The following is a 57671-nucleotide window of genomic DNA, read 5'->3' as shown; positions in this document are numbered from 1 at the left end:
ACGAACTCGCGGATGCTGCGGCCCTTGCTGATCTTCGCCAGGAACATGCCCACGAACGGCGTCCACGACACCCACCACGCCCAGTAGAAGATGGTCCAGCCGGCCAACCAGCTCTCCCCGGCGGCGTCGACGGTCGCCGATGACCGCGCCGAGAACGCGGTGATGTCGTTGGCGTAGGCACCCAGGGTGGTGGGCATCAGGTTCAGGATGAACACCGTCGGACCCACCGCGAACACGAACACGGCCAGGACGATGGCCAACACCATGTTGATGTTGGACAGCCACTGGATGCCCTTGGCGACGCCCGACACGGCCGACGCCACGAATGCGGCGGTCAACACGGCGATGATCGCGACCAACAACATGGTGCCCGGGTTGTCGGCCCAACCGACCTTGGCCAGACCCGAACCGATCTGCAGCGCACCGAGACCCAGAGATGCGACCGTCCCGAACAGGGTGGCGAAGATCGCGAGGATGTCGATGATCTTGCCGCCGGCCCCATTGGTCTGCTCGCCCAGCAGGGGAGCGAAGACGGCGCTCATCAGCTGCTTGCGGCCCAGCCGGTGGGTGCTGTACGCCAGTGCCAGACCGACGACGGCATACATGGCCCAGGGGTGAAATCCCCAGTGGGACATCGTCGTGGCCATCGCGGTGCGCACATCGCCTGCCGACATCCCCGGCGGCGCCTCGACGAAGTGATACAGCGGTTCGTAGGAGCCGAAGAACATCAGTCCGATGCCCATCCCGGCGCTGAACATCATCGCGATCCAGCTGATGGTGCGGTACTCCGGCTTCTCACCGTCCTTGCCGAGCGGGATCTTGCCGTACTTGCTCAGCGCGAGACACACCGCGAACACCACGAATCCGTTGGCGGACAGGATGAACAGCCAGCCGAGGCTGCCGGTGATCCACCCGAGAATGCCGGCGCTGACCGCGGACAGGTTGTCGGGGGCAGCCAGACCCCAGATCAGGAAGCCGACCACCAGTGCGGCGGTCACACCGAACACGGTGGGGTCGATGCGGGCTCGGGCAGGGGCGGTGAGGTGGTTGTTCATGCTGCCTCTCGGGTCACTTCCGGATTCGGGTCATCTCGGGGTCGACCACCGGTTCGGAGGTGACGACAGCCGTGTACTGCGTTGTCTGGTAGTAGATCTCGACCTGGCTACCGTCGGCCAGGTCCGCGGGCAGCCACGCGTACGCCAGGCACGCCCCGACGGTCGCCGACCAGCCGGCGCTGGTGATGTAGCCGACGACCGCGCCGTTCACCGCCACCGGTTCCTTGCCGAGCACGACGGCGGCGAGGTCGGTGAACCGCAGGGTGCGCAGTCTGCTCGGCGCGCCGCGTTCGGCCAGTGCCGACTTCCCGAGGAAATCGTCCTTGGACATGCGGACGGCGAAGTCGAGGCCCGCGGCGGCCGGGGTGTGCTCGATGGTCATGTCGGTTCCGGCCGAGCGATACCCTTTCTCGATGCGCAGGCTGTTGAAGGCGATCCGGCCGGCCGCGATGATGCCGTGCGGTTCGCCCGCCGCCATCACGGCGTCCCACAGCGCCCGGCCGTTGGCCGCCGAGGTGTAGATCTCCCAGCCGAGTTCCCCCACATACGACACCCGCATCAGGGTCACCGGCACCGCGCCGACGGTGGTCGTCATCGCGCGGAAGTACCGCAGCCCGTCATTGGTCAGGTCGGCCGGGGTCAGTGGTGCCAGCACGTCGCGCGCCAGCGGTCCCCACAGTCCGAGGCAGCAGGTGGCCGCGGTGATGTCGCGCAAGGTCACCGAACCGTCCGCCGGGAGGTGGCGGGTGATCCAGTCGAAGTCCAGCGGGCCGTTGGCGCCCACCTGGAACAGGTTGTCGGTGAGGCGGGCGACGGTCAGATCCGAACGGACACCGCCCTTGTCGTCGAGCATCAGCGTGTAGGTCACGGAGCCCACGGATTTGTCCATGTTGTTGGTGGTGAGCTGCTGCAGCAGGGCCAGCGCGCCGGGCCCGGAGAGTTCGAATCGGGTCAGCGGAGTCATGTCGTACACGGCGACATGACTGCGGGTGTGCGCCGCCTCCGCGACCGCGATCGGCGACCAGTGCCGGGCGGCCCAGGGATCGCGCTGCGGGATCTGCAGACCGTCGGCGACCTTCTGCTCGAGCAGCGGCCGGTTGGCCTCGAACCAGGCGGGGTGTTCCCAGAGGCCGCTCTCCCAGAATTCGGCGCCGAGATTCACCTCGCGGTCGTGGAAGGGGCTGGTGCGGACGTTGCGCGGCGCCTTCCGCTGATCGTGCGGGTGGACGATGTCGTAGACCTCCACGAAGGACTGCGAACTGGTGGCCAGGATGACGTCGTCGCGCAGCGCCTCGTCCTCGAAGCGGTACAGGTCGGTCTCGTGCACGTCGATCCCGGGGGTTCCGTCGATCATCCACTCGGCCATGGTCTTCGCCACGCCGGCCGAATGGGTGACCCAGACCGCCTCGGCCACCCAGAATCCGGCAAGGTCGCGGTGTTCGCCCATGATCGAATGGCCGTCCGGGGTGAAGGAGAAGATGCCGTTGAAGCCCTCCTCCACCTTCCCGTTGCCGAGTTCGGGCAGCAGCGCGACGGTGTGCTGCCAGGCGTCGTCGAAGTCGTCAGGGGTGAACATGAGTTTCGAGGGCATCTCGTCGAGCGAGATCTTCGTCTCGTAGTCGAGGTTGCCCACATCCGACGGCATCGGGCGATGGCCGTAGTAGCCGATACCGATGCGGTCGCCGTGCTCGCGGTAGTACAGGTCGTGATCCTGATGTCGCAGGATCGGCAGCGACGCCTCGGCCAGAGCGGAGTTGACCCCGCGGCGGGAGTCGATGGCGGTGGTGATCGCGTACTGGTGGGCCATCGGCACCAGCGGGATGGTGAGCCCCACCCGGCGGCCGAACTCGCGACCCCAGAAACCGGTGCAGCACACCACGATGTCAGCGTCGACAACTCCGGTCGTGGTCCGCACGCCGCGGACCTCACCGTTGGCCTCGACGACGTCGATCACCTCCTGCTCGCCGCGGAACACCGCACCCCGCGACATGGCACGAGCTGCCTGGGCCTCTACTGCGCGCATCGCCTTGGCGAGACCGTCGTTGGGGGTGTGCAGTCCGCCGAGGACGAGATCGCGGTCGATCAGCGGGTACATGGCGGCGCACTCCGCGGCGTCGACGAGCCGATGCTCGACACCGCGCGCGGCCGCCCAGCCGGCCTTGCGGTGCAAGTCTTCCCAGCGCTCCGGGGTGGTGGCGAGTTCGAGCCCGCCCAGCGGGTTGAAGCACCAGCCGTCGGGGTGTTCGAGCGAGGAGAACTTCTCGATGGTGTACGAGGCGAGTTCGGTCATCGTCTTGGACGGGTTCGTCGCGAAGACGAGACCGGGTGCGTGCGAGGTGGAGCCGCCGGTGGCGAACAGCGGGCCGCGGTCGAGGACCGTGACGTCGGTCCAGCCGCGCGCGGTGAGCTCGTCGGCGAGGGAGGTGCCGACGATGCCGGCGCCGACGATCACGACTTTCGGTGCAGCCATGGGAATCTGTCTTTCTCGGGTGGGGTTCTGGGTCGGTAGCACGGGTGCGGGTCAGGTGAAGACGACGGTGCTGGTGCCGTTCATCAGCACCCGGTTCTCGCTGTGCCAGCGCACGGCACGCGACAGCGCCAACGCCTCGGCGTCGCTACCGGCAAAGGCCAGTCGCCGGGGGTCGTGGGTGTGGTCGATACGGATGACCTCCTGCTCGATGATGGGTCCCTCATCGAGGTCGGGGGTCACGTAGTGGGCGGTGGCGCCGACGTACTTCACCCCCCGCTGGTGCGCCTGGTGATACGGCTTGGCGCCCTTGAAACCCGGCAGGAAGGAGTGGTGGATGTTGATGGCGCGGCCACGCAGGGCCGAACAGGTCTCGTCGGAGAGGATCTGCATGTAGCGCGCCAGCACCACCAGGTCCACGTCGTAGGTCGACACCAGATCGAGCATCGCGGTCTCGGCCTGCGCCTTGGTGTCCGGTGTCACCGGGATGTGATGGAACGGCAGCCCCGCGGATTCGGCCATCGGCGCGAGCTCGGTGTGGTTGGAGGCGACCGCGACGAGGTCGCCGCCGAGGGTGCCCGATCGCCACCGGAAGATCAGGTCGTTGAGGCAGTGCCCCAGACGCGACACCATCACCAGGATCCGCTGCGGCGTCTGGTCGTCGATCGAGTACTCCGCGTCCAACCCACTGGCGAGATGGTCGAAGGCGGCTGACAGTTGCTCCGAGCCGGACTGGCGGGCCGACGCGAACTCGGTCCGCACGAACAGGGTGTGGGTGATCGGGTCGTCGAACTGCTGGTGGTCGAGCACCTCGCAGCCGTGGCTGTAGAGGAACGAGCTGATCGCGTGCATGACACCGCCGCGGGACGGGCACCGCAGGGTGAGGGTGAATCGGTCGGACATGGGTTCCTCTACGGGGTGGGGATGGAAGGTGGATCAGGGGGTTGTGGCGACGTACTCGGTGGCGGCGTCGACGAGCCACCCCGCGAGATAGTCGGCGAAGGAGCTGCGGACGAAGATCGCGAACCCGCCCGGGACGCGGTGCATGATCACGCCGGCCTGCGCGAGTTGTGTCTGCACGACGTCGTCGTCGCCGAACCCGTTCGGGGAGAGGTCGAGGGCACATCCGTGGGCGAGGATGGTTTCGGCGTGGGGCCCGCCGAGTACCAGTCGGGTGCGCTGACCCGACATGTCGGCCACGTACGCGCTGTCGCCGGCGCGATCGCCCAACGTTGCGGTCAACGCGTGGGGTGCGACGCCGGCCGTGTAGACCAAGAACTCGTCGGGCCCCAGCCAGAGTGTCGTCTCCGGGCCGCTGGACCGCATCCGGCAGACCCCGGGCAGCTCGAGTCGCGCACTCGCCGCGGGCCCGGTGGGACGCACCACGGCCTGAGCAACCGGGGTCTCGGCCAGCAGGATCGCCGGGGCGAGGGCGGCGAACCGTTGCGACCAGTCGCGTAGCGGCGGGGTCGGCTCCAGATCGGGAATGGTGGTGTCAGCCATCGCGTCGCGCTCCTTCTGCATCGACGAAAACAGTTGAGGTGATCTCCACTTCGCACAGTGTGTCGCCGACCGGGACGTCGAGTCGGGTGCCGATCAGGTCGCGTCCACCCTTCACCAGCGCCAGCGCGAACGTCCGGCCCAGTTCCGCGCTGCGGTAGCTCGACGTCACATGACCGAGCATCGGCACCGGCGGAGGCGGCAGCGTGCGGTCGGTCCGGTGGGAGATGATCTGTGATCCCTCCGGCAGCCAGGTGGTGCCGTCGGTCGGCAACAGGCCCACCAGATGTTTGCGGTCGGGCGCCGTCGCCGAGGCACGTGCGAAGGACCGCTTGCCGACGAAGTCGGGCTTCTTCTTCGACACCGCCCAACTCATCCCCAGGTCGTGCGGGGTGACGGTGCCGTCGGTGTCCTGACCGATGATGGGGTAGCCCTTCTCGGCACGCAGTACATGCATCGTCTCGGTGCCATAGGGGGTGATGCCGTACGGTTCACCTGCCGCGATCAGCTGCCGCCACAGGGCATCGGCATAGTTCGCGCCGACGTTGACCTCGTAGGCGAGTTCACCTGAGAAACTGATGCGGCCGACGCGGACGGGCACCCCGCGGTAGGTGGTGTCGCGCCAGCCCATGAATTCGAAGGCCTCGGTCGAGACGGCGAGGTCGGCGAACACCGCCCCGACGACGTCGCGGGAACGGGGTCCCACCACTGGGAAGGTGGCCACCTGGTCGGTCAGCGATGTCATCCACACGCGCAGATCCGGCCACTCGGTCTGGTGCCACTCCTCCATCCAGTCGAGGATCGCGGCGGCGTTTCCGGTGGTGGTGTAGACGGTGTAGCGGTCGGCGGCGGTCCGCATCACCGTACCGTCGTCCTTGACCATCCCGTCCGCGCCGCACATGACGCCGTAGCGCACCTTGCCGACCGGCAGCGTGCTCATCATGTTGGTGTAGAGCAGATCGAGGAAGGCCGGGGCGTCGGGCCCGGCGACGTCGATGACGCCGAGGGTGGAGCCATCGAGGATGCCGACACCCGTTCGGACCGCGGCACACTCGCGCAGCACGGCATCGTGCATGTCCTCGCCGCCGCGTGGATAGTACCGCGGTCGCTTCCACTGTCCGACATCTTCGAAGACGGCGCCGCGCTCGACATGCCAGTCGTGGATCGGCGTTCGTCGCACCGGGTCGTAGCCGTCTCCGCGGTCGCGGCCGGCGAGGGCGGCGAAGGTGACCGGGGTGTAGGGCGGACGGAACGTGGTGGTGCCGGCGTCGTTCACGGGGATGCCGAGCATCTGCGCGACGATCCCCGATGTCACGATGCCCGATGTCTTGCCCTGGTCGTGACCGGTGCCGATGGTGGTGTAGCGCTTGACATGTTCCACCGACCGCATGCCCGCGCCCAACGCCCGGGCGATGTCGGCGACGGTCGCATCGCGCTGCAGGTCGACGAACGAGGTCGAGTCCGCCGTGTCGGGATCGGGCACATACCAGCAGACGGCGGGCGCCGCCGGTGTTCGTTCGGTGACCCGCGGGACTGCGCGGAACTCCGGCAGTGGCCGGCCGAGCCCGTTCAGGCTCGCGACCGCACCGCGTCGACCGCTCGCCAGACATGCCGTCAAGGTCGTGAGACCGGCTGCAGCGCCCACGATCTCGGTGTTCGCCACGGTGCCGGTGGGCAGGAAGGCCGCGGCGTGGTCGTCGAAAGCGATCGTTCCCCGCAGCTGGCTCCACAGGTGCACCGCCGGGTTCCAGCCGCCGCTGACCAGGACGGTGTCACAGGCGATAGAAGTGCCGTCGCTCAGGTCGACCGCGGTGACCGCATCGGTGCCGTGCGCGCGGGTCACGGTGGTGTCGGCCAGGATCGGGACGCCGCGGCGCTGCGCCTTCTCGCGTAGGTCTGTGCTCACCGTCTCCCGGACGTCGACGATGGCGGGCACCGACATGCCGGCGTCGATCAGAGCGAAGGCGGCCGCATAGGCTGCGTCGCAGGCGGTGAACACCACCGCCGAACGCCCCACCCGCACCCCGTACCGCTTCAGGTACTCGGCGCCGGCACCGGCGAGCAAGACGCCGGGCAGATCGTTGCCGCCGAACACGATCGGGCGTTCGTGGGCGCCGGTGGCGATGACGATTCGACGGGCCCGGATGCGGTGCACACGTTGCCGCGAGATGTGTGTCGGCGCGGCAGTACCGAGGTGGTCGGTGCGGTGCTCGACGGCGAGCAGGAAACCGTCGTCGTAAGCGCCGAACGCGGTGGTGCGGGTCAGGCGCGTGACGTGATCATAGGAATCCAGTTCGGCGACGGCGTCGCTCACCCATCCGGCGCCGGGTGTCGCGCCGCCCGCCTCGCCTCGCTCATCGACGAGCAACACCCGCGCACCTGACCGCGCGGAGATCAGGGCCGACATGAGACCGGCGGCACCCGCCCCCACCACGAGGACATCGGGATGGTGGTGCAGGGCGTCGTAGCGTGCGTCGTCGACGGTGGTGCTCAGCTTGCCCCAGCCGGGGACGCCGTGCGCGACGAGTCCGGGACACAGGGCGACGGTGGTGGCGGGGATCATCGGCTCCACGAAGGGTGCGTCGACACCGACCTGTGCGGTCGCGTCCTCGGCCCATGCGCCGGTGATGCCGCGCGGTCGGCCGAGGTTGACACTGCTGGTGACGACCCGTACGCCGTTGGCGAGCAGCGCCGAGGCGAGGGTGTCGCCCGCGTAGCCGTGGTAGGTCACCCCGTCGAAGACGAAGTCGATGGGACGGGATCGGTCGATGCGTCCGCCGGTCCCGGTGCGGAAGGGTTGGGATTCGGCGTGGGTGGGGGTCGACGTGAGGTCGGTACCTTCTTCGCTGGTCGTGGTCCCGTTCTGCTGATTGAGTAACCCCGAGCCGCTAGGCGAGGGGTGTATCGAAATCAGCCCACCGTCGGGCGTATCGAGAGTGCTTGCGGTGGGACTGGTCTCGATACGTTCCTCGCCTAGCGGCTCGGAACTACTCCTTGGATCGAGTAGCGGCGAACGGAGTGAGTCGTGTATCGAGATCGACCAGCGGTTGGGCCGGCGGGTCTCGCCATCCACGAACTCGTACGTCACCGTGTCGCGCTCGAGGGTGAACCACTGGCGGCAACCGGCGGTGTGACACCAGCGTTCGACCATCGCACCCTTGGGATTCGGGCGGAAGAACAGGTAGTGCGCCCAGTGGGTGTCGTCGAGCTCGGCGGGCTGCTCGGGGTAGGAGATGCCGGCGGCGGCGCCATAGTGGAACTCGGTCTCTTCGCGGGGCCCGCAGTGCGGGCACGGGATCATCTGCATGGTGGTGTCTCTGTACTCGAGGCGGTGGCGGGGATCAGTGGGCGACGGCGGCGGCGCCGTGCTCGTCGATGAGTCGACCGGTGACGAACCGGTCGAGGGCGAACGGTGCGTTGATGGCGTGTGGGCTGCCGGTGGCCACCGTGTGGGCCAGACACCAGCCGACCCCGGGTGTCGCTTTGAAACCTCCTGTGCCCCAGCCGCAGTTGAGGTACAGGTTCTCGTACGGGGTGGCGCCGACGATGGGTGAGGCGTCCGGGGTGACGTCGACGATGCCGCCCCAGGTGCGCAGCAGCCGGGCCCGACCGAACACGGGGAACAGTTCCACGGCTGCGGCCATCTGACGTTCGATGATGTGGAAGGCGCCGCGCTGACCGTAGCCGTTGTAGGAGTCGACGCCTGCGCCCATCACGAGTTCGCCCTTGTGTGCCTGGGAGACGTACACGTGCACCGCATTCGACATCACCACCGTCGGATGGATGGGTTCGAGCAGCTCGGAGACCAGCGCCTGCAGGGGGTGGCTCTGTACCGGTACCCGGAAGCCGAGCTGGTCGGTGAGGGTGGAGGTGTGGCCGGCCGCGCACAGGGCGACGGTCCCGGCACCGATCCGGCCGAGGTTGGTGTCGACCCCGACCACGCGGTCACCGTCGGTGACGAAACCGGTGACCTCACAGTTCTGGATGATGTCGACCCCGGCGTCACTGGCGCTGCGGGCGAAGCCCCACGCCACGTAGTCGTGTTTGGCGATCCCGCCGCGCGGCTGGAAGGTGGCGCCGAGCACCGGGTAGCGGATGTCGGCCGAGGTGTTGACGATCGGGCACACCTGTGCGACCTGCTTCGGGTCGAGCCATTCTGCATCGATCCCGTTGAGTCGGTTGGCCTCCACGCGCCGGATGCTGTCGCGTACGTCCTGCTCGGTGTGGGCGAGGTTGAGCACCCCTCGCTGGCTGAACAGGATCGGGTACCCGAGTTCGTCTTCGAGGCCCTCCCACAGTTTCAGGGAGTGCTCATAGATGCCGGCGCTCTCGTCCCACAGGTAGTTGGAGCGGATGAGGGTGGTGTTGCGGGCCATGTTGCCGCCGGCCAGCCAGCCGCGCTCCAGCACGGCGACATTCGTGATGCCATGGTTTCGGGCGAGGTAGTGGGCGGTGGCCAGTCCGTGACCGCCCCCGCCCACGATCACCACATCGTAGGTCGACTTGGGTTCGGCTGCCCGCCAGAGGAAGTCGGGGTGGTGGGGGAGGTGCGCGCCGGGTGGGAGCGCGGCGTCGGGTGCGGCGATCCGGGGGTCTGTGGGCATCGTCGGGTGTTCCTCAGTAGTCGATCACAACGGGGGACAGGGGTTCGGAGCAGCAGAGCAGGATCTTGCCCTGGTCGATCTCGCGGGGGCGGATTCCGCCCTGGTGGTTCATCACGACGTCGCCGGAGAGTTTGCGGACCTTGCAGGACCCACACAGGCCCACCCCGCATGACGATGGCAGGGTGACCCCGGCTGCCGCGGCGGCGGCCAGGATTGTGGTCCCCGGCGCGACCCTCACCCGTCGTGCGCGACGGGAGAAGTCCACGACCACGCCGTTGTCGGTGGCGTCCTCGGCGGCAGGCAGGCTGAAGCCGAAGCTCTCTTCGTGGATGCGGGCCAGACTTGCCCCCGCCGCCATCAACGAGGTGCGTACCTCACTGCGGAAGCGGCCTGGGCCGCAAAGGAAGACCTCGGGGTCGGCGAGGTCCGGGCAGACACGTTCGAGCATGGCGCGGTCGATACGGCCCCGATGGCCGGTCCAGTCGGGTAGCTCGTCGGCGACCATCCGGGTCGCGGCGAACGCCAGCGTCACGTTGGTGTGGGAGCGTGCGAGATTCTCCAGCTCCTCCTGGAACGGGATGTCGTCGACGCTGCGCGCGCTGTGCACGAATGTGATGTCGAGTGGCGACTCGCTGTCGGTCACCGAGCGCAACATCGACATCACCGGCGTGATCCCGCTACCGGCAGAGATGAACAGATATTTCTCGGCCGGGCGCGCGGTGTAGGTGAAGCGACCGAGGGGACCGGTGGCGGCGATCATCATGCCCTCCACCATGTTGTCGTGCAGCCAGTTGGAGACGTAGCCGCCGTTGACCCGCTTGACGGTGATGGACAGAGTGCCCGGGCGGGTCGGAGGCGAGGAAATGCTGTAGCACCGCTGGATGGGGCGTCCGTCGATCTCCACCGACAACGACAGGAACTGGCCGGGTGCGAATGCGAAGGTGTGTGAGTCGTCGGAGGCTTCGGATCCGGTGGAGAACTCCGGTGCACCGCCGGCGATGCGGAAACTGAATGTGGCCATGTCGCGGGTGGTCTCCGCCCGGGACACGCACTGCAGGAAGATGTCGTCGGCCATGATGATCGGTCACGCACTCGCGGCGTCGGTGACGTGGGGCGTTGTCACACCCAGCCGATCGCGCAGGGTGGTGACGTACCAGTTGATGAATGCCTCCACCTGGAACTCCGACGGGCCGTAGGGACCGGGCACGTAGGCGGGACTGCTGATGCCCTGATGTGCGAGTGCGACGAGGTCGGCGTCCTGCTGGTTGGTGGTCTCCCACATGCCGGTGAGATGGTCGAGGTCATAGTCGACGCCCTCCTCGGCATCGCGATGGACCAGCCAGGTGGTGCGGACCAGTGTCTTGTCCGCGGCGACGGGGATCACCGAGAACAGCAGTGCGTGATCGCTCGTCACGTGCAGCCACATGTTGGGTTGCAGGTGCATGGAGAGCCGGCCGAGCTGCGCCTCGGGAATGTCGGTCAACAGCCGGCCGCAGGCGGCGGTGCCGTCCAGGGTGAAGGACTCGCCGGCGAGATCGAGAGCTTCTCGCTCGATGTGGAAACCCGTTGGGCGGGTGTCGAGTTGCTCGATGCGGGGGTAGGGGAGACCCCGCCGATCCCAGATCTCGATCTGCGCTGCGGTGGCCCGCCGGTAGCGATCGAAGACCGGTGCGAGCCGGCTGGGGATGGCGTCGGTGCTGCTGTAGCCCCAGGTGGGGAAGAACACGTTGAGCAGTTCGGGATGCCCGCCGCAGTGGTAGCACTCGCGGTTGTTCTCCATGGCGAGTTTCCAGTTGCCGTTCTCGACGAGGTCGGTTTGTTTGGCCACCTTCGCCTCGGCGAGGCGGTGCGGTGCCAGGTACGGCTCGACGATGCCGGCCACCTCGTCGATGTCGTTGGGAGGTTCGTCGGCGAGGCAGATGAACACGAGTCCGGCGATCGTGCGGACGTGGACCGAACGCAGCGAGTAGCAGGACTTGTCGAAGCCGGGCGCCTGCGCGTCGGCGAACTCGAGGCGGCCGTCCATGCCATAGGTCCAGGAGTGATAGCTGCACACGATGGTGCCGGTGGAGCCGTTCGGTTCGGTGAGCAGACGCGCGCCGCGGTGACGGCACACATTGTGATGGGCTCGGACTCGGCCGAGGTCATCGCGCGCGACGATCACCGACCGTGAGCCGAAGGTGATGGTCACGTAGTCGCCGGGCTCGCTGATCTCGGCCTCTGTTGCGACGAAAAGCCAAGACTTGGAGTAGATCTCGTCGAGATCGAGATCGAAGAACTCGTCGCTCACATAGAACGAGGCGGGCAGGCTCTGGTCCGGTACGCGTTCGGAGATCAGCGTATCCGCGTCGGATGCGGGACCCGGCGCGGTCGTCGGTCCGACGAAGGGTGCGGTCATCGGCGTGGTGGCCTCTCTGCGCGGTCCTCCCGGCCGGGAGATCGGTGGGCGCACAGTCGGATCGGCGTGCAGGCAGACCTGCCGCCGAGGGGCTTGTCGTGGGGGAGTCTTCTGATGTTGCGTGACACGCAACGACGCGCATCGACTGCAACAAGTGTGCGACCAGCGGGTAGCCGTGTCAAGCGATAGGTCTCGCGACAACAACCACACGGGAACAACCACATGGGGAACTGACATTCACGGCGGTTGTAACTCCCGTGGATGTCAGTTCCCGGTGTGGTTGCGACAGGGTGGGTGCGAGGCGGGCCGGGCGGTGTGGTCAGCCCATTGCGCGTAAGAACTCCGCCGCCTCGCGCAACGCCACCCGGGATTCGGGAGCCAGGCGAGGGAACATCTGGAACACGTGCCCTTGCCCGGGCCATTCCTGCAGTCGCACATCGGCGCCCGCCGCTCGCATGACCCGTGCGATGGCGCGCGCATCGTCGCCCATCACCTCGAGCCCACCGACCTGGATCAGCGTGGGCGGCAACGTCATCGCCTCATCGAGACTGATGCGCATCCGTGGATGATCCGGCGTGGCCGAACCTGTGTACAGCTGCAGGATACGTTGGGCCGAAACGGCATCGATGACGGGATCGCGGGTGCCCCGCAATTGGTTGGCAACCGCCAGGTCGAAGGTGGGGTCGTAGAGAGGGGAGAACAACACCAGCCCGCGAGGTTGGCCGACACCCCGCCGATGGTTGTCGGCGAGCAGGTCGAGCGCCAAATGACCTCCCGCCGAGTCGCCGCCCACGACGATCTGCTCTGGCCGGTAGCCCTGGGCGAGCAGCCAGTGGTACCCGCGGATCGCGTCGTCGCCGGCACTCGGGAACCGATACTCGGGACCGAGGCGGTAGTCCAGGCTGAACGCCGACAACCCGGTCTGCCGCGAGAGTCGGGCGACCAACCCACGGTGAGTGCGCGCCGAACAGACGACGTACCCGCTGCCGTGCAGGTAGTAGAGAATCCGTGTCTCGGCGGGTCGGTCCGGTCGCGCCGGGCCGCCGTGGGCGCCGACCCACTCGCCGCGCACCTGGCCGCTGGAGACGAACTGGTGCACACGCTCGGCCCGGGTGCCGGCCGGGACCGGAGACATCGCCACCAGGGTCCGGTTGACACCGGGGCGCATCGCCGAGATCAGTCGCGGGGATGGGCCGGAGCGCCCCATCCCGGCCACCATCAGAGGGTGGGCCACGCGGGCCAGATAGCCGTTGACGGCCCGGGAGCGGAGCGAGCCCGCACCTTTCGGGCGCCATTGCTGATCGGTTGTCCGTACACTCACAACTCGACGCTAACCCTGTGAGCAGTTTCCGAGGACCATTTCAGGCTCATACGCTGCGCAATCATCACGATTGTGCTATCCGGATTTCGATACTGGGTACCCGCCGTGAGAAAATGGCTGACAATGCTTTCGCGTAAGCAGGGTGGTGCCGGGGAGAACGACTCGACCCGGGTGCGCCGTCAGCAATGGGGCTGACACGGACACCGCCACGTGGCCCACGGACCTCCCAGGTCAGCCCAACGATTCGGGAGGCATCGCCAGGCCGGTGGCGGCGTCGACATGGACAGACGTCACAGTGTCCGTCAATGGACACGAGGGTGAATGCGTGCGCAGCGTCGCGCACACAGTGAGGCGAACTTATGAAGCATGCTCCGGGCCCCATCGGGCTCTATGACCCGGTCAACGAGCACGACTCCTGCGGTGTCGCATTCGTCGTCGACATGCACGGCCGTCGCAGCCGCGACATCGTCGACAAGGCCATCACCGCATTGGTGAACCTGGAACATCGCGGTGCGGCGGGTGCCGAGCCGAACACCGGCGACGGCGCCGGCATCATGATCCAGGTTCCCGACCGCTTCCTGCGGGAAACCGTCGACTTCGAACTGCCCGCGGAGGGCTCGTATGCCACCGGCATCGCCTTCCTGCCGCAGGGCTCCGAGGACGCCCGCGTCGCCACCGAGGGCGTCGAGAAGATCGTCGAGGCCGAGGGGCTGACCCTGCTCGGCTGGCGCGAGGTGCCCACCAACGAGAACTCGCTGGGTGCGCTCGCGCGCGACGCGATGCCGACGTTCCGGCAGGTGTTCATCGCCGGCGCCGAGGGTATGGACCTGGAGCGCCGCGCGTTCGTCGTGCGCAAGCGGGTGCAAGCCGAGCTGGGCACCAAGGGTGCCGGCGCGGACGGCCCGGGCCGTGAGACCGTCTACTTCCCCAGCCTGTCGGGTCAGACCTTCGTCTACAAGGGCATGCTGACCACGCCGCAGCTGCGTGAGTTCTACCTGGACCTGCAGGACTCGCGTGTCGAGAGCGCGCTCGGACTCGTGCACTCGCGATTCTCCACCAACACCTTCCCGTCCTGGCCGCTGGCGCATCCGTTCCGGCGCGTCGCCCACAACGGCGAGATCAACACCGTCACCGGCAACGAGAACTGGATGCGGGCGCGCGAGGCGCTGATCGACGCGAGTGCATTCGGCGATTCGGATGTGGCCGACAAGATCTTCCCGACCTGCACCCCGGGTGCCTCGGATACCGCGCGGTTCGACGAGGTGCTCGAACTGCTGCACCTCGGTGGCCGCAGCCTGCCGCATGCCGTGCTGATGATGATCCCGGAGGCCTGGGAGCGGCACGAGTCGATGAAGCCGGCGCACCGTGCGTTCTACGAGTACCACTCGGCGCTCATGGAGCCCTGGGACGGACCGGCGTCGGTGTGCTTCACCGACGGCACTGTCGTCGGCGCCGTGCTCGACCGCAACGGTCTGCGGCCGAGCCGCATCTGGGTCACCAAGGACGGCCTCGTGGTGATGGCGTCGGAGGTCGGCGTCCTCGACATCGATCACGCCGACGTGGTGCAGAAGATGCGCCTGCAGCCGGGCCGCATGTTCCTGGTGGACACTGCCGCCGGCCGCATCGTCGACGACGAGGAGATCAAGGACGAACTCGCCGCCGAGCACCCCTACCAGGAGTGGCTCGACCAGGGCCTCGTGCACATCGACGACGTCGCGGCACTCCCGCACGTGCACATGGCGCACGAGCGCGTCGCCCTGCGCCAGCAGGTCTTCGGCTACACCACCGAGGAACTCAACCTGCTGGTGGCGCCGATGGCCAAGACCGGTGCCGAGGCGATCGGCTCGATGGGTACCGACACCCCGATCGCGGTGCTCTCGGCCCGTCCGCGCATGCTGTTCGACTACTTCCAGCAGATGTTCGCCCAGGTCACCAACCCGCCGCTGGACGCCATCCGCGAGGAGGTCGTCACCAGCGTCGGCGGCACCATCGGCCGTGAGGCCGACCTGTTGCACCCGGGACCGGAGTCCTGCCGGCAGATCGTGCTGCCCGAACCGGTGCTCGACAACGACACCCTGGCCAAACTGGTCAACGTCGGCGACAACGGCGACCTGCCGGACTTCCGCAGCGCACACATCCACGGCCTCTACGAGGTCTCCGAGGGTGGTGCAGGCCTGCGCCGTGCCCTCGACGAGATCCGCACCAAAGTCAGCGCCGCCATCGAAGACGGCGTGTCGATCATCGTGCTGTCGGATCGGGAGTCCGACGAGAAGCTCGCCCCGATCCCGTCGCTGCTGCTGACCTCGGCCGTGCACCATCACCTGGTGCGCGAGCGCAAGCGCACCCAGGTCGGGCTGGTGGTCGAGTCCGGTGACTGCCGCGAGGTCCACCACATCGCCGCGCTGGTCGGCTTCGGTGCCGCCGCGGTCAACCCGTACATGGCCTTCGAGTCCATCGAGGACATGGTCGAGCGGGGCGTACTCGGCGACATCGACTTCGCCACCGCCAAGAAGAACTACATCAAGGCCGGCGGCAAGGGTGTTCTCAAGGTGATGTCCAAGATGGGCATCTCCACCCTGGCCTCCTACACCGGTGCCCAGCTGTTCCAGGTCATCGGCCTCTCGCAGGAGACCGTCGACGAGTTCTTCACCGGACTCAACAGCCAGCTCGGCGGCATCGGCCTCGACGAGATCGCCGACGATGTGGCCACCCGCCACCGGCTGGCCTTCACCGACCGGCCCAGCGAGCGAGCTCACCGCGAACTCGAGGTCGGCGGCGAATACCAGTGGCGCCGCGAAGGCGAGTATCACCTGTTCAACCCGGACACGGTGTTCAAGTTGCAGCACTCCACCCGCACCGGTCAGTACAAGGTGTTCAAGGAGTACACCAAGCTCGTCGACGACCAGTCGTCGAAGATGGCCTCGCTGCGCGGCCTGTTCGACTTCAACTTCGGTGACCGCGACCCGATCCCGATCGACAAGGTCGAACCGGCCAGCGAGATAGTCAAGCGCTTCTCCACCGGCGCGATGAGCTTCGGCTCCATCTCGGCCGAGGCGCACGAGACCCTCGCCATCGCGATGAACCGCCTGCAGGGGCGGTCCAACTCGGGCGAGGGCGGCGAGGATCCGCGCCGCTTCCACCACGATGAGAACGGCGACTGGCGACGCAGCGCGATCAAGCAGGTCGCGTCGGGCCGATTCGGGGTCACCTCGCACTATCTGACCAACTGCACCGACATCCAGATCAAGATGGCCCAGGGCGCCAAGCCCGGCGAGGGCGGACAGCTCCCGCCGCACAAGGTGTACCCGTGGGTCGCCGAGGTGCGCGGCTCCACGCCGGGCGTCGGCCTCATCTCGCCGCCGCCGCATCACGACATCTACTCGATCGAGGATCTCGCACAGCTGATCCACGACTTGAAGAACGCCAACCCGCAGGCCCGGATTCACGTGAAACTGGTCTCCGAGGTGGGTGTGGGCACCGTCGCCGCGGGCGTGTCCAAGGCGCACGCCGACGTGGTGCTCATCTCGGGCCACGACGGCGGCACCGGCGCGACCCCGCTGACGTCGATGAAGCATGCCGGCGCCCCCTGGGAGATCGGTCTGGCCGAGACCCAGCAGACGTTGCTGCTCAACGGACTTCGTGACCGCATCGTCGTCCAGGTGGACGGTCAGCTCAAGACCGGCCGCGACGTGGTGGTGGCCGCACTGCTCGGTGCCGAGGAGTACGGCTTCGCCACCGCACCGCTGGTGGTGTCGGGCTGCATCATGATGCGCGTGTGCCACCTCGACACCTGCCCGGTGGGTGTGGCGACGCAGAATCCGTTGCTGCGTGAACGGTTCACCGGCAAACCGGAGTTCGTGGAGAACTTCTTCATGTTCATCGCCGAGGAGGTGCGGGAACTGCTGGCACGTCTGGGCTTCCGCACCCTGCAGGAAGCGGTCGGACACGTCGAGGCGCTCGACACCACCAAGGCGCTGTCGCACTGGGGCTCGGCGAAGGCCGGCAAGCTCGATCTGTCGTCGGTGCTCGCGATGCCCGAGTCCCCGTTCATGAACCAGGACCTCTACTGCTCGGGTGTGCAGGATCATTCGCTGGACAAGGCACTCGACCAGCAACTGATCGCACAGAGCCGGGAAGCCATCGACAGCGGCACCCGGGTCTCGTTCAGCTCCAAGATCACCAACGTCAACCGGACCGTCGGCACCATGCTCGGCCACGAGGTCACCAAGGCCTATGGCGCGCATGGTCTTCCGGACGGCACCATCATGATCGACTTCACCGGATCGGCCGGCAACAGCTTCGGTGCGTTCGTGCCCAAGGGCATCACGCTGCGACTCGAGGGTGACGCCAACGACTTCGTCGGCAAGGGCCTGTCCGGTGGGCGACTGGTGGTCCGTCCGGCCCGCAATGCACCGGAAGGATTTGTCGCCGAGAACAACATCATCGCCGGCAACGTCATCGGATTCGGCGCCACCGGCGGCAAGATCTTCTTGCGCGGTGTAGTCGGCGAACGCTTCTGCGTTCGTAACTCCGGTGCGACCGCGATCGTCGAGGGTGTCGGCGACCACGGCTGCGAGTACATGACCGGCGGGCGCGTGGTGGTCCTCGGTGACACCGGCCGCAACTTCGCCGCCGGCATGTCGGGCGGCATCGCCTACGTATACGACCCGTACGGCAAGCTCGGCGACAACCTGAACACCGAACTCGTCGACCTCGAGGAGCTCGACGACGAGGACATCGCGTTCCTGTACGGCATCGTCGAAGAGCACCGCGCCGAGACCGATTCACCCGTCGCAGCCGCGGTACTCGCCGATTGGGAGAACAACAAGGACAAGTTCTCCAAGGTGATGCCGCGCGATTACAAGAAGGTGTTGCTCGCGATCGAGAACGCCGAGCGATCCGGACGAGACGTGAACGAAGCGATCATGGAGGCCGCACGTGGCTGACCCCAGAGGATTTCTCAAGCACACCGAGCGGGAGTTGCCCGACCGGCGGCCGGTCGAGCTGCGACTGCTGGACTGGAAAGAGGTATACACCGACTTCGACAAGAAGGAACTGCAGACGCAGGCAAGCCGCTGCATGGACTGCGGTATACCCTTCTGCCACAACGGCTGCCCGCTGGGGAACCTGATTCCCGAGTGGAACGACCTGGTCTACAACGACCGGTGGCGCGACGGAATCGAGCGGCTGCACGCGACCAACAACTTCCCGGAGTTCACCGGGCGGCTGTGCCCGGCGCCGTGTGAGGCGTCGTGCGTGCTGGGTATCAACCAGCCCGCCGTGACCATCAAGCAGGTGGAGGTCGAGCTCATCGACAACGCCTTCGAGAACGGTTGGGTCGCCCCGGTGCTGCCGACGGAGAAGACCGGCAAGTCGGTTGCCGTCATCGGCTCCGGCCCGGCCGGACTCGCCGCCGCCCAGCAGATGACCCGCGCCGGACACGACGTGACACTGTTCGAGCGGGCCGATCGCATCGGCGGGCTGCTGCGCTACGGCATCCCCGAGTTCAAGATGGAAAAGCGCCACATCGATCGCCGGCTGGCGCAGATGGAGGCAGAGGGCACCGTCTTCAAAACCGGTGTGAACGTGGGCGTCGACGTCACCGTCGAGCAGTTGCGCGCCGACTTCGACGCGGTGATCCTGGCCAACGGCTCCACCATCGGCCGTGATCTGCCGATCCCGGGCCGCGAACTCGACGGCATCCATCAGGCGATGGAGTTCCTCCCGCAGGCCAACCGGGTGCAGCTCGGCGACACCGTCGAGGGCCAGATCTCCGCCAAGGGCAAGAAGGTCGTCATCATCGGCGGCGGCGACACCGGCGCCGACTGCCTGGGTACCTCGCTGCGCCAAGGCGCCGAGATCGTGCACCAGTTCGAGATCATGCCCAAGCCGCCGATCGAGCGTGCCGAGTCCACGCCGTGGCCGACCTACCCGCTGATGTACCGCGTGTCGTCGGCGCACGAGGAGGGCGGCGAGCGCGTCTACTCGGTCAACACCGAGGAGTTCATCGGCAGCGACGGCAAGGTCACCGCCCTCAAGGCCCACGAGGTCGTCATGCGCGACGGTCGCTTCGAGAAGGTCGAGGGCAGCGAGTTCGAGCTGGAATGCGACCTGGTGCTCTTCGCGATGGGCTTTGTCGGGCCCGAACGCGGCGACCTGCTCGACAAGATGGGCGTCGAATACGACCAGCGCGGCAACATCAAGCGCGACGACGATTTCGCGGCCATCGGGCAGGACGGAGTCTTCGTGGCCGGTGACGCCGGGCGTGGCCAGTCGCTGATCGTGTGGGCGATCGCCGAGGGGCGCTCGGCGGCCGCGGCAGCCGACGCCTACCTCGCCGGCCGCTCGGACCTGCCGGCGCCGATCGTGCCCACCCAGGTGGCGCAGCGCTGAGCTCAGACGCATGAGAAGTGGGGGGGGGGGGGGGGGGGGGGTGGGGGTGGGGGGGGGGGGGGGGGGGGGGGGGGTGGGGGGGGGGGGGGGCGCGCCGCCCCCCCCCCCCCCCCCCCCACCCCCCCCCCCCCCGCCCCCCCCCCCCCCCCCCCCCCCCCCCACTTCTCGATTGTGCGGCTTTACACTGAAGCGCCATCCGACGCCGCAGTCGACAATTTGACGACACCGCGCCCTGGGCCGCTCCTGATGTGGTGAACTGATGGCAAGGTGGTTAGATGTCCCCACCGCTGGGGGCACCTGCACGACCGACAGGATTGCCATGACCACTCTGCCCGCGGATGCGGTGGTGGATCGACGCACCAGGCCCAAGGACCGCAAGCAACGAATCCTCATCAAGGCGGCAGAACTCTTCCGCGCCTCGGGGTACGCCGCGGTCGCGATGAGCGACATCGCTGCGGGAGTCGGTATCGGGCCCAGCGCGCTGTACCGGCACTATCGCAACAAACAGGAACTCCTGCTCGCCGCGTTCGACCAGGCCTTGTGTCGTTACGAGGAGGCGGTACGTGGCGTCGATGACCCGTTCGAGGTCGCGCGCAACGTGGTCGGTATCGCGGCTCAATCCCAAACCCTCGACGCGCTCTGGAGCCGCGACAAGGGCCACGTCGGCCCCGTGGCACGAAGCGAGCTGCGGGTGCGCATCGTCGAGGTGTCCGAGACGATTGCCGCCGCCATCGCGAAGGACGCGCCGCCGGATGCGGTCCCTGCCGACGCCGCCGCATGGTCGATCCTGGCCATGGTGAATTGGCCGGGACATCGGCCGCTACCGGTGCCGCCCGGCGACCGGGACCGCGTGTTGTCTGCGGCAGTGCGCGCCGCGGTGGAATGCGCGCGTCGGCCTGACTCGTCACCCGACATGGCGCCTCGGGTCACCGACCTGCCGGTGCCGATGGATCCGGGCGCCGGACTGCTGCCCGTCGCACGCCGCGAGGCCGTGTTGAACGCGGCCATCACCATGTTCGCGGTGCACGGGTACAGCAACGTCAGCCTCGATGACATCGGCGACGTCGTCGGCATCGCCGGCCCGAGTGTCTACAATCACTTCAGCAGCAAGCGTGAACTCCTGGCATGCGGCCTCGACCGCGCCGTCGCGGCGATGTGGCTGGAGCTGGGACAGGTGTTGTCGCGCAGCGTGGACGCCGCCCAGGCGCTCGACGACCTGCTGGCCTGTTACGCGCGTTTCGCGCAGGCACACTGGGATCTCATCGCGGTCAGCCTGTCGCACTCCGTAGCCCTCGACGACGAGGCCCTGCTGGCATTGGCGCGGGCCTACCAGGACTACGTCGGCGAGTGGCGCCGGCTGGTGCAGGCGTGCCGGCCCGAACTGCGGTCCGACGAAGCCCACGCCCTGGTGGAATTGGCGTTGGCAGTGATCAACGGTGTGGTGCGCGTGGACAACCTACGTGGACCGGCCCTGCCTGGCCATGCACAACTACTGGCCAAGGCGGTGCTGAACGCACCGCTGCCCGTCTGAGAACTTCCGGTCGCGACGCGGGATCAGCGCGAGGCCAGCACTCTGGTCATCTGAGTCGGCACGGTGTCGGCGAGTCGCTGGAAGGCGAGTTGCGCGATCGGGTCGGCGAGGCGGGCCAGGCCGTTGAACTCCACATGCGCCCGATAGGTGATGACCGTCGAGGTGGCGTTTTCGGCGCGGAAGCTCAGGTCGTCGACCGATGTCGCGGTCTTGTTGCGGCCGGTGAACACGAGGTGATCGGGTGCATCCGCGGTCAATTCGTAGGTCAGCGTCGTCGACATACCGAACAACTTGCTCTCGTTGTGCCAGCGGGTGCCCTCGCTGACCGGGTCCGTGCCGATCTGCTCACACGTCTGGGTGCCCGGGTCCCATTCGACGGCGTTGGCGAAGTCGCGCAGGTAGGCGACGACCTCGTCGCGGGGACGCGGCACGGTGAAGGTGCGGGAGACATCGACCATGGTCACTCCTTGTTGCGCGATCGACGCGCGGCGTCGGTGGGGGTTGTCGTAGGAGTATTCGGCGCGACCCGAGACCGCGGATGGGTCAGTAGACTCGGGCCCGCGAGATTCGGGTTGCAGGGCCCCGGTTCCGGCGGCACCGGGCGGGTGAGGGAGGGACGACGATGCGGTTGCGCGCGTTGATGATCTGGTTGACCACAGTCGTGTCGGCGATCGGCGCCACGGTGGCCATCACGGCTCCGGCGGCCGGCGCACCGCAAGGCTGCCCGAAGCTCTACGTGCTGGCGATACCGGGTACCTGGGCCGACGGCACGAACCCCGGGATTCTGGGGGATGTCACCGCGGGCCTCGGTGCCGAGACCGCCGTGCAGTTCGTCGGCTACGACGCCACGGCATTCCCCTGGGAGAAGGCGGTGTACGGCAAGTCGAAGGCACAGGCCGTCGCCAACACCACCGGCTTGGCGCGGACCATGCTCAACCGCTGCCCGCGCACCCGCATTGCGGTTGTCGGCTACAGCCAGGGCGCCGACGCTGCCGGCGACTTCGCCTCCGAGGTCGGCACCGGGCGCGCGGCGATCCGCCCCAGCGCAGTCGCGGGTGTGGTGCTGATCTCCGATCCGCGCAGATCTGCACGCGACAACCTCGTCGGCCCGCCCCTGCGCGGGGAGGGCAGCGGGGGACCGCGACTGGACGGCATGGGGTGGGTGTCGCCGCGTGCATTCACCATCTGCGAGCCCGGCGACCTCTACTGCAACGTGCCGCAGGATTACTTCCTCACCCGCATCGTCGGCTACCTCGCGGAGACCAGCGACCCCACGCCGAGCCAGATCGGGCAGTACCAGGCAGAAGCCGGGGCGATCATCACCGAACTCCTCACCCTGGGCGGGCCCGGCAAGATCGTCGAGGAACTCAGCAATGCGCGGGCCCGCGAGCAGATCACCTCGTTCAATCGCTTCCTGCAGTCGGGTGCGCACAGCAACTACGCCACATTTCAGGTCCGGCCGGGTGTGACGGCAGTCCAGTGGGCACACAACCATCTCGCCCGACTGGCGTGATCCGGGTATGAGATGGTCTGGCTCGTCCGCCGGTCATACCCAGCTGTGTTTCTGCTCACAGATTTTCGCCTGTCGCTACCGAATTCGTAACGATTCCGATGCGATGATCGACGTACAGACAGCAACGGCTTTACTTTGACGGCCCGGCGGCAGGGTCTGAGTGTGGCGAAGACAACGTCTGTTGAACGCGCTATATCGCTTGGGCCGAGCCCGTCGACCGACTAGAGTAAGCCGAGTTCGACACCATGAAGAGCGAGTCCACGGTAGTAAAGCAGGGAAGTGATTGGTCATGAGGTTGTCCAATACATCCTCCGGTCCACGCCGCCAAGCCAGGCTGAGTTCGATCACCGGTCGATTCGGCCGTGCGCGATCCGCTCGTTCGTTTCCCGCCGAGGCGGAACGCCTGATCACCCCGGCCGAACTGCGCCGTCTGCAGACCTGACGGACACCTCTGTCAGCCGCGGGTCACCCGGCAGATCTGGCCACCGAGTTCCACCACGTCACCGCGCGTGAGCTGGCGCCCACGCCGCGTCTCCACCTCGCCGTTGACCGACACGTCGCCGTCGGCGATCACTTCTTTCGCCTCGGCGCCCGAGTCGATGAGGTTGGCCAACTTCAGAAACTGGCCCAACCGGATCGACTCGTCGCGGATGGGCACCTCGTCGATATCGGATCCGTCCACGGTCCACATATTGCCCAACCTCGGCCAGATGGGCGAGCCCGCCCCGTAACGTTTAGCCATGACGTTGGACATCCCGCGGACTCCGGCGCCGGACGAGGTCGTCGCCGAACCCGTACACGAGCCATCGGCCGCCGAGCGGCGGTCGCGAGATCTGCTCGAGCGCATCCGTTCACCGCGGGGCTTCGGCCAAGCTGCGCCACGCATCGCCGGGACGGTGCTGGGCATCATGGCCGCCGTCTCCTTGCTGTCGAGCCTGTTCCCGTGGTTCCGCCGGCTCATCCACGTGCCGCGCGACTATCTCGACACCTTCGTCATCACCCTGCCGGACACCAGTTTCGCGTGGGCATTCGTGCTGGGGCTGATGGCGTTCGCCCTGTCCATGCGCAAGCGGATCGCCTGGTGGATCTGCGTGGTGTATCTGACGCTGTACGCGGTGGGCAACGCGATCTATCTGGTGCCCGCTCTCGCCGACGATCTGTCGGTGACCGGTACCGACCGGATCAACCTCTGGATCGGCATCATCGTGGATCTGGCCGCACTGGCCTATCTGATCCTCACTTATCGGCAGTTCTACACCCGCGTGCGTCGGGGCGCGTTGCTGCGGGCGCTCGGTGTGCTGGTGGCCGGACTCGTCATCGGCAGTCTGCTCGGCTGGGCGCTGGTGTGGATCTTCCCGCACACCCTGACCCGCGCTGACCGGCTGCCGTACGCGATCAATCGGGTGGTCGCCTTCGGCTCGGTTGATCAGGAACCCGCATTCGAAGGCCGGCACGCGCTGGCGCCGGTGAACGGACTGCTGGGCCTGTTCGGTGCGCTCGCGCTGATCGCCGCGGCGATGGTTTTGTTCCGCTCGGTCAGGCTGAAATCATTGATCACCGCCGACGACGAGCGACTGATCCGCGCCCAGATCGCCGCCTTCAATGACGATGACTCGCTCGCCTACTTCTCCACCCGCCGCGACAAGGCGGTGGTGTTCGCGCCGAACGGCCGCGCGGCGGTCACCTACCGGGTGGAGGTGGGCGTGGGGTTGGCCGGTGGAGACCCCATCGGCGACCCCGATTCGTGGGGCGAGGCCATCGCCGAGTTCCTCGCGCTGTGTGAGCGCTACGGGTGGCATCCGGCCGCGATGGGAACCAGCAACCGCGGGGCTGCCGCCTACGACGCCGCCGGATTCGGGTCGCTGAACATCGGCGACGAGGCGATCATCCCGACCCGTGGCTTCAGCATCAACGGGCCGGCGATGAAAGCGGTCCGCCAAGCGGTCACACGTACCAAACGGGCCGGAATCACCATTCGCATCCGCCGGCACGCCGAGATCTCCACAGACTCGAACGACGGGAAGCCGTCGGAGATGGCGCAGATGATCGCGCGGGCCGACGCCTGGCGCGACACCGACGAGGAACGCGGATTCGCGATGGCGTTGGGCCGACTCGGCGATCCGCTCGACGGGGACTGTCTGCTCGTCGAAGCCGTGGAGAACGCCGGCACCGACCACGAGAAGGTGGTCGGCATGTTGTCCTTCGTGCCGTGGGGCCGCACCGGCGTCTCGCTGGATGTGATGCGCCGCGACCGTGGTGCGGTCAACGGTCTCGTCGAGACGATGGTGACCGAACTCGCCCGAGAGTCCGAGCAGTACGGCGTCACCGAGATCTCCCTCAACTTCGCGGCCTTCCGCGCGTTCTTCGAACACGGCGCCGACATCGGGGCCGGCCCGGTGATGCGCGCGACCTACTCGGTGCTGATGTTCGGCTCGAAGTTCTTCCAGATGGAGTCGCTGTACAAGTCCAATGCGAAGTACCGGCCGGAATGGCGGCCACGCTTTCTGTGCTACGAGGACAACCGAATGATGCCGCGGGTCGCGCTCGCCGCGATCGTCACCGAGGGTTTCGTCCGGCTGCCGCGATTCGGTCGTGCGCGGCACTACACCGAGGGCCGCTCGGCCATTCCCGCCGGTGTCGACCTCGACGAGCTGATCGCCGAACTGGCCGATGAGTCCGTCGTGGGTGCGATCGAGGTACATCGGCCCGAACAGGTGCGGGTGCGCCTGGCCAAGTTGGATCGGTTGACCGAGCAGGGGTTTGATCCGTACCCACCTGCCGATGCACCGACGCACACCATCGCGCAGGCCGTCGCGGCACCGGAAGGCACCACTGTCACCATCGCCGGACGTGTCACCCGACTGCGTGACTTCGGCAAGGTGGCCTTCGCCGACGTGCACGACTGGTCCGGGCAGGTGCAGGTGCTGGTCGAGGCGAACGCGGTGATTCCGGGCACGCCGGACTTCGGCTCCGACGTCGACCTCGGTGATCTGATCGAGGCCCGCGGTGTGGTGGGCCGGAGCCGGTCCGGTGAACTGTCGATCCTCATCGACGCGTGGCGGTTCAACGGCAAGTGCCTGCGGCCGTTGCCCGACAAGTGGAGTGGCCTCACCGATCCAGAGGCGCGCGTGCGGCAACGCTACGTGGATCTCGCCATCAATTCGCGCAGCCGCGAGTTGTTGAACACCCGCAGCGTGGTGGTGAAGTCGATGCGCGACTTCCTCGCGGCGCGTGGCTATCTCGAGGTGGAGACACCGATCCTGCAGCAGATCCACGGCGGGGCCAACGCGACACCGTTCCAGACGCACATCAATGCCTATGACCTCGACCTGTACCTGCGGATCGCACCGGAGCTGTACCTGAAGCGGCTCTGTGTGGGTGGGGTGGAGAAGGTGTTCGAGATCGGCCGCAACTTCCGCAACGAGGGTGTCGACTTCAGTCACAATCCGGAGTTCACCAGCCTGGAAGCCTATGAGGCACACAGCGATTACCGCAAGATGCTCGACCTCACCCGCGAGATGATCCAGCACGCCGCGACCACCGCCTACGGTGAACCGGTGATCGTGCGCCGCGACGACGACGGTAACGAAGAACGCGTCGACATCTCCGGGCAGTGGCCGGTGCGCACCGTGCACGAGGTGGTCTCCGACGGTGCGGGTGAGGAGGTGACACCCGAGACAACGGTGGAGACGCTGCGGGCGATCTGCGATCGCCTCGACATCGCCTATCGGCCCGACTGGGACGCCGGCCAGGTGGTGCTGGAGCTCTACGAGCATCTCGGCGAAGATCGGACCACCTTCCCGACCTTCTACACCGACTTCCCGACATCGACGTCGCCGCTGACGCGAGCCCACCGGACGATCCCGGGTGTCGCCGAACGCTGGGACCTGGTGGCGTGGGGTGTCGAATTGGGTACCGCCTACACCGAGCTCACCGATCCCGTCGAGCAACGCAGCCGGTTGACTGCGCAGTCGGTGCTCGCCGCGGGTGGCGATCCGGAGGCGATGGAACTCGACGAGGACTTTCTGCAGGCCCTCGAGTACGCGATGCCGCCGACCGGTGGCCTCGGTGTCGGCGTGGATCGTGTGGTCATGCTCATCACCGGCCAGTCGATTCGGGAATCGTTGGCGTTCCCGTTGGCCAAGCCGCAGGGCTACTGACCCCGATGCCCGACGGCCCGGATGGTGGCGACCGCGCGGGGATCGTCATCCCCGTCGGAGGCCATCGACTTCATGTGATCGACGAGGGCGAGGGCCTGTCGGTTCTGCTGATGGCCGCATTGGGCAGCAATTGGTTCGACCTCGATGCGTTGACGGTGCGGTTGCTCCGACAGGGCTTTCGAGTGATCCGATACGACCGCCCGGGCTACGGCCTGTCGAGTCCGCGGCCGCCGGACGAGATGCCGGGTCTGCTCGACGAGGTCGACCGGATGCGGATGGTGCTCGACGCGGTAGGCGTCGGCGGGCCGGTCCTGATCGTCGGTCACTCGCTGGCATCGCTGTACGTCGAAGCGTTCGGGCGGGTGTATCCGGAGCGTTCGGCCGGACTCGTGATGGTGGACGGGTCGTTCGTCCTGGCGCCGTGGCGGGTGGTGCCGGCGAGGTGGGGCGTGCGGGCTGCCCACCGAGCCGTACGGGTGGCGCAATCGGTGACCGCGGCGATGGGTGTCCATCGGTGGCCCAGCGCAGGTGTCTGGACCCTGGTCGTGCCACCTCCGCCGGAGGGATTCACCGACGACCAGCGGCGGTGGGCCGGCCGGGTTTTCGGGCAGCCGCGGTTCATGACGGCGTTGCTGGCGGAGAATGCCGTCTTCGCCACGATGGATCGTGATCTCCGCGACCTGCGCCGCACTCATCAGTTGCCGGACGTACCGATCGACGTGGTGGTCGCGTCGCCTCGGATGCCCGGGTGGCGGCACTTCTGGGAGTGGAAACAACGGCGCTATGCCCAGACGCTGATCACCGCCGCGGGCGTCGAGGCGCACGTCGACGTCATCAGCCCGGCCCGGCATTTCGTCGTCTCCCAACGTCCCGACGAGGTCGCCGCGATCATCGGTCGGATGGCGGGTGGGTAGCAGCGGAATCGCCGCCAGTGCACACGTGCGCCGACGCTACCGCGCGAGCGCGCGCACCGCGGCCGGGTTGCGGTAACTGTGGCTGTCCGTCACACCTAATTGCATGGCTGCCTAAACTGGTGGCCATGACCGAACTGACCTTCACGCCGACCGCCGACCTCGTGGACGAGATCGGCGACCTCGTGCGCAGCTGCGACACCCAGTTCACCCAGTACGGCGGCAACCGTGAGTTCGTCGGCCGGGTGACCACGGTCAAGTGCTTCCAGGACAACGCGCTGCTCAAGTCGATCCTGGGTGAGTCGAACCCGGGCGGCGTGCTCGTCATCGACGGCGCCGAATCCGTGCACACCGCGCTCGTCGGCGACATCATCGCCGAACTCGGCCGCTCCAACGGTTGGGTCGGGATCATCGTCAATGGAGCGATCCGCGACGCCAAGGCGATCGGCGAGATGGAGATCGGGGTCAAAGCGCTGGGCACCAACCCGCGCAAGTCCACCAAAACCGGAGTTGGTGAGCGCGACATCGCGCTGTCCATCGGTGGCGAGACCTTCCACCCCGGCGACATCGTCTACTCCGACGACGACGGGATCGTCATCGTCGAGAGCGCCGAGCCTGCCGAGACCGCCGAGTCCGACACCACCGAAAGCTGAGGGACCCGCCATGCCGAAGCCCACCCCCGACTACTTCCGGCGATTGGCCGAGCTCGTCGCGATCGACGACGCCGGCGCCCGCCCCACCCGACCGGTGCTGGAGGCGTTCAGCGGCGCCGAGATGGCGACCATCCCCGTCGGTACCGCCGACGACCTGGAGACCGCGGTCGCCCGTGCGCGCAGTGCGCAGCAGGGGTGGGCCACCCAGACGCCGCAGCAGCGTGCCGAGGTACTCAACCGCTTCTCCGATCTGGTGTACCGCAACGCCGCCGAGCTGATGGACATCGCGCAGGCCGAAACCGGCAAGGCGCGCATCTACGCGCAGGAAGAGGTGATGGACGTCGCGCTGACCGCGCGGCATTACGCCACCACCGGACCCAAGACGCTGGCCGAGCGCAAGGTCAAGGGGATGCTGCCAGGTGCAACCAGTGTGCGGGTGCGCTATCAGCCCAAGGGCATCGTCGGCGTCATCAGCCCGTGGAACTACCCGCTCACCCTGGCGGTCTCCGATGCGGTCGCCGCGTTGATCGCGGGCAACGGTGTGGTCATCAAACCGGACAGCCAGACGCCGTACTGTGCGTTGGCCGTCGCCGACCTGCTGTACCAGGCAGGTCTGCCGCGTGAGCTGTTTGCCGTGGTACCCGGGCCGGGCAGCGTGGTGGGGCAGGCGATCGTGGCCACCACCGACTACGTCATGTTCACCGGATCGTCGGCGACGGGCGCCTCGCTGGCCGAGCAGGCCGGGCGCCGACTGATCGGCTTCTCTGCCGAGCTCGGCGGCAAGAACCCGATGATCGTGACCGCCGACGCCGACATCGACAAGGCCGTCGAAGGGGCGGCGCGCGCCTGCTACTCGAACTCGGGTCAGCTGTGCATCTCCATCGAACGCCTGTACGTCGACAAAGAGATCGCCGACGAATTCACCACCAAGTTCGCGGCGTATGTGTCGGCGATGAAGCTCGACGCCACCTATGACTTCTCCGCCGACATGGGATCACTCGCGTCGGCGGCGCAGGTCGACACCGCCGAGGCCCACGTGCGCGATGCGGTTGAGAAGGGCGCCACGGTGGTCGCCGGCGGGCGACGTCGCGCCGACCTCGGCCCGTTCTTCTTCGAGCCCACGGTGCTCACCGGTGTCTCCGACGAGATGACCTGCTTCGCTGAGGAGACCTTCGGTCCGGTCGTCTCGATCTATCCGGTCGACTCCGCGGACGAAGCCGTCAAACTCGCCAATGCGACGCAGTACGGACTCAACGCGTGCGTCTTCGCCGGTAGCAGCGCCGAAGCCAACGCGATTGCCGACCAGTTGCGGGCCGGCACGGTCAACATCAACGAGGGCTACGCCGCGGCGTGGGGTTCCACCGCCGCACCAATGGGCGGCATGGGCATCTCGGGTGTCGGCCGACGCCACGGCGAGGAGGGCATCCTCAAGTACACCGAGCCGCAGACCGTCGCCGAGCAGCGCTTCGTCGGCATCGACCGCGCGCCCGGCATCCCGAAGGGCATCTACCGCGCCGTCACGCCGTACGCCGTGCGCGCGCTGAAATACCTGCCGGGCCGGTAGGTTAGCCCGCGCGTCGCAGTCCTTCCCCCGGGTATCGCTACTTCCGCCGGTGGCAGCTGGGGGAAGAAGCGATACCCGGGGGAGGAACCTCGGATCGGGCGTGCGTTATGCGGCGCGGCGGCGAGCTCCCGGGTTACGGTGATCCGGTGACCGGCCGACGAGCACGCCCCCTCCTGACCCGCGTTGCGATCATCGCCGGGACCGTCGGAACTCTCGTCGCCGGGATGTGCACGGCCGGGCAGGCCGACGCCGCTCCGCCGTTGACGGTGTCGCAGGTCGCATCTGGCCTCGACCATCCGTGGGATCTTGCGGTCGCACCCGACGGTGTCATCCTCACTGGCGAGCGCACGGGACAGTTCGTGGCGGTGATGACCGACGGTCGGCGACAAGATGTTCGCGCGGACCTTTCCCAGCTGTTCGCGGTCAAAGAAGCCGGGCTGATGGGGTTGGCACTCGACCCGCAATTCTCCGACACCCGGCGCGTCTACTCCTGTCAGGCCGAAACCACCGCCGGTGCCGCCGTCAGCATCCCCGGATCGGCGGCCAATCTGCCTCTCCCCTGGCCGAACACCGGACAGGTCGTCAACATCGTCTCGTGGCGGGTCAGCGCCGACTGGACGACGATGGTGCGCGAACGAACCGTGCTCACGGGCATTCCGGTCAACGCCTCCGGTCGCCACGCAGGTTGCGGTCTCACCGCAGCGGCCGACGGGTCGCTGTGGATCGGCACCGGTGACAATGCGATCCCGACCAATCCGCAGGATCCGAACTCGTTGGGCGGCAAGGTTCTGCACATCCTGCCGGACGGCAAACCGGCCGCGGGTAACCCCGATCCGGCCAGTCCGGTGTTCACGCTGGGGCACCGGAACGTGCAGGGCGTTGCCGTCCAGCCAGGAACCGGCCGCGTCTATGCGATCGAACAGGGCACCGACGCCGACGACGAACTCAATCTCCTGCGCGCCGGCGCCAATTACGGGTACAAGCCGGACCGGGCCCCGTTCATCTACGACGAGTCGGTGCCCATGACAGACCCCACTCGGGTCCCTGGTGCAGTGGGGCCGGTGTGGAGTTCCGGCTACCCGACAATAGCTACTCCTGCCTTGGCTTTTCTGCCCGACGACGGGTGGGGCTCCCTCGACGGCGCAGTCGTCATCTCCGCGCAGAAAGGAAAGCACCTACTGTTCGTCACACTCGACGAAGCAGGCAACCGAGTGGTCCGCAGCAGCAAGGCAATCCAAGACACCTATGGGCGTCTTCGAGGGCTGGCCGTCGACGCTGACGGTTCACTGTTGGTGAGCACCGACAACGGTGGGGACGACCGCATCCTCCGAGTGCGGCTCGCGGACTGACGGGGAGACGCAATGTGTGACGACGAGGTGGTTCGCTCCGCGCATGACGAGGCCCGTCGCTTCTCACGTCGTACGGCGCTGCGTATGACTGCGGGCGCCGCGGCCGGAAGCGCCGGTGTCGCCGCCATCGGTGCGGCGGCGGGACCGGCCGCGGCAGCTCCGACCGGCCGCGTCGTCGACCTGACACACGTGTTGTCGGCCGGTTTCCCACTGTGGCCGGGGAGCGCGCCCGTGGTGTCACTACCGACATCGCACGTGGGGCCGGGGAACCGCGGGTATGCGACGAGATGGATGTCGTTCTCCGAACATTCCGGAACTCACGTCGATGCACCTGCGCACAAAATCGGCGACGGCATCACCGTTGATCGGATAGCCGCGCGCGATCTGGTGGCGCCGTTGGCGGTGATCGACATTTCGGCACGGGCGCGAACGGATCGGCGTACCACGTTGACAGCGAGGGACATCGCTTCCTATGAATCGAGGCACGGACGAATCCCCCGTCGTGCCCTGGTTGCATTGCACAGCGGGTGGCAGCCACATGGAGGCGGCGTGGATGCACCAGGCTTCGACGCCGACGCGGTGTCGATGTTGGTCGAGGAACGCGGCGTCGTCGCGATCGGCACCGACACACTCAGCATCGATGTGATGGACGCAGTCGGGGCGCACACCGCCATCCTGGGTGCAGGCCGATACGCCGTGGAGGCGATGGCCAACCTGTCGTCGGTGCCGGCGGCCGGCGCCACCGTCGTCGTGGGCGCGCCCCGCTTCGCCGGCGGCACCGGTGGCCCCGCTCGGGTGCTCGCGCTCGTCTGATCCGCTGAGCCGGTCGGTTCCTCCCCCGGGTATCGCTACTTCCGCCGGTTGCAGTGGGGGGGAGGAAACGATACCCGGGGGAGGAACCACCGAGTCGGCGGCGTTCAGCGGCGTTCACAGGGTTCTCCCAGCCGGCTTCCAGGGGCGCGGGAGGGCCGGGGCCCAGTGTGGGATCAACACATCCGACACAGGAGGACCCGAATGACCACAGCCTTGGAGCGACGCGGGCTGGAACGACCGGGGGCATCGACGCCCGGTGAGCCACCACCCCCGGCGGGCGGCCGTCGCCGCCGCGTCGCCGACCGACCTCGACCCACACGCGCCGTCCGGTGGAGCCCGTACGCACTGACCGCGCTGCTCGTCTCCACCGCCGTGCTCTATCTGTGGAACCTCTCCGCCAGCGGATACGCCAACACGTTCTATGCGGCGGCGGCACAGGCGGGCTCGCAGAGCTGGACCGCGTGGTTCTTCGGATCTCTCGACTCCGCCAACTTCATCACCGTCGACAAGCCCCCGGCCTCGCTGTGGGTGACCGGGCTGTCAGTGCGGTTGTTCGGGATGAACAGCTGGGCCGTGCTGGTACCGCAAGCGCTGATGGGGGTGGCCGCTGTGGCGCTGCTGTACTGCGCGATGCGCCGCACCTTCGCCGACCCGCGTCACGGCACGGCCGCGGGCCTGATCGCCGGTGGCGTGCTCGCCTTCACCCCGGCAGCGGCGCTGATGTTCCGGTTCAACAATCCGGACGCGCTGCTGGTGCTGCTGATGGTCGCGGCCGGCTACGCCCTGATCCGCGCGGTCGCCACCAACTCGGGCCGATGGTTGGCGCTGGTCGGTGTCGCGCTCGGCTTCGCTTTCCTCACCAAGATGCTGCAGGGCCTGCTCGTACTCCCCGCCTTCGGACTGGCCTACCTGATGTTCGCGAACACCGGCTGGATCAGGCGCATCGGCCACCTGATCGGTGCGACCGTGGCGTTGATCGTCTCGGCGGGCTGGTTCGTGCTCGCAACGATCCTGGTGCCGGCATCGGCTCGCCCGTACATCGGCGGCTCCACCGACAACACCTTCATGGACCTCGTATGGGGATACAACGGCGTCGGTCGCATCAGCGGTGGCTCCGGTGGCGGAGGCGGCATGGGCGGCGGCCAGGCGGGCGGTTCGTTCGGCGGCTCGACCGGACTCAACCGACTGTTCAGTTCGGAGATGGGCAACGAGATCTCCTGGCTGCTCCCGGTTGCGTTGCTGGCCTTGGTGTTCGCGGCCTACTTGATGGTCCGTAGCTTCCCGATCTTCCGATCGACCGGCGGTATCAGCCGCGTCGAAGGCGGAGCAATCGTCGCCTGGGGTGGTTGGCTCCTGGTCACCGGACTCATCTTCAGTTTCATGAGCGGCACCATCCACCCGTACTACACGGTGGCGTTGGCGCCCGCCATCGCCGCGCTCGTCGGCATGGGTGGGGTATTCGCCTGGCGACGCCGTAACAAGTGGGACGGTCGCCTCGCTCTCGCCGGGATGATCGGACTCGCCGCGGCCTGGTCCATCGTCTTGCTGAACCGCAACGACTTCGGGCCCGTGTGGTGCCGGTGGCTGATCGGCGCGGTCGCCGCCATCAGCATCGTCGCCCTGCTGGTCGGCAGCGTGATGGCGTGGCGAAAAGTGGTCGCCGGCGCGGTGATCGCCGGTGCGCTCGCCGGATTCGGTGGCACCGCGGCCTTCTCGATCGCCACGGCCGCGACCCCGCACAGCGGGTCCATCCCGAACGCGGTGCAGACCTCGATGGAATCAGGTGGCATGGGTGGACCGGGCGGCGGAATGGGCGGCTCGGGTGGTGGCAACCCGCCGACCGGCGCGGCGGATGGACAGACGACTCCCGACGGCGCGACCCAGAACGGCGCGACCCAGAACGGCGCGACCCAGAACGGCGCAGCCCAAGACGGCACGACTCAAGACGGCGCAAGGCAGAGCGCTGCGCAGGACGGCACCACTCAGGACGGCGGCCGCGGCGGGGCCGGTGGACCCGGCGGAATGGGTGACATCTCCTCGAACACCGAACTCGTGGAACTGCTGACCTCCACCGACACCACCTGGTCGGCCGCGACCAACGGCTCCCAGTCGGCGGCGGGCATCGAGATCGCCACCGGCACAGCGGTGATGGCCATCGGTGGGTGGAGCGGTGACCCGGCGCCCACACTGGAGCAGTTCATCGAGTACGTGCACGACGGCAAGATCGCCTACTACATCGGCGGCGGTCAGGGTGGCCCCGGCGGCAACTCCGAGATCGCCGAGTGGGTGGCGCAGAACTACACGGCCACCACGGTCGGCGGCACCACGGTGTACCAGCTGACCTGACCCGCCGGAAGTCGATCGCCCGCGACGCAACCGCGCCGCGGGCGATCTGCTGCCCATCGCTCGGCAGGTAGGGTCGGTGCCATTCCCGGGGAAGGACGCCGACGATGACCGACCGTATCACCGAGTTCGCCAACGGCCCCTACGTCTTCGACGTGATCGACGACGGGCCGATCGACGGGCCGCCGGTGATCCTGCTGCATGGTTTCCCGCAGCGCGCGACAGTGTGGGAAGGCGTGGCATCACGATTGCACGACAACGGGTTACGCACCCTTGCTCCCGATCTGCGCGGATACTCACCGCGCGCCCGGCCGCCCGCGCGACGCGATTACCGCATGAGCGAGATCGTCGCTGATGTCGTCGCACTGATCGACACCCTGGGGGCCGACACCGTCGATCTGGTGGGCCACGACTGGGGCGGCGCGGCGGCCTGGGCGGTGGCGGCTGGCCACCCCCAGCGCATCGCGACGCTGACCGTGGCGTCCATGCCACACCCCGCCGCGTTCGTCCGGGCCATGCCGCGAGGGCAGGTGCTGCGGTCCTGGTACATGGCCGCCTTCAATCTTCCGAAACTCCCGGAATGGTTCCTGTCCAAGCTGTTTCGCTCTCCAGGTGGCGGCGCCCGGATGGGGCTGCCGGAGCCGTTCGCGAGCCGGCTCTACTCCGACATCGTCGCCTCGGGCGCGTTACCCGGTGCGTTGAACTGGTACCGGGGGATACCGTTCTGGGGCCGCGCGGACCGCCGCATCGGGCGCGTGCGGGTGCCCACCACCTACGTCTGGAGTGACGGCGACTTCGCGCTCGGCCGGGTCGCCGCGGAGATGACGTCGAGCTATGTGGATGCGCCCTACGAGTTCCGGATCATCCACGATGTCGACCACTGGTTACCGGAGGCCCGCCCGGCCGAGGTGGCCGCCGCGATCGTCGACCGGGTCGGCGCCTGACGCGGTCACGATCAACGCCGACGGCGCAGAATCTCGATCACGAACAGCAGCACCGCCCCGAACACGCCGGCCGCGATGATCGGCACGGCGCGGTTTCTGGTGGGCAACTCGGTGGGTGCTCCCGCTCGCAGCTGGGCGAAAGTGGCGCGCTGCGCATCGGATTCGGCCACCACGTCGACCACCGCCGGTGACGGCCGCGACGGCGGGGCGCCCGGTGCCGTCGACGCGCGGCCGGCGGGACCGGTCGACGCTTTTTTCGTCGGTGGCTTGGCCCCCGGCTTCGACGACGCCGGTCGCGATGCCACATGCCTGGCCTGGCCTGCGTTCGACTTCTGCTCGGGACTCGACTGCTGTTCCGAAGATGCGGTCACCGATTCATCGGCCTGCGACTTCCCCGGTGTGGGTTCCTCGACGGGAGGATCGACGGGTGTGGTCTCCGGCGGGGCCTTCTTCGCTGCGGCCTTCTTCACGGCGTCCGTGGTGGCAGGCACCTTCTTGGCCCCAGCCGTCTTGGCGGACGACTTCTTCGCCGCGTCCCGGGTGGCGGCCTTCTTCGCTGCGGCCTTCTTCACGGGAGCTTTCTTAGCCGGAGCCTTCTTCGCCGCGGCCTTTTTCACCGGAGCTTTCTTTGCGGCGGCCCTCTTTGCCGGTGTCTTCTTCGCCGCCTTCTCGGCGGGACTCTGCTCGGCGGGATCAGGCTCGGCGGGACTTGGCTTGGCGGGACCAGGCTCGCCGGGCGTGCTCCCGGCTGCGGCCGGATCCGGCACGGTGCCGTCTGCCGAAGCCTGCTGTGGTTGAGCCCCGTCGGAACCGTCATCGTCTCGACGGTCCGCCGGTCCCGGCTCGGTCATCTCCCTCACGCTCCCTTGGGGGTCGAACCGTGCACGCCCAGTCGGGCGAGGATGTCGGCCTCGATGCCCTCGAGTTCGGATTCGATCGAGTGGTGCGCGGTGCGCCGCTGCGAGGCCGGCATCGCCTCGGCGGCGTCGACGGCGATCGCGAGATTGTCGAGGCGAGTGACCATCGCGGTGACGAAGGCCGAAGCGTCGTCGGAGGTGTCGGTGGTGGCGACCTTCTCCAGCGCCGACCGCGTGGTGGCGATACGGGCGTGTAGCGTCGCGCCGTGTCCGGAGAACTGGCGCAGCACGTCGGGGGCCACTCCGGCGCGACCGGCCTGCAGAGCGGTCAGCTGACCACGCGCGGCCACGGCAGCGCGATAGGCGATCGGCACCACGATCGGGGACACCAGTCGGGCGACGAGGAGATACCGCCGAACGCTCGCCGGAGAGAATCGCTGGGCATCTACCGCGGCCTTGGCTTCGACGGCGGCCGTCTTCGCCTGGGCCTTGGCGGCCTTGGCTTCCGCCTTGCCGGCGGCCTTGGCGTTCTTGCGTTCGAGTTTGAGTTCCTTGCTACGGAACTTGTGTTCGGCCTTGCGGAGCGCCTTCTGCGACTTGCGCGCGCTCTTCGCCTCCAGTTTGGCCTCGAGTTTCGCCTTGGTCTTCATCGCCTTGGCCTCGGCCTTGCGCTGCGCGCGGGTCTTGCCGTCGGACGAGAACAATCCCATTTCTAGGACCTACCTCCTGTGTGGTGCCCCGGGGCCCGGCCGACCGGCGAGGTCGGGGAAACACCGAGCGGGCGTCGACTGCATCGGTACAAGCATTACATAGGCTCGACAGGGGCGAACCGACGTGAACCAGACGGGTGCGCGTGGCGGACGACCCGGATCGGCGATGTCGGGAGAGGACGGACCAGTGGTGAGGGTGGTGTTACACCCCCGCGATCTCGCGGGATGCGAGCACCGGCTGTACCTCGACCACGCATACCCCGACCTGGCGCGATCGCGACCCGACACGCCGGAGGCGCAGCGACGCAAGGCTGCGGCGGCCGATCACCGTGCCGCCGTCCGAGAGATGATCCGTGGCCTACACAGCGATCAAGCGCCGGGCACCGTGGTGCTGATCGACCCCGACGCCACCCACGCCGCGCGCGCCGAGCAGACCTTGTCGGCGTGTGCCGCCGGGGCCGCCTGGATCTGGAACGCGACGCTGCCGACCGATCGCGAGGCCGGGCGACGCGGTCACGCCGAGTTGCTGATCCGCGACGGTGACGGGTACCTACCGGTGATCGTCGTGAACCATCGGGCCAGCTATCCGGCGAAGAATCCGCGGCGACCGACCGGCACCGCCGGCGCGAAGAACGGCACCGATGGCACTGTCCCCGTCGCGGACGGGGATACGAACAGCGGCGGGGCCGCGAACGGCAACGAGTCCACGAACGGCAACGGTGCTGCGCAGGGCAACGGGGGCCCCAAGGTGACGGTGACCAGTCCGGTGTGGGCCTGGTCCCCGTCGGCGGACCCCACCCGCAACGGGCGCAATCAGCGACGTGACCTGCTCCGACTTGCTCAGCTGACTGCGATGTTGACCGAGCTCGGGCTTGCCACCTCATCCGATCCGGCCCGGCTGCGTGCCGGGGTGATCGGTCTCGACGCCGACTGCATCGTCGTCTACGAGATGGCCTCGGCACTCACCGACTACGCCGAGGTGTTCGCCCGCCGCATGGCGATTGCCGAACAGCAGGTGTCGACCACACCCCGCCGGATCGGCGAATGCCGCAGCTGCCCGTGGTGGGAGCGATGCGGACCCGAACTGGAACAGCGCCGCGACGTGAGCCTGGTGGTGGGCGCCAACCAGAGCCGAATTCTCGCCGATGCCGGGATCACCACGATCGATCAATTGGCCGCGCACCGTGGCGGGCCTCCCGACGAATGGCCGGGCAACGCGCGCTTCGACGACGCGATACTCACTGCCATCGCCTGGTTGCAGGGCATCCCGTTGATCCGGCGCCTCGACACCCCGGTGGTGCGGCGTGCCGACGTCGAGGTGGATGTCGACATGGAGAGCTACGGCGAACACGGCGCCTACATGTGGGGCACGCTGCTGACCGACACCACCGACCCGACCTGCGAGGTCCGCTACCGGCCGTTCGTCACCTGGCAACCGCTGCCCACCACCGACGAGGGCCGCTCGTTCGGGGAGTTCTGGACGTGGCTGACCGCGCAGCGCGACGCCGCCCACGAGGCCGGGAAGTCCTTTGCGGCGTACTGCTATTCGCAGCAGGCTGAGAACCGCTGGTTACTCGGCTCCGCAGACCGGTTCGCCGGGGCCCCGGGCGTGCCGTCGCGCGCCGAGGTGGAGGCCTTCATCGGGTCGGCCGAGTGGGTCGACATCTACGAGGCTGTCGGCCGCAACTTCGTCTGCCCGAACGGGAAAGGTCTCAAGCGCGTCGCGCCCGTCGCCGGATTCACCTGGCGCGACGCCGACGCCAGCGGCGAGGCGTCGATGGACTGGTATCGCGACGCGGTGGGCCTCGGCGGCGGGGTGCCGGACCCCACGCAACGCGAACGATTGCTCGAATACAACGAGGACGACGTGCGCGCGACCAAGGTGCTGCGGGAATGGATCACCGACGGCGCGCGTGCGGCGGTCCCGCATCGGGACACGCTGCTCGCTGGCCGCGACGCCTGACCGATCACGGCCGCGACGACCGCAGCGCCTCCAGGAACGACCCGCTGCCCAACAACGCCATCGCCCCGAGCAGAAGTAGCCCACCGGGCGCCAGCCCGATCATGATGCGTCGGGGCGAGGCCGCCACGTCGGAATCCGGAACCACCGGATCGGCGAGTGCCGCCGGTGCCATCTCCGAGACCGGGTCGGGGATGGGCGCGGAATCGCCCGGACCCGCATCCTCAGATGACGCCGTCTCGTTCGGTACGGCACCGGCCGAACCGCCGGTCGACGACGGCCCGCCCGGACCGTTCGCCGAGTTCGCGCCGGCGCCCGCTCCCGTGCCTGCTGTGGGCACCGTCGGTACCGCAACCGGCGCCGGCGCAGTGGTGTCCTCCGGTGCCGGGTTCCCGGTGCCAGGCGGCCCCGATCCACCGGAACGACCGGTGCCGGCCGCATCCGGATCGACGTCGGGTGACGCGTCTCGGCTGGGCGGGCGCGGGGTGTAGCGCGGCGGTACGACCGATCCGTCGTCGGTGGTCTCGGTGGTGGTCGACGGTTCCGTGGATTCGCTGGTGGTAACGCTGCTGGATTCGCTGGTGCTCGACGACCCCGTGGACTCGCTGGTCGTAGTGCTGGTTGATTGGCTGGTGCTGGTGGATTCGCTCGTGGCAGGACTCGTGGTTGCGCTGCTCTGGCTCCCCGACGCGGTCGCCGACGTCGTCGAATCCTCGTCGTCATCGTCATCACCGTGCCCATGCCCGTGCCCGTGGCCATGCCCGTGGTGATTGCCGCCGCCCCACCCCGAGCCGCGGTCGGGGCGGTCTGATGCCGGAGTGGACAGGGCCAGCCCGGCGCCGAGAGCCGACCCGAGTACCACCAACGTCGCGAGCATCGCCAGCACCGGAACCGAACGTCGGCGACGCTGCGTACCTGCTGGAACACGATGTGTCATCCGACCCCCGATCCGGTTACGTAAGCACCAACGTATGGTGTGAGTTGAACCCCGCCGTTCACCTCTCGGCAACTTCCGGTTCGCGACGCCACATCTTGTTCACGATCGAGTGTGAATAATGCCACAGGGAGGATTCGTTACATCGTTGCCACAGGTGATACGCATGGGCGATGGTAGTCGGGTACGTTCAAATCGCAACGGGCGTTGCATCCACGATGCACGCGGGTCTTTAATGTTTGCAAGTTCAAACGACTTTGAATTTGCCGGGGAGAACAATGACTATACGAGGTGCGGAAATGCCTGTTGACGGCGGACGTCGGACCGGGGCGGTCGACACCGAACACACTGCAGTAGTGGATCCGGGACTGTTCGCGCGACGTCTCGAGGAACTGTTCCGTACAGTGCCCGGCCCCAACGGCCGCGCATACAGCGCCAAGGCGATCGCCGCCCGATCGACCGAGCGCGGTTTCCGGCTCGGGGAGTCGTATCTGAGTCAGCTGCGTTCCGGTAAGGCCAAGTCGCCGTCGTTCCGCACGGTCGAGGGAATCGCGGCTGCATTCGGCGTGGACGTCCACTACTTCCTGGAAGACCGCGCCGCGCAGCGCACCCGCGACGAGATCGATCTCATGCGTCTGCAGGCCGACACCAACGTGCAATTGGCGGCCTTCCGCCTCGCCGGTCTGTCGAGCGACTCGGTCACCATCGTCAACGAGCTCATCAAGGTGCTGCGCGAGCAGCAAGGACTGCCGAAGGATCCGCCCGACGTCATCGCGGCGGGCCTGGGCGAGACCCCGGAGGACGCCCGTCTGCGCGTCGTCGGCGGGCCGCACAATAACTGACCGCAGGGGTCGTACACCGCTCCGGGAGCCATGCGAAGTCATCGTGCGCTGAGGTTGCTCTGTCGCGACACGCTGAAGGGCCTCGACCTCGACCTGCCGCTGGACGTCACCCAGCTGTGTGACCGGCACGGGGCTCGGCGTGGACGCCCGATCCGGTTGATCGCCCACCCGCTGCCGGTGGGTATGCCCAACGGTGTGTGGCTGGCCGCCGACGATGCGGACTACTTCTTCTACCAGGCCAATACGTCGCCGCTGCACCAGCAGCAGATCATCATCCACGAGTTCGGTCATCTCATCGCCGGACATCAGATCCTGGGTGCGGTGTCGGCGTCGGCGCTGACCGCGCCTGCCGACGACGACTCTGCCGATGCATTGAGTCGGACCTGCTACGCCGACGACCGCGAGTGGGAGGCCGAGATGCTCGCGTCGATGATCCTGAGCTGGGCGGCCGAGGCCACCGAGGTGGTCGGCACGACCGCGCGCAACGACGACCTGCGGGGCATCCAGCGTCTTCTCGGCGGCCACAAGGGCTGGTTGTAGCCATGATCGCCGTCGGAATCCTCAACACAGTCGCGGCCGTCGTGTTCACGGCCGCCTTGTGCTGGCGCCTGGAACAGATCCGGCGTGAAGGCGGCGGGTTGCAGTCGATCGCGATGACCATCGCCATCGCCGCACTCACTCTGGCCTTCGTGGTCTCCGGCGCCGACGTCACCGAGGCGATCGACACGGTGACCTTCACCGGGGCGGCGCGGGTGCTGTTCTACGGGTTGCTCGCCGTCGGAGTGGCCGCGCTGATCATCGTCTTCTTCTTCCCCGGGCGCTCGACGTCACGCGAACGCCGGGCCGGGATCGAAGCGGTGCCGCTGGTCGTCGCGCTGATCGGACTGCAGATCACGATGCTGGTCATCCCGATCGATCTGCGCACTGAAGGGCTGTCGGTGTGGACCGCCCGCAACATCGCGTACGCGGTGTTCGTACTGATCGCCAGCGGCTACCTCACCTACGGATTCGTCGCGTGTGTCCGCAGCATCCGGCGGTTTCTCCAACTGGCCGAGGGATACCTGCGGACATCCCTGGTCCTGTTGCTGATCGGGTTGATGTCCCTGACCGCCGGAGCGGTGACGCAGATCGTGTTCGTGATCGGTTCGGCGACACGCACCTTCGGCCAGGGCCGGCTGCTCGACGTGAGCGGGGTCTGTTCGGCCGTCGGCGTCGTCGCCTTCCTCGTCGGGATCAGCTACCCGATGCTGCGCGCGCGGTGGCATGCGATCACGTCTCGGCGCCGGTATCGACGGGAGATCGACGCGCTTGGACCACTCTGGGAGCTGGTGACCGAAGCGGTTCCCGAAGTGGTGCTCCCGATCAGTGGGGCGCCGGCTCCGGCTCTGCTCCTGCACCGACGGGTTGTGGAGATTCGCGACGCGCTCACCCAGTTGAGCCCGTATCTGACCGACGATTTCGAGGTCGTCGACGACGCCGCTCGCGCGGACATGATCTGGGCTGCCGTCGAGGAGTATGCGGTGGCGGGAACGCCGCGTGCTGCGGTCCGCGACGTCGTGCCCGGCGGCGCGGACATCGAGAGTGATGCGGCCCCGTTGCTGCGTCTGTCGGAGGCGGTCGCCGCCCAGCCGGTGGGTTGAAGCCGGCCGCCGCCGATCAGCGCGAGCTGTGCACGGCCGCGTCGTCGGCGGGATCGGTTGCTGCGGTGCGGCGCAGGTGCCGGAGGTAGAGGGTGCCGACGCCGAGCAGCACGACCACCGCGGACAGGGTGGCGATGATGGTGACCGCCGATGCGTCGGACAGTCCTTCCCACAACAGCCAGGCGCCGAACCCGAAGAACAGCGCAGCCGCGCCTCGGGCGATGATGCGCTCGGGCAGATGCCGACCCAGCAGGGAGCCGACCGCGATGGCCAGCGCATCGGCCGCGACCATGCCGATGGTCGACCCGATCCACACACCGAGCCAGTCGTTGTTGGTCGACAGGGTGATGGTGGCGAGCATCGTCTTGTCGCCGAGTTCGGCGAGGAAGAACGACGACATGACCGCGAAGAACACCGATGCGCCCACCCGTTCGGCCTTGGTGGACTCGTCGTCGTCGAGGTGATCGCCCCGGATGGTCCACAAGCCGAACACCAACATGGCCAGGCCCGCGAGGATCGACATCACGTCGGTGGGGATGGACAGGCCCAGGAAGTGTCCGAAGAACACCGACACCGCGTGTACCGCGGTGGTGGCCACGGTGATGGCGAGCAGCACCACCCACCACCGGTATCGGAGGGCGTAGGTCATGGCCATCAGCTGTGACTTGTCGCCGAGTTCGGCGACGAAGATCACGCCGAAACTCAACAACAGGGCAGCGATCACGGAAGCCACGTTAGGGCGCCCACACCCGGCCTCGCAACAGATCGCGGACCCGTATTTATGCAGGTAGGAGCCTCAAAACAATAAGTTTGGGGACCCTAACTCTTCAGTTGGCCGGGTGTTGGCACTCGGTGCAGGTCAGGGCTGCCTGGGGTGACTGCGGCATCAGTGAAACCGAGCGCGCGGACGTCTGAGCACGTGTCCGCCCGATGCCGAGACCGACGGGATCTGCTCAACGAACCAACCGGCGATGCGCCCCTCCTGCTGCCCGGGTATCTGCTTGCCTGGGCGCCTCATCGAACGAGTAAATCTGCCGCTGGGGCATCCCTGGCAGTCACACATCCGCTGCGCGAGGCGTGGCTGGATTGACGTAACGCGACATTATCGGCGAGGCCCATCGGGGTAGTGCCCCGTTGAGCAGATTGTGCGTGATTCGCCCCACTGACACGACGATGGCGGATCAAACTCGCTACCGACGCTCTCGCGTCGCTATCGCTCAGTGACTCTGACCGGGACACCGTGGTACTCTGCCGCATCGGTCGCACCGTGCGGTAGAGTATCGTCCGATCACCCCCGGACACGCGGACTTGCGATCGCAGCTTTCCTCCTGCAGTACCCGATGAGTCTCTCGATATTGAGATCGCCTGCAGCGGTCGGGTGTTCACATAAGAGCTCGAGGGCATGTCGGTAGAACGATGCGGGAGGCATGCCGAACTCGACGAATATCTCGTCGTCGCCGCCATCGTATGGTGCCCAGCGGGCAAGGAACTGAACCACCTCCCGTGCGTGTGTGGGGGTGGTGGGGTGACGGTCGTTGCTCGACCGTGCGGCATGTGACCGTGTGCCTCTCACCGGCCCCCTCAGTGCGCATTGGCCATGAACTCGATGAGCACGGTGGAGAACGTGATCGCCACGACCAGCGCAACACCGAGAAATCCGAGTGCCCACAGCTTCGCATTCAAGAGCGGAAGTGGGGATGCGGAATCATCGACAGTTGCTGAATCCCCGGAATGGGTTTTATTCATGAGCCTAGATGTCCTTCCGGTAAGTGATGTCGACGAGGACTCCGCCGATCGCGCAGATGGTGACGATGATTCCGCAGATCACCCATCCGACTCCCCCCCCGGATTCCGCGTACCAGCCTCGGGTGAAGATGACGATCAGTACGGTGAGGAGCATCGAGCAGATCGCGACGAGTCCGAGTAGGCGACGGTACTTGGCCCGCCGTGCTGTGGCCAGGTACTCATCGACCAGATCGATGCTGGGCAAGTGTGTTGTGTCCGACCGAGTGGGCTGCATGGTTCTGGTCATTACTTTCTGTGTTGTCGGGTGAGATCACCCGCGGATGCGCGCGATGTAGGACTTGGGCTCGGTCACGATCACGAGTGCGCCAATGACCGTGCAGATCGAGCCGATGATGATGATGGCGCTGAAAGGTGCGCCGTACACCGTGAGCGAGAAGAACGATATGAAGAAGAATGCAAGAGTATTGGTGAGTACCCCTCCTCGGACCGCGCCAGCATAAGAGATGCCGATGTAGTAGCCCATGATGATCCAGATGGCCCATCCGAATCCGATGACTGCTCCGAATGCGATGAGTCGCGGGTCGCTCCAGGCTTGTGCCGCGATGGTGCGTCCTTCGGGGAAGAGGACGAAGAGAAGGATGTTGGCGATGATCAAGCCGAAGAAGGCGCGCCACCAGAGAAAGCCCTCCGCCGGCATGAGGTCGGTGCCTGCGGAGATGGCAAAGCTCTCGAAACCCCATGTGAGTACGCCACCGAAGATGATGAGTAGGCCGACCGTGAAGTAGATGCCGTGTGTGGGAGCGCTGACCTCTCCTCCCGAGACCGCGAGCCAGACCCCCACGGCAAGGGCCACGAGACCGATCAGCGTGGTAGGCCGCAGGATTCGTTCGCGATACAGAGTTGCGGCCACGATCGCACCGACCACGCCGGCGAGGCCGCCGATGGCACCAGCGAGCGCGCCTCCGATCAATCCCGACGCGGCGGCGAAACAGATGTCGCCGACAAAGCCGCCGACCGCAACGAAGAGGTTCCACCAGCTGACGCGGTGCCCCAGGACACGACCGGTATCCCGCCACGTGCCGGTGACGGTGAGGAACAGTGCGATGGCGAGGACGCCGAACGGTACCTGCAGCACGGCAACGAGGGTGAAGGCGCCGGTGGGTGCCTGTGCGTTGAACGGCGGTGCGCCCACGATACTGCCAAGGAGCCCGAATGCGAGGCCCAGGGACGGTGCGGCAAGAATTGCGTAGATCATGCCCATACGCGTCTTCTTGCCGTCTCCGAGACGGGATTGTTCGGCGAGATCGACCGCCGATCTGGGGTAGGTCATGAGTTTCCTCCGGTCGCGAGGATCGTGCTCAGATCAGTGGGAAGATAGCGATTCAGGTTGAGCTGGTACTCGATCAGCGGCCGGGCGCTCACGGCGAGCCGGTATCGCCGGATGATCTGACCGCTGTGCTCGGCAAGCGCTTCGGTGGTCAGCCACCCCACCGTGCTCAATCCGACCAGATCCTCACGAAGCCCACTGAGATCGCGAGCCGGGTAGTGCTGACGGAGAAGGCCGAACAACTGGTGTTCCCAGATCCCCTGTTCGTCGAGGTGATACAGCACCATGGCTGCCTGATACTTGGGTGCAGGTTTCATTGATACTCCTGAGGGAAAGCGCGTTGGTAAGCGCTTGCCGCAACGATAGCCGTGTGTGTGATATACGTCAATGGCTCGAAACAAAGTGGGGCAGACTACAGACGGCCATCTTTGATCATGGCGCGGGCCGAATCGGCGAGTTCGCACCAACGATTCGCTGCTTCGGAATGCGAGACGCCGAGTTCCGTCATGGACGGAACTCGGCCCCAATCATGGTGAAAGCCATGGACGAGTCGCTTCCTCGTCAGTGGGAGGTGCAGAGGCGGCCCGGCTCCTGCCACACATACAGGAAGTCGTGGTCTCGCCTGACCTCAGACGGTCATCGGCGAGGTGGCCTCGAGAATGTCTCGGAGGACGTCGTCGAACGGGCGAGCCCAGATGTCGGCGTTGAAGATCTCGACCTCGATGTCGCCGCCGTAGCCCGCGTCGACGACTGCACGTGTCAGAGCCCGGAGGTCGATGTGTCCCTGGCCGGGTAGTCCTCGGGAGAGGAGGGCATCGGCTGGGAGCGGAGTGATCCAGTCGTTGATCTGATAAGAGGAGATCCGTTGGTGTGCACCGGCTCTGGCTATCTGCGTGTAGACGTCGGGGTCCCACCAGATGTGGAAGGCGTCGACGACCACGCCCACCGTGGTCGGATCGAAATGCTCGGCGATGTCCAGCGCGGATCGCAGCGAGGAGATGACGCCCCGGTCGGCTGCATACATCGGATGCATTGGCTCGACGGCGAGGGTGACCTGAGCGGCTGCGGCGGCGTCGACGAGGTCGGCGATAGCAGTGGTGGCACGTTCTCGTGCTCCCTGAAGGTCCGTAGACGCCTCCGGGAGGCCTCCGGCAACGAGGACCAGAACTGGCGCCGATCCTGCGGCACCTGCGGCTGCCAGCTGGGCGATCTCGTCGATCGCACGAAGATTGTCGTCGCGGGCCCGCTGCTGTTCCCCACGATCGTCGGAGGTGAAGAAGCCACCGCGACACAGGCTCGAGACCCGAAGGCCCGAATCGGCGACCATCGCGCATGCGGTCGTCAGGCCGACGTCGTGAACGGGTTCGCGCCACAGTCCGATGGAGGGAATACCTGCGGCCGCGGTCGCGGTCAGCGCCTGCGAGAGATCGGCGCGTTTGATGGTCGCCTGGTTGAGCGAGAGTCGATCATGCATGGTCATGCGCGACCGCCATTCCGATACCGTCAGGCCGTGCAGCGACGTCGACGCCGTGAAGAGCCAACAGAGAGTTCCACCGCGACGCCGCCAGATCCGGATTCTCCAGGGCACCTGCGTTGTCTGCCAACCGAATCAGTCGGGACAGGTGGGGGAGGCTGCGTGCCGACTGCAGGCCGCCGACCATAACGAATGCGGGTTGATGGCCGTTGAGCCAGGCGAGGAACGCCACTCCGGTCTTGTAGAAGGCCGTCGGAGGAGCAAAGACCTCACGAGCCAGATCCTGGGTCGGCTCGAGCAGTTGGCGGAAGGTCACCTCGTCACCTCGGTCGAGCGCGTGGAGGGCGGCGACAGCAACCGGTGCGCACGTGGCGAAGGCACCAAGGAGTGCATCCGAGTGCGACTCCCCATCGCCGGCGATCATGTCCACATAGTTGAAGTCGTCACCGGTGAAGACCGACACATCTGCGGGCAACGTTCGGCGTAGGGCGATTTCGGTGGCCCCGTCGAGCAGGCTGACCTTGATCCCGGCCACCGATTCCTGATTCTCGATGATGATCTGCTCGACGGTGTCGCGCGCCACAGAGGTGTCGGCCGAACCGAAGTACCCGGCCAGCGCAGGGTCGAACATCGGTCCGAGCCAGTGCAGGATCACCGGGGTGGAACACCGCGACAGCACCTGCCCATACACCTGGCGGTAGTCGTCTGGGCCCTCGGCGATCCGGGCCAGATGCCGGCTCGCCATCAGCACCACTTCCGCGCCCTGTTCCTCGGCGAACTCCAGCTGCTCGAAGTAGGCATCGACCACACCCTGCAGAGACACGACGTCATCCGTGAGGTGATCGGTGTTGACTCCCACCACGATCGATCCGCCTACGGCTTTCGCCTCGACTGTCGAGCGTGTGATCAGTGCACGGATGGCGGTCGGATCAAGTCCCATGTTGCGCTGGGCCGTATCCATGGCGTCGGCGACCCCCAACCCGCACGACCACAGGTGGTGGCGAAAGGCGAGAGTGGAATCCCAGTCGATGTCGGCGGCGGAGTCGGGGACGTTGTTCCCGGCGACCCGTGGCACGACGTGTGCCGCGGCATACACCCGACGTGAGGTGGGCCGCCGAAGCACGGTCGTGACACCGATCTCGGGCTCCGACAATTCATGCGGACGTGTGGTACCGGCTTCGTCGATGAGGTGGATCGCCGGCATCAGAGGGCCACCGTCTCACGCTGCGGCGCATCGACCGAGATGTCCGGAACGGGAAGACGCCGACCGGATTCGGCGCTGCGGAGTGCTGCTTCTGCGAGCTGCACGCCGCGGGCGCCGGACGCGAAGTCGAACGGATGGGGTGCTCCTTCGACAACATGGCGGATGAACTGTTCCCACTGTGCTTTGAAGCCGTTGTCGATTGTTGCGTTGTCGGGAACAAGGGTCCAGTCGGCGCGGTAGTCGCGCGTCTCGCGCAGATCGGGATTCCACGTCGGACGTGGGGTGACCGAGCGATGCTGGACGCGGCAGTCGAACAACCCGGCGACGGCACTACCAAGCCGGCCGTCGACCTGGAACTCGACCAGTTCGTTGCGATCGACGCGTACGGTCCAGCTGGAGTTGAGTTGGGCGACGATGTTGTTGTCGAGTTCGAAGATGGCGTATGCGGCGTCATCGGCGGTGGCCGTGTACGGGATGCCGTTCTCATCGATTCTGGTGGGAACGTGGGTGGCGGTCGTCGTGTAGACGGATGTGACACTGCCGAACAGATACTCCAGTACGTAGCTCCAATGGGGGAACATGTCGCTGACGATGCCCCCGCCGTCCTCGCTGCGGTAGTTCCAACTCGGCCGCTGGGCTTCCTGCCAATCTCCCTCGAACACCCAATATCCGAATTCTCCACGTACAGACAGAATCTCGCCGAAGAATCCCGAGTCGATCAAACGTTTGAGCTTGACCAGCCCAGGGAGGTAGAGCTTGTCGTGGACCACACCGTTCTTGACCCCTGCCCGTGCAGCGCGTCGTGCCAGATCGAGCGCGTCGTCGAAGCTCTCGGCGGTGGGCTTCTCGGTGTAGATCGCCTTTCCGGCGTCGATGGCCTTGCGGAGTCCCGATACGCGCGCCCGGGTCACCAGGAAGTCGGAGTAGATGTCCCAGCGCGAGTCGGCAAGGCAGGCATCGAGATCCGTCGAGTACTCCGTGAGTCCATGTCGCTCGGCGATGTCGGCGAGCTTGCGTTCATCCCGGCCGACCAGAATGGGGTCGACCTGAACCCTGGTGGATCCGTCGGACAGCAGGACGCCGCCCTGCTCGCGGATCGGCAGTATTGAACGCGTCAGGTGCTGGCGGTATCCCATTCGTCCGGATACGCCGTTCATGATGATTCCGATGGTGGTGGGAAGGGTCATGCTCGATCTCCTCTGTGGTATCTCCAACCTAATGGCAAGCGCTTTCCATAGAAGCATGCTGAACCGTTTGGGGCAAGGATCACTCACGCGATGAAAGACTCATCCCCCGACCCCGATAGGGGAGACTCCATCGCATACAGGCGGATGTCCGGATGAGACGGGAGACGCAGGTGAGCGGCTATCGTGGCCGTGGACGAGAGGAGCGCCAGGATGGGATCATCCGAGATCACCCTGCAGGACGTTGCCGAGCGAGCTGGGCTGTCGCTTGCCACAGCCTCGCGGGTTCTCAACGGCGGCAAACGTGTCGTTGCAGCGGCAAGCACCGCCCGGATCCTGCAAGCGGCCGAAGAGTTGGGCTATGTGTCGAACGGACCCGCGCAAGCGCTGGCCCGGTCGACCACGGCGGTGGTGGGATTGATCGTTCACGAGGTCGATGACCCCTACTTCGCGACGATCGCCAAGGGAGCGATGCGAGTTGCGTCGACACACGGCCTCCTGACCACGCTGGCAAACACTTTCGGCGATCATGACCTCGAGATCGACTACGTGCAGCGCCTACAGGCCCAGCGGGTGCGCGCGCTGCTACTGGCCGGTAGCCCACGACAAGCTGACGACCAGCAGGAACGCTTGAACAGTGCTCTCGAGCGTTTCATCCGTGGCGGGGGGCGAGTCGCTACCGTTGGCGATCATCGTGGGCCGTATTCCGCTGTACTGCCCGCCAACCGACGGGGTGCCGCGCAGGTGGCGCGCCACCTCTTCGACCTCCGGCACCGCCGTGTCGGCATCATCTCCGGTCCGCCACACCTGACCACGGTGCATGAACGGTTGACCGGCTTCGCAGACGCATGGGCCGAACTCGGCGGCACGCCCGGCGACATCGCGGTGGTCGACGCCGACTTCAGTCGTGATGGCGGGTACTCCGCGATGATCCAGCTGGCCGAGCGGGCTCCGGAGGCGTCGGCGGTGTTTGCGCTCAACGACCTGATGGCCGTCGGAGCGCTGGCCGCGCTGCATGATGACCTCGGTCGCGACGTTCCCGGCGATGTGTCCGTGGTGGGCTTCGACGATCTGTGGATGACGGTGGATCTCCGGGTTCCGCTGACCACGGTGCGGCTGCCGTTGGAGGCCATGGGCACTCGAGCCATGGAGATGCTGGTCGGTGCCGACGCCACGGTCGGTCCGCAACAGTCGCGGATGCCCGCCGATCTCATCGTGCGCGCGAGTACTGGCCCGGCGCCGATGTCTTCCTGACCGGTCGCCCGAACTCGTCACCGGTGCCCGCAGACGTGGCGGCCCGGTCATAGGACAGCGACAGAGTGGCCCTTGCCACAGAACGGCACTACCCGTACGCTAGCGGCAAGCGCTTACCGTCGCTGATCTGACAGTCGAGCTCACGATCGGGGCGCAGGTGCGGAGAGGAGCCAAATGGAACACGTGGATGTCGTCATCGTCGGCGCCGGTGCGTCGGGCGGTGTCGCAGCAGCCGCGCTGGCGTCTCGAGGATTCGGTGTGGTGTGTCTGGAGCAGGGCCACTGGCCTGACCGTGCCGACTATCCGGGGCAGCGCATCACCTACGAACTCGAGGCGCGTAAGCAATGGTCGGCGAGCCCGAATGTGCGTGATCGCGTAGAGGATTACCCGATCGATGACACAGAGTCCGCGATCGCGCCGTTGATGTTCGCTGGCGTGGGAGGCAGCACAGTGCTCTACGCCGGCGACTGGCCTCGTCTGGTGCCATCGGACTTTCGCGTAAGGAGTCTCGACGGCGTGGCCGATGACTGGCCGATCAGCTATCGCGACCTGCTTCCCTTCTACGAGCGCACTGATATCGCCTTCGGGGCATCCGGTGTCGGCGGGGATCCTGCATACCCCGGCGGTGCCGAACCCCCATTGCCGCCACTGCCGATAAGCAAAATCGGGCACAAGATGGCCCGGGCTCATGACGAACTCGGTTGGCACTGGTGGCCGGCGACGCAGGCCGTGCTGTCCGCACCCTACAAAGGGCGAACCCCTTGCGTTCAGTTCGGCACTTGTATGCAAGGTTGCCCAGAAGGGGCCAAAGCATCCACCGACCTGACTCACTGGCCGAACGCCATCGCCCGCGGCGTGCGCCTCGTGACAGGTGCCCGGGTCTCCCGCATCCTGACCAACCCGTCGGGGCTTGCGACCGGAGTGGAATACGTCGATCCCGATGGTAGGTGGCACTGCATCGGAGCCGACGCCGTGATCCTGGCCGCCAATGCCATCGGCACCGCGCGAATTCTGCTCAACTCGAGTTCGGCGCACCATCCCGACGGACTGGCCAACTCGAGCGGGCTCGTCGGGAAGCGGTTGATGGTTCATCCCTTTGCCAACGTCACCGGCTATTTCGCCACCGATCTCGAATCGTGGCAAGGCCACGTCGGAGCCAAAATCACCAGCTATCAGTTCTACGAGACCTCGAGTGATCGGGACTTCGTACGGGGGGCCAAATGGAGTCTGGCACCTACTGGAGGACCGCTCAACGCCGCCATGCCCACACGTGCCGGTGAGAACAGCTGGGGCCCAGGACATCACCAGCATGTCCGTCGCCATCTGGGACGGTCCATCAGTTGGGGGATCTTCGGTGAGGACCTACCCGACGAGACCAACCGCGTCACCATCGATTCCCGGCTCTGCGACTCGTCGGGTATCCCCGCCCCGAAGCTGACGTATGCGGTGAGCGAGAACTCGCGACGCCTACTCGATTTCCACATCGCACGGGCGAGCGAGTCCCTGCGAGCGGCCGGCGCCACGGATATCGCCACGGAGTCGCTGATGCGCTACTCAGGATGGCACCTACTCGGAACTGCGCGTATGGGAAACGACCCCGCGACCTCGGTGGTCGATGAGTACGGCCGTTGCCATGACGTGCCGAATCTCCACATCATCGATGGCAGCGTGTTCGTCACCTCCGGCGGCGTTAACCCCACCAGCACGATCGTCGCGCTCGCGCTGCGTTCAGTGGAACACATGATCAGCAAGCGGATGGATGAGAAGGTGCCGGTATGAGTGAATTCCTGACGCAATCGGCACCGGCAGCATCACAGTCGACGACGGCATCCACCGACCTGAGCGAAACAGACCTGCTCCGGTCTGCAGAGTTCCGAGCCTGGCTAACCTCGATCGCCGACCATCTGATCCCTGCCGGAGATGGTATGCCAGCTGCCTCCGACGTCGCAGTGACCGCCGATCAGCTGGGTCGAGTGCTGAACGTTCGTCCCGATCTGGCGCCCCACCTCCTGCGGGCATTCGGGGCAACCATGACCATGGCCGCCGCTGACGCCATCGATCGCCTGACGGGGTCGGACCTTGATGCCCTCGACGCCATCACGCTCGCAGTCGCCGGCGGCTACTACATGCACCCCGACGTACGGCACCTGCTCGGTTACACCGGGCAACAACCACGCACGATCACCATCGCCGAGGGAATCGACGAAGACATGCTGATGCGAGTCGTCGAGCGCGGTCCAATACACCGAGATGCGTGACCATCGGACGCCGAACCGTAGTGACATCTAACATGGAAACCGTAATGACACAAGGATACTCGTGACCACTTCAACTCTCACCACGGTCGACCCCACGACCCTCGAACCGATCGGTGACTATCCCACGCACACGCCTGCGCAGATCAACGAGATTCTGGAAGAGGCCGCAGAAACCGCTGCGACATGGAAGCACGAGCCGTTCGCCGCTCGGACCGCGGTTCTACATCGTATTGCCGATCTCATTGACGACCGCAGCGCCGAACTGGGCGCACTGATCACCGCCGAGATGGGTAAGCCCCTCGCCGAGGCGGCCGCGGAGGTGGCGAAGTGCGCATGGAACTGCCGCCATGTGGCCGACCACGGTCCGATCGCACTTGCCGCGACGCCTCTGTCCGGTCCCGACGATGCCAATGTGCGAATCGAGTACGAACCACTCGGAGTGATTCTGGCGATCATGCCGTGGAATTTTCCGCTCTGGCAGCTCTTCCGATTCGCCGCGCCCGCGATCATGGCCGGGAATACCGTCATCCTCAAGCACTCCCCGAATGTCACCGGCTGCGCACTTGCGATCGAATCCATCTTCGCCGAAGGCTTCGGTGACCTCCGGCTCTTGAGCACCATTCTGGTCGAGGAGTCGATCGTGGGTGCCGTATCCGATCGCGTCATCGCCGACGCCCGCGTAGCTGCGGTGACGGTGACCGGCTCGACCAGAGCCGGGGCCGCGGTCGCGAGTTCGGCCGGAAGTGCGCTGAAGAAGTCAGTGCTCGAACTCGGCGGATCCGATCCCTTCATCGTTCTCGACGACGCTGACCTCGGCACCGCGGCAATGCACGCCGTGCGGTCGCGATTCATGTGCGCAGGCCAGACGTGCATCGCGGCCAAACGGCTCATTGTCGCCGAGAGCGTCATCGCCGACTTCACCCACGAGTTCCTTAACCGAGTGGATCGGATCACCGTGGGAGATCCGACCGAGCCGGCGACCGACATGGGCCCGCTAGCTCGCCCCGATCTCGTCGACCAGATCGAACGCCAGGTCGACACGTCGGTAGCGATGGGTGCGACCGTGCTTGCCGGTGGACATCGACTTGCTCGGACGGGCAACTTCTACGCACCTACCGTCCTCGCAGACGTGACCCCTGAGATGCCGGTGTACAACGAGGAGACCTTTGGTCCTGTCGCCGCGCTAGTCTCGGCGTCCGACGATGATTCGGCAGTCAAGACGGCGAATGACACCGAGTACGGCCTCGCGGCCAGTATCTGGAGCCGTGACATCGACAGAGCTGTCAGGGTCGGTCGCCGAATCGACTGCGGTGCTTTCTATGTGAACTCACTTGTGGCATCAGACCCGCGTGTCCCGTTCGGCGGCGTCAAACGCAGCGGCTTCGGTCGGGAGCTCGGCGACCTCGGGATGCGGGAGTTCACCAATACCCGCACAGTGTGGGTCTCCGGGACAACCGCGTGACACGCGTACTCATTGCCCCTGACAAGTTCAAAGGATCGCTGACCGCAGAGCAAGTGGCCCACGCGCTTCGATCCGGAATCGCAAGTCAGGCCCCCGACTGGACAACATCGATCTGCCCGATTGCCGACGGCGGAGACGGCACCGTCGCTACGCTCGTCGCCCATGGCTGGCAGCAGGTCCGCGCCACCGCCGAAGATGCCCTTGGACGTCCCCGGGCGGTGGGCTATGCGCGTCTGGACGACACCGTGGTGATCGAGCAGGCCGCCACAGTCGGCTTGGAGCAACTCCCGGCGACTGGCCGAGACCCCATGGGTGCGTCGTCATTCGGTATGGGCGAGTTGATCGCACACGCCTTGTCGGCGGCCCGGGTATCCACAGTGATCCTGGCTCTGGGGGGAAGCGCCTCCACCGACGGCGGAGCGGGCCTCCTGCAAGCCCTCGGAGCCAGGGCATTGGATCGCTATGGCTGCGAGCTGACCCATGGCGGCGCCGCGCTCGCGACGCTTCATCGCATCGATCTCGAACCCATGGACCAATTGATCGGCGACACAAGATTTCTCGTCGCACGTGACGTCGACAACCCTCTGCTCGGTCCGGATGGTGCCGTGCGGGTATTCGCCCATCAGAAGGGCGCCGATCTGGCGCAACAGCAGATGCTGGAGGCGGGACTGCAGCAATGGAGCCGCGTCCTCGGACAGCGCAGACCGAGTGCCGCAGTGGCAGTGAACGCCCCCGGCGCCGGCGCCGGCGGGGGAGTGGGATACGCGGCGATCGCCGCACTCGGAGCCGAGACATGCCGAGGCGTCGATTGGCTTCTCGACTTCATCGCCTTCGACGATCACGTCGAGCAGGCAGATCTCATCGTGACCGGAGAAGGCAATCTCGACACCCAGACGCTCTTCGGGAAGGCGCCGACCGGGGTCACGAAGGCAGCTGCCGCACGCGGTGTTCCGGTTGTCGCGGTCGCTGGTCGTTGCACGCTGACCAGGCAGCAGACGCGCGCTGCGGGATTCGATCGCGTGTACGCCCTAACCGACATCGAGCCGGATCTCGCCCGCTGCATGGCCCAAGGAGCTGCGCTGCTGCAGGAAGTGGCGGCCACGATTGTGGAGGACATGAGGATACGGGTCGAGGAAGACGTGCCGTGAGAGCGCGGAACCAGCGCTGCGTGCAAGGGCGCGACTGCGCTGCGCTTGGCCCTGCGGGCTCGTACGACTTTTCGCCGAAAGTGCTCGTCTGCTGCTCGCTGCGAAACTCGCACGCTCGGTCCCTTGCACTCCACCCCCCTCATGCCGGGCCTAATCTCCTTTGCCACCAGGGCAAGACAGAGCGTCCGGTCGAGGATGCTGCGTGCAGTGGTGTGCTCGGGCGCGAGCCGCCCGGCGCGCTCTGCCCGCTGTCCATCGCTGTCGAGGTAGTAGTCCGTGTAATCCGTGTCTGGAAGTGGCCAGTCTTCTTCATCACGCCATTGATCGATCCCCATCACGAAGATTCGCACGGGGGCAGTTTGCACCAGCGCCTGGGTGTCGTTGCGCAGCCACCGATCGAAGAAGCGTACGTAATTGCTGGTGAGGTCAAGCGCGTCAGCGTTTCCAAGAGGTCCGAAATCGCGGTCGGGATAGATTCCGCTGAAGTTGAGATGGTCCCATGGCCCCACCACGAGCCGCTGGCGGTCGTGTGCGTATGACGTCAGGGTAACCAGACAATGTTTCGGTATTGTCAGGATTACTAGTAACACTGCATATTCGTTCACTGCGTGTCCTTAGGCAGAACGCCGTCGAGATCAAGGCCGAAGAGCGCGCTAACACCTCAGGCGAGGTGGGCGGCCGGGACGACGCACTCGCGGCCGTCCTCCCATCTCGGAGGGATCAAATCACGTCGGCGCTGTTAGCTGCCTCGACGAACTTGGTCCAGTAAGGAACGTCGACGCTTCTGGGGGAGAGGCGAAGACTTCCGTCCCTAGCCATCTCGTTCGCGAGATACTCGAGGAGATTGGCCCCGTAGAAGATGACATCGGTCTGCCAGACAGAGAACACCGGCGACCCAGACGGCGAGGGAGCTGCAGGTGTCATCCGATGGCCGTAGATCGGTATGACCCGGCGACCCAGACGGCGAGGGAGCTGCAGGTGTCATCCGATGGCCGTAGATCGGTATGAGCTGTGGCCACTTTGCCAACTCACGCCGCGTAACCGCCTCGACGTCACTTTCTGCTGCCGGCCGACGGCCCCATGAAGCGCCCCAGAATGGCGGGTCCTGGCGAAGTGCGTCGAAGACCATCCCGCGGGCAGGCCAGTCGAGCATCTGACGCAGATGTGCTTCATTGCCATTCCGCCAGTCGGTCCAACGGTCTCCGACGGGCAAAGCGGTCGCAAGCAGACTTCGGTGGTCGGGGTTGAATCTGAACCCATGCTGCTCTGTGACTGCATCGAACTCGGCGTCGGTGAGGCCAGGGGCGAGTTTGACTCCCGCAGTCCGAAGGATGACCGCCGCTTTCTCACCAACATCGCTGATCTCGTCCACGTGACCGAGTCTCTCAGGTCGCCGGTGCGCGCTACGGGCAACGCGAAACGCGTCTTGAGCGTCTCATCTGATGCATCAATGATTCATGCGATGCATCATCGACACCAACCCCGCAGGTCATCGAGTTGTAACCGAAAGTAATTGCACCAGGCCATCAAGCATGAGCCTCGCGCCTGTCAAGGGCCGGCGGGAAGTGCCCACAGGCGGACGTGGAAACTGCCCGTAGGCGGTCACGAGGGGGTGCCCGGTGGCGGACATGAATCTGCCCGCTGGTCCGCCACCGGGATGGGTTAGCTCAGGGCGGTGACCCCCTTCCCGGCGAGGGCTTGGGCCAGGCGCACGGAGTCGCCGCTGGTTTGGCAGAGGTGGGCGTGGTGCAGCAGCCGGTCCACGGTGGCGGTGGCGAGCGTTTTGGGCATCAGCTCGTCGAAACCCGACGGGTGCAGGTTGGAGGACACGGCCACCGATTTGCGTTCGTAGGCGGCTTCTACGACCCGATACAGGCCCTCTGCGGCATCAGCTCCCACGGGCAAGAGCCCTACGTCATCGATGACGACGAGCTCGGCACGCACGATCTTGGCGATGGCCTTGCCCAGGGTGTCATCGGCGCGGTGCGCGCGGACCAGGGTGCCGAGTTGTTCGAGGCTGAGCCACGCCACGGGCATGCCGGCCTCGATCACTTTCTGGCCGAGCGCTTCGAGGAAGAACGTTTTACCGGTGCCGGCGGGCCCGCACACCACGAGATTCTCGCGCCGTTGCACCCATTCGAGGGTTTGCAGG

44 protein-coding genes and 1 pseudogene (1 of these 45 running past the window's edge) are annotated in these 57671 nt (G+C 66.7%); 22 read left to right on the top strand and 23 right to left on the bottom strand.

The window, feature by feature from the left end; translation table 11 throughout:
- The 9 genes from ACIGKQ_RS21585 to ACIGKQ_RS21545 all read right to left on the bottom strand — a co-directional run.
- Positions 1–1055, bottom strand: the 5' portion of a protein-coding gene (locus ACIGKQ_RS21585; RefSeq protein ID WP_396574914.1) for a BCCT family transporter. Its footprint begins 682 nt before the window's first position; only the first 1055 of its 1737 coding nucleotides appear in the window; it begins with the start codon at positions 1053–1055; the stop codon falls past the left edge of the window.
- 13 nt (positions 1056–1068) lie between these two features.
- Positions 1069–3525: an FAD-dependent oxidoreductase gene (locus tag ACIGKQ_RS21580; protein ID WP_396574913.1), complete on the bottom strand. Its 2457-nt coding sequence runs from the start codon at positions 3523–3525 to the stop codon at positions 1069–1071.
- Between the two features lie 51 nt (positions 3526–3576).
- The gene (gene purU / locus ACIGKQ_RS21575) at positions 3577–4425 is read right to left on the bottom strand and encodes a formyltetrahydrofolate deformylase (RefSeq protein WP_266062957.1); all 849 of its coding nucleotides are present in this window, start codon (positions 4423–4425) and stop codon (positions 3577–3579) included.
- Between the two features lie 33 nt (positions 4426–4458).
- Complete coding sequence (locus ACIGKQ_RS21570; RefSeq protein ID WP_396574912.1) at positions 4459–5025, bottom strand: sarcosine oxidase subunit gamma; 567 nt, start codon at positions 5023–5025, stop codon at positions 4459–4461.
- A complete protein-coding gene (locus ACIGKQ_RS21565; protein ID WP_396574911.1) occupies positions 5018–8329 on the bottom strand; it encodes a sarcosine oxidase subunit delta in 3312 nt (1103 codons plus the stop codon). Before ACIGKQ_RS21565 ends, ACIGKQ_RS21570 begins: the two co-directional genes overlap by 8 nt.
- Before the next feature lie 34 nt (positions 8330–8363).
- Positions 8364–9626 carry a sarcosine oxidase subunit beta family protein gene (locus tag ACIGKQ_RS21560; RefSeq protein WP_235725644.1) on the bottom strand — a complete coding sequence of 421 codons (1263 nt, stop codon included), beginning with the start codon at positions 9624–9626 and terminating at the stop codon, positions 8364–8366.
- Between the two features lie 13 nt (positions 9627–9639).
- Positions 9640–10701 carry an FAD-binding oxidoreductase gene (locus tag ACIGKQ_RS21555; protein ID WP_396574910.1) on the bottom strand — a complete coding sequence of 354 codons (1062 nt, stop codon included), beginning with the start codon at positions 10699–10701 and terminating at the stop codon, positions 9640–9642.
- Positions 10702–10710: 9 nt separating this feature from the next.
- The gene (locus ACIGKQ_RS21550; protein ID WP_396574909.1) at positions 10711–12024 is read right to left on the bottom strand and encodes an aromatic ring-hydroxylating dioxygenase subunit alpha; all 1314 of its coding nucleotides are present in this window, start codon (positions 12022–12024) and stop codon (positions 10711–10713) included.
- A 319-nt stretch (positions 12025–12343) separates the two neighbouring features.
- Positions 12344–13345: an alpha/beta hydrolase gene (locus ACIGKQ_RS21545; RefSeq protein ID WP_396574908.1), complete on the bottom strand. Its 1002-nt coding sequence runs from the start codon at positions 13343–13345 to the stop codon at positions 12344–12346.
- Between the two features lie 359 nt (positions 13346–13704).
- Between ACIGKQ_RS21545 and gltB the strand changes: the two genes are divergently transcribed.
- The 3 genes from gltB (at position 13705) to ACIGKQ_RS21530 (ending at position 21269) form a co-directional block, all read left to right on the top strand.
- The gene (gltB, locus tag ACIGKQ_RS21540; RefSeq protein WP_235725649.1) at positions 13705–18291 is read left to right on the top strand and encodes a glutamate synthase large subunit; all 4587 of its coding nucleotides are present in this window, start codon (positions 13705–13707) and stop codon (positions 18289–18291) included.
- Positions 18284–19738: a glutamate synthase subunit beta gene (locus ACIGKQ_RS21535; RefSeq protein ID WP_235725650.1), complete on the top strand. Its 1455-nt coding sequence runs from the start codon at positions 18284–18286 to the stop codon at positions 19736–19738. Before gltB ends, ACIGKQ_RS21535 begins: the two co-directional genes overlap by 8 nt.
- A 319-nt stretch (positions 19739–20057) precedes the next feature.
- Positions 20058–21269 carry a TetR/AcrR family transcriptional regulator gene (locus ACIGKQ_RS21530; RefSeq protein ID WP_235725652.1) on the top strand — a complete coding sequence of 404 codons (1212 nt, stop codon included), beginning with the start codon at positions 20058–20060 and terminating at the stop codon, positions 21267–21269.
- A 23-nt stretch (positions 21270–21292) separates the two neighbouring features.
- Here ACIGKQ_RS21530 and ACIGKQ_RS21525 read toward each other — a convergent pair whose 3' ends face one another.
- The gene (locus ACIGKQ_RS21525; protein WP_266062946.1) at positions 21293–21727 is read right to left on the bottom strand and encodes an SRPBCC family protein; all 435 of its coding nucleotides are present in this window, start codon (positions 21725–21727) and stop codon (positions 21293–21295) included.
- 164 nt (positions 21728–21891) lie between these two features.
- On the opposite strand from ACIGKQ_RS21525, the gene ACIGKQ_RS21520 reads away from it, so the two are divergent.
- The gene (locus ACIGKQ_RS21520) at positions 21892–22782 is read left to right on the top strand and encodes a cutinase family protein (RefSeq protein ID WP_287017083.1); all 891 of its coding nucleotides are present in this window, start codon (positions 21892–21894) and stop codon (positions 22780–22782) included.
- 289 nt (positions 22783–23071) lie between these two features.
- Entirely contained in the window at positions 23072–23224 is a 153-nt protein-coding gene (locus ACIGKQ_RS21515; protein WP_396574907.1) for a hypothetical protein, read from the top strand.
- 12 nt (positions 23225–23236) lie between these two features.
- Here the strand turns inward: ACIGKQ_RS21515 and ACIGKQ_RS21510 are convergent, their stop codons facing one another.
- Positions 23237–23464, bottom strand: a complete 228-nt coding sequence (locus ACIGKQ_RS21510) for an RNA-binding S4 domain-containing protein (protein ID WP_235725659.1) — start codon at positions 23462–23464, stop codon at positions 23237–23239.
- 58 nt (positions 23465–23522) lie between these two features.
- Between ACIGKQ_RS21510 and lysX the strand changes: the two genes are divergently transcribed.
- The 8 genes from lysX (at position 23523) to ACIGKQ_RS21470 (ending at position 35519) form a co-directional block, all read left to right on the top strand.
- Positions 23523–26942 (top strand): bifunctional lysylphosphatidylglycerol synthetase/lysine--tRNA ligase LysX, encoded by a 3420-nt coding sequence (gene lysX / locus ACIGKQ_RS21505; protein ID WP_396574906.1) that lies wholly within the window; start codon positions 23523–23525, stop codon positions 26940–26942.
- A gap of 5 nt (positions 26943–26947) precedes the next feature.
- Positions 26948–27856 (top strand): alpha/beta fold hydrolase, encoded by a 909-nt coding sequence (locus tag ACIGKQ_RS21500; protein ID WP_235725664.1) that lies wholly within the window; start codon positions 26948–26950, stop codon positions 27854–27856.
- A 125-nt stretch (positions 27857–27981) separates the two neighbouring features.
- Positions 27982–28506 carry a ribonuclease E activity regulator RraA gene (rraA, locus tag ACIGKQ_RS21495; RefSeq protein WP_235725665.1) on the top strand — a complete coding sequence of 175 codons (525 nt, stop codon included), beginning with the start codon at positions 27982–27984 and terminating at the stop codon, positions 28504–28506.
- A gap of 10 nt (positions 28507–28516) precedes the next feature.
- Positions 28517–30070: a succinic semialdehyde dehydrogenase gene (locus tag ACIGKQ_RS21490; protein ID WP_266062940.1), complete on the top strand. Its 1554-nt coding sequence runs from the start codon at positions 28517–28519 to the stop codon at positions 30068–30070.
- Between the two features lie 146 nt (positions 30071–30216).
- On the top strand, positions 30217–31419 hold the full coding sequence (locus ACIGKQ_RS21485) for a sorbosone dehydrogenase family protein (RefSeq protein WP_372512448.1): 1203 nt from the start codon (positions 30217–30219) through the stop codon (positions 31417–31419).
- A 12-nt stretch (positions 31420–31431) separates the two neighbouring features.
- Positions 31432–32232 carry a cyclase family protein gene (locus ACIGKQ_RS21480; RefSeq protein WP_396574905.1) on the top strand — a complete coding sequence of 267 codons (801 nt, stop codon included), beginning with the start codon at positions 31432–31434 and terminating at the stop codon, positions 32230–32232.
- A gap of 201 nt (positions 32233–32433) precedes the next feature.
- On the top strand, positions 32434–34578 hold the full coding sequence (locus ACIGKQ_RS21475) for an ArnT family glycosyltransferase (protein ID WP_396574904.1): 2145 nt from the start codon (positions 32434–32436) through the stop codon (positions 34576–34578).
- 104 nt (positions 34579–34682) lie between these two features.
- The gene (locus tag ACIGKQ_RS21470) at positions 34683–35519 is read left to right on the top strand and encodes an alpha/beta fold hydrolase (RefSeq protein ID WP_396574903.1); all 837 of its coding nucleotides are present in this window, start codon (positions 34683–34685) and stop codon (positions 35517–35519) included.
- Positions 35520–35530: 11 nt separating this feature from the next.
- Here ACIGKQ_RS21470 and ACIGKQ_RS21465 read toward each other — a convergent pair whose 3' ends face one another.
- Entirely contained in the window at positions 35531–36370 is an 840-nt protein-coding gene (locus ACIGKQ_RS21465; RefSeq protein ID WP_396574902.1) for a hypothetical protein, read from the bottom strand.
- A gap of 5 nt (positions 36371–36375) precedes the next feature.
- Positions 36376–37086 carry a DUF6474 family protein gene (locus ACIGKQ_RS21460; RefSeq protein WP_287017088.1) on the bottom strand — a complete coding sequence of 237 codons (711 nt, stop codon included), beginning with the start codon at positions 37084–37086 and terminating at the stop codon, positions 36376–36378.
- 166 nt (positions 37087–37252) lie between these two features.
- On the opposite strand from ACIGKQ_RS21460, the gene ACIGKQ_RS21455 reads away from it, so the two are divergent.
- Positions 37253–39049, top strand: a complete 1797-nt coding sequence (locus ACIGKQ_RS21455; RefSeq protein WP_396574919.1) for a TM0106 family RecB-like putative nuclease — start codon at positions 37253–37255, stop codon at positions 39047–39049.
- A 4-nt stretch (positions 39050–39053) separates the two neighbouring features.
- Here ACIGKQ_RS21455 and ACIGKQ_RS21450 read toward each other — a convergent pair whose 3' ends face one another.
- Positions 39054–39983 (bottom strand): hypothetical protein, encoded by a 930-nt coding sequence (locus ACIGKQ_RS21450; protein WP_396574901.1) that lies wholly within the window; start codon positions 39981–39983, stop codon positions 39054–39056.
- A 275-nt stretch (positions 39984–40258) separates the two neighbouring features.
- Between ACIGKQ_RS21450 and ACIGKQ_RS21445 the strand changes: the two genes are divergently transcribed.
- Genes ACIGKQ_RS21445 through ACIGKQ_RS21435 form a run of 3 tightly spaced genes read left to right on the top strand, consistent with a single transcriptional unit; the run spans position 40259 to position 42462 of the window.
- Positions 40259–40822 carry an XRE family transcriptional regulator gene (locus tag ACIGKQ_RS21445; RefSeq protein ID WP_372475356.1) on the top strand — a complete coding sequence of 188 codons (564 nt, stop codon included), beginning with the start codon at positions 40259–40261 and terminating at the stop codon, positions 40820–40822.
- A 30-nt stretch (positions 40823–40852) separates the two neighbouring features.
- Positions 40853–41362 (top strand): ImmA/IrrE family metallo-endopeptidase, encoded by a 510-nt coding sequence (locus ACIGKQ_RS21440; RefSeq protein ID WP_235725680.1) that lies wholly within the window; start codon positions 40853–40855, stop codon positions 41360–41362.
- Between the two features lie 2 nt (positions 41363–41364).
- Complete coding sequence (locus ACIGKQ_RS21435) at positions 41365–42462, top strand: MAB_1171c family putative transporter (protein ID WP_396574900.1); 1098 nt, start codon at positions 41365–41367, stop codon at positions 42460–42462.
- 16 nt (positions 42463–42478) lie between these two features.
- Here the strand turns inward: ACIGKQ_RS21435 and ACIGKQ_RS21430 are convergent, their stop codons facing one another.
- The 7 genes from ACIGKQ_RS21430 to ACIGKQ_RS21400 form a co-directional block, all read right to left on the bottom strand.
- A complete protein-coding gene (locus ACIGKQ_RS21430) occupies positions 42479–43186 on the bottom strand; it encodes a TMEM165/GDT1 family protein (RefSeq protein WP_235725683.1) in 708 nt (235 codons plus the stop codon).
- Between the two features lie 1026 nt (positions 43187–44212).
- Positions 44213–44452: a hypothetical protein gene (locus ACIGKQ_RS21425; protein WP_266062932.1), complete on the bottom strand. Its 240-nt coding sequence runs from the start codon at positions 44450–44452 to the stop codon at positions 44213–44215.
- Positions 44453–44518: 66 nt separating this feature from the next.
- Positions 44519–45538 carry a DMT family transporter gene (locus ACIGKQ_RS21420; RefSeq protein WP_266062931.1) on the bottom strand — a complete coding sequence of 340 codons (1020 nt, stop codon included), beginning with the start codon at positions 45536–45538 and terminating at the stop codon, positions 44519–44521.
- Positions 45535–45852 (bottom strand): hypothetical protein, encoded by a 318-nt coding sequence (locus ACIGKQ_RS21415; RefSeq protein ID WP_266062930.1) that lies wholly within the window; start codon positions 45850–45852, stop codon positions 45535–45537. The genes ACIGKQ_RS21420 and ACIGKQ_RS21415 overlap by 4 nt, the downstream gene beginning before the upstream one ends.
- A gap of 311 nt (positions 45853–46163) precedes the next feature.
- Positions 46164–47015, bottom strand: a complete 852-nt coding sequence (locus tag ACIGKQ_RS21410) for a sugar phosphate isomerase/epimerase family protein (protein ID WP_396574899.1) — start codon at positions 47013–47015, stop codon at positions 46164–46166.
- A complete protein-coding gene (locus ACIGKQ_RS21405) occupies positions 47002–48213 on the bottom strand; it encodes a dihydrodipicolinate synthase family protein (protein ID WP_396574898.1) in 1212 nt (403 codons plus the stop codon). Before ACIGKQ_RS21405 ends, ACIGKQ_RS21410 begins: the two co-directional genes overlap by 14 nt.
- On the bottom strand, positions 48213–49400 hold the full coding sequence (locus ACIGKQ_RS21400) for a Gfo/Idh/MocA family protein (protein WP_266062927.1): 1188 nt from the start codon (positions 49398–49400) through the stop codon (positions 48213–48215). The genes ACIGKQ_RS21405 and ACIGKQ_RS21400 overlap by 1 nt, the downstream gene beginning before the upstream one ends.
- Before the next feature lie 210 nt (positions 49401–49610).
- Here ACIGKQ_RS21400 and ACIGKQ_RS21395 point away from each other — a divergent pair, with 210 nt between their 5' ends.
- The 5 genes from ACIGKQ_RS21395 (at position 49611) to ACIGKQ_RS21375 (ending at position 55519) form a co-directional block, all read left to right on the top strand.
- Positions 49611–50651: a LacI family DNA-binding transcriptional regulator gene (locus ACIGKQ_RS21395; protein ID WP_266062926.1), complete on the top strand. Its 1041-nt coding sequence runs from the start codon at positions 49611–49613 to the stop codon at positions 50649–50651.
- A 174-nt stretch (positions 50652–50825) separates the two neighbouring features.
- Entirely contained in the window at positions 50826–52430 is a 1605-nt protein-coding gene (locus tag ACIGKQ_RS21390) for a GMC family oxidoreductase (RefSeq protein ID WP_266062925.1), read from the top strand.
- Positions 52427–52909, top strand: coding sequence for a hypothetical protein (locus ACIGKQ_RS21385; RefSeq protein ID WP_396574897.1), 483 nt, complete (start codon positions 52427–52429; stop codon positions 52907–52909). The genes ACIGKQ_RS21390 and ACIGKQ_RS21385 overlap by 4 nt, the downstream gene beginning before the upstream one ends.
- Before the next feature lie 61 nt (positions 52910–52970).
- On the top strand, positions 52971–54371 hold the full coding sequence (locus ACIGKQ_RS21380; protein ID WP_396574896.1) for an NAD-dependent succinate-semialdehyde dehydrogenase: 1401 nt from the start codon (positions 52971–52973) through the stop codon (positions 54369–54371).
- A complete protein-coding gene (locus tag ACIGKQ_RS21375) occupies positions 54368–55519 on the top strand; it encodes a glycerate kinase (RefSeq protein ID WP_396574895.1) in 1152 nt (383 codons plus the stop codon). The genes ACIGKQ_RS21380 and ACIGKQ_RS21375 overlap by 4 nt, the downstream gene beginning before the upstream one ends.
- Positions 55520–55722: 203 nt before the next feature.
- Here ACIGKQ_RS21375 and ACIGKQ_RS21370 read toward each other — a convergent pair.
- Positions 55723–56031: pseudogene (locus ACIGKQ_RS21370) on the bottom strand (CocE/NonD family hydrolase); the annotation flags it as partial.
- A gap of 1150 nt (positions 56032–57181) precedes the next feature.
- The coding region (locus tag ACIGKQ_RS21365) for an ATP-binding protein (protein ID WP_396574894.1) at positions 57182–57671 on the bottom strand (490 nt) is incomplete at its 5' end.

This window comes from Gordonia sp. NPDC062954, assembly GCF_044543825.1.
GTDB lineage: Bacteria > Actinomycetota > Actinomycetes > Mycobacteriales > Mycobacteriaceae > Gordonia > Gordonia tangerina.
This window is presented reverse-complemented; position numbering and strand designations above follow the sequence as displayed.

Bases quoted from the DNA above. Each gene is read 5' to 3' on its own strand.
- ACIGKQ_RS21580 (WP_396574913.1), bottom strand. From the start codon at position 3,525: ATGGCTGCACCGAAAGTCGTGATCGTCGGCGCCGGCATCGTCGGCACC.
- purU (WP_266062957.1), bottom strand. From the start codon at position 4,425: ATGTCCGACCGATTCACCCTCACCCTGCGGTGCCCGTCCCGCGGCGGT.
- ACIGKQ_RS21570 (WP_396574912.1), bottom strand. From the start codon at position 5,025: ATGGCTGACACCACCATTCCCGATCTGGAGCCGACCCCGCCGCTACGC.
- ACIGKQ_RS21565 (WP_396574911.1), bottom strand. From the start codon at position 8,329: ATGCAGATGATCCCGTGCCCGCACTGCGGGCCCCGCGAAGAGACCGAG.
- ACIGKQ_RS21560 (WP_235725644.1), bottom strand. From the start codon at position 9,626: ATGCCCACAGACCCCCGGATCGCCGCACCCGACGCCGCGCTCCCACCC.
- ACIGKQ_RS21555 (WP_396574910.1), bottom strand. From the start codon at position 10,701: ATGGCCGACGACATCTTCCTGCAGTGCGTGTCCCGGGCGGAGACCACC.
- ACIGKQ_RS21550 (WP_396574909.1), bottom strand. From the start codon at position 12,024: ATGACCGCACCCTTCGTCGGACCGACGACCGCGCCGGGTCCCGCATCC.
- gltB (WP_235725649.1), top strand. From the start codon at position 13,705: ATGAAGCATGCTCCGGGCCCCATCGGGCTCTATGACCCGGTCAACGAG.
- ACIGKQ_RS21530 (WP_235725652.1), top strand. From the start codon at position 20,058: ATGACCACTCTGCCCGCGGATGCGGTGGTGGATCGACGCACCAGGCCC.
- ACIGKQ_RS21525 (WP_266062946.1), bottom strand. From the start codon at position 21,727: ATGGTCGATGTCTCCCGCACCTTCACCGTGCCGCGTCCCCGCGACGAG.
- ACIGKQ_RS21520 (WP_287017083.1), top strand. From the start codon at position 21,892: ATGCGGTTGCGCGCGTTGATGATCTGGTTGACCACAGTCGTGTCGGCG.
- ACIGKQ_RS21515 (WP_396574907.1), top strand. From the start codon at position 23,072: ATGAGGTTGTCCAATACATCCTCCGGTCCACGCCGCCAAGCCAGGCTG.
- lysX (WP_396574906.1), top strand. From the start codon at position 23,523: ATGACGTTGGACATCCCGCGGACTCCGGCGCCGGACGAGGTCGTCGCC.
- ACIGKQ_RS21500 (WP_235725664.1), top strand. From the start codon at position 26,948: ATGCCCGACGGCCCGGATGGTGGCGACCGCGCGGGGATCGTCATCCCC.
- rraA (WP_235725665.1), top strand. From the start codon at position 27,982: ATGACCGAACTGACCTTCACGCCGACCGCCGACCTCGTGGACGAGATC.
- ACIGKQ_RS21490 (WP_266062940.1), top strand. From the start codon at position 28,517: ATGCCGAAGCCCACCCCCGACTACTTCCGGCGATTGGCCGAGCTCGTC.
- ACIGKQ_RS21480 (WP_396574905.1), top strand. From the start codon at position 31,432: ATGTGTGACGACGAGGTGGTTCGCTCCGCGCATGACGAGGCCCGTCGC.
- ACIGKQ_RS21475 (WP_396574904.1), top strand. From the start codon at position 32,434: ATGACCACAGCCTTGGAGCGACGCGGGCTGGAACGACCGGGGGCATCG.
- ACIGKQ_RS21470 (WP_396574903.1), top strand. From the start codon at position 34,683: ATGACCGACCGTATCACCGAGTTCGCCAACGGCCCCTACGTCTTCGAC.
- ACIGKQ_RS21465 (WP_396574902.1), bottom strand. From the start codon at position 36,370: ATGACCGAGCCGGGACCGGCGGACCGTCGAGACGATGACGGTTCCGAC.
- ACIGKQ_RS21460 (WP_287017088.1), bottom strand. From the start codon at position 37,086: ATGGGATTGTTCTCGTCCGACGGCAAGACCCGCGCGCAGCGCAAGGCC.
- ACIGKQ_RS21455 (WP_396574919.1), top strand. From the start codon at position 37,253: ATGTCGGGAGAGGACGGACCAGTGGTGAGGGTGGTGTTACACCCCCGC.
- ACIGKQ_RS21450 (WP_396574901.1), bottom strand. From the start codon at position 39,983: ATGACACATCGTGTTCCAGCAGGTACGCAGCGTCGCCGACGTTCGGTT.
- ACIGKQ_RS21445 (WP_372475356.1), top strand. From the start codon at position 40,259: ATGACTATACGAGGTGCGGAAATGCCTGTTGACGGCGGACGTCGGACC.
- ACIGKQ_RS21440 (WP_235725680.1), top strand. From the start codon at position 40,853: ATGCGAAGTCATCGTGCGCTGAGGTTGCTCTGTCGCGACACGCTGAAG.
- ACIGKQ_RS21435 (WP_396574900.1), top strand. From the start codon at position 41,365: ATGATCGCCGTCGGAATCCTCAACACAGTCGCGGCCGTCGTGTTCACG.
- ACIGKQ_RS21420 (WP_266062931.1), bottom strand. From the start codon at position 45,538: ATGACCTACCCCAGATCGGCGGTCGATCTCGCCGAACAATCCCGTCTC.
- ACIGKQ_RS21415 (WP_266062930.1), bottom strand. From the start codon at position 45,852: ATGAAACCTGCACCCAAGTATCAGGCAGCCATGGTGCTGTATCACCTC.
- ACIGKQ_RS21410 (WP_396574899.1), bottom strand. From the start codon at position 47,015: ATGACCATGCATGATCGACTCTCGCTCAACCAGGCGACCATCAAACGC.
- ACIGKQ_RS21405 (WP_396574898.1), bottom strand. From the start codon at position 48,213: ATGCCGGCGATCCACCTCATCGACGAAGCCGGTACCACACGTCCGCAT.
- ACIGKQ_RS21400 (WP_266062927.1), bottom strand. From the start codon at position 49,400: ATGACCCTTCCCACCACCATCGGAATCATCATGAACGGCGTATCCGGA.
- ACIGKQ_RS21395 (WP_266062926.1), top strand. From the start codon at position 49,611: ATGGGATCATCCGAGATCACCCTGCAGGACGTTGCCGAGCGAGCTGGG.
- ACIGKQ_RS21390 (WP_266062925.1), top strand. From the start codon at position 50,826: ATGGAACACGTGGATGTCGTCATCGTCGGCGCCGGTGCGTCGGGCGGT.
- ACIGKQ_RS21385 (WP_396574897.1), top strand. From the start codon at position 52,427: ATGAGTGAATTCCTGACGCAATCGGCACCGGCAGCATCACAGTCGACG.